The 56,657-nt window shown below is 58.7% G+C and carries 51 protein-coding genes, 2 tRNA genes and 4 rRNA genes (1 of these 57 running past the window's edge); 33 read left to right on the top strand and 24 right to left on the bottom strand.

The features are described from left to right. A protein-coding gene (lapG, locus tag K5Y35_RS06690; RefSeq protein ID WP_064117407.1) for a cysteine protease LapG crosses the window boundary here: on the bottom strand, positions 1-23 show its start. It extends 670 nt beyond the left edge of the window; the window shows 23 of its 693 coding nt (coding positions 1-23); the start codon lies at positions 21-23; the stop codon falls past the left edge of the window. 197 nt (positions 24-220) lie between these two features. Between lapG and K5Y35_RS06695 the strand changes: the two genes are divergently transcribed. From K5Y35_RS06695 to K5Y35_RS06715, 5 genes are all read left to right on the top strand, one after another. After that, positions 221-931 carry a GntR family transcriptional regulator gene (locus K5Y35_RS06695; protein ID WP_222833944.1) on the top strand — a complete coding sequence of 237 codons (711 nt, stop codon included), beginning with the start codon at positions 221-223 and terminating at the stop codon, positions 929-931. 744 nt (positions 932-1,675) lie between these two features. After that, entirely contained in the window at positions 1,676-2,452 is a 777-nt protein-coding gene (locus tag K5Y35_RS06700) for a DUF3050 domain-containing protein (RefSeq protein ID WP_123470329.1), read from the top strand. After that, positions 2,449-3,378 (top strand): diiron oxygenase, encoded by a 930-nt coding sequence (locus K5Y35_RS06705; protein ID WP_128616474.1) that lies wholly within the window; start codon positions 2,449-2,451, stop codon positions 3,376-3,378. The genes K5Y35_RS06700 and K5Y35_RS06705 overlap by 4 nt, the downstream gene beginning before the upstream one ends. 13 nt (positions 3,379-3,391) lie before the next feature. Next, positions 3,392-6,784: an amino acid adenylation domain-containing protein gene (locus K5Y35_RS06710; protein ID WP_222833945.1), complete on the top strand. Its 3,393-nt coding sequence runs from the start codon at positions 3,392-3,394 to the stop codon at positions 6,782-6,784. A 22-nt stretch (positions 6,785-6,806) separates the two neighbouring features. Continuing rightward, a complete protein-coding gene (locus K5Y35_RS06715) occupies positions 6,807-7,274 on the top strand; it encodes an SRPBCC family protein (RefSeq protein WP_222833946.1) in 468 nt (155 codons plus the stop codon). A gap of 148 nt (positions 7,275-7,422) precedes the next feature. Here the strand turns inward: K5Y35_RS06715 and K5Y35_RS06720 are convergent, their stop codons facing one another. The 9 genes from K5Y35_RS06720 to K5Y35_RS06760 all read right to left on the bottom strand — a co-directional run bounded on the left by K5Y35_RS06720 (position 7,423) and on the right by K5Y35_RS06760 (position 18,115). Next, positions 7,423-9,303, bottom strand: a complete 1,881-nt coding sequence (locus K5Y35_RS06720) for a methyl-accepting chemotaxis protein (RefSeq protein WP_222833947.1) — start codon at positions 9,301-9,303, stop codon at positions 7,423-7,425. Between the two features lie 330 nt (positions 9,304-9,633). Next, positions 9,634-9,749 (bottom strand): 5S ribosomal RNA (gene rrf / locus K5Y35_RS06725). Between the two features lie 106 nt (positions 9,750-9,855). Continuing rightward, positions 9,856-9,971 (bottom strand): 5S ribosomal RNA (gene rrf, locus K5Y35_RS06730). A 150-nt stretch (positions 9,972-10,121) separates the two neighbouring features. After that, positions 10,122-13,011, bottom strand: a 23S ribosomal RNA gene (locus tag K5Y35_RS06735). Positions 13,012-13,257: 246 nt separating this feature from the next. Then, positions 13,258-13,333 (bottom strand) — tRNA-Ala (locus tag K5Y35_RS06740). Between the two features lie 30 nt (positions 13,334-13,363). Further along, positions 13,364-13,440, bottom strand: a tRNA-Ile gene (locus K5Y35_RS06745). A gap of 81 nt (positions 13,441-13,521) precedes the next feature. After that, positions 13,522-15,057: ribosomal RNA gene (locus tag K5Y35_RS06750) — 16S ribosomal RNA — on the bottom strand. The 16S, 23S and 5S rRNA genes sit together here with 2 tRNA genes alongside, the layout of an rRNA operon. 642 nt (positions 15,058-15,699) lie before the next feature. Continuing rightward, positions 15,700-16,920, bottom strand: coding sequence for a CaiB/BaiF CoA transferase family protein (locus K5Y35_RS06755; protein WP_123470297.1), 1,221 nt, complete (start codon positions 16,918-16,920; stop codon positions 15,700-15,702). Between the two features lie 13 nt (positions 16,921-16,933). Continuing rightward, on the bottom strand, positions 16,934-18,115 hold the full coding sequence (locus K5Y35_RS06760) for an acyl-CoA dehydrogenase (protein WP_222833948.1): 1,182 nt from the start codon (positions 18,113-18,115) through the stop codon (positions 16,934-16,936). 157 nt (positions 18,116-18,272) lie between these two features. Between K5Y35_RS06760 and K5Y35_RS06765 the strand changes: the two genes are divergently transcribed. From K5Y35_RS06765 to K5Y35_RS06815, 11 genes are all read left to right on the top strand, one after another. Continuing rightward, a complete protein-coding gene (locus K5Y35_RS06765) occupies positions 18,273-19,172 on the top strand; it encodes a LysR family transcriptional regulator (protein WP_123470293.1) in 900 nt (299 codons plus the stop codon). A gap of 434 nt (positions 19,173-19,606) precedes the next feature. Continuing rightward, on the top strand, positions 19,607-20,728 hold the full coding sequence (locus K5Y35_RS06770) for a Re/Si-specific NAD(P)(+) transhydrogenase subunit alpha (RefSeq protein ID WP_123470291.1): 1,122 nt from the start codon (positions 19,607-19,609) through the stop codon (positions 20,726-20,728). Positions 20,729-20,743: 15 nt separating this feature from the next. After that, positions 20,744-21,064: an NAD(P) transhydrogenase subunit alpha gene (locus K5Y35_RS06775; protein WP_003187417.1), complete on the top strand. Its 321-nt coding sequence runs from the start codon at positions 20,744-20,746 to the stop codon at positions 21,062-21,064. Continuing rightward, entirely contained in the window at positions 21,064-22,497 is a 1,434-nt protein-coding gene (locus K5Y35_RS06780) for an NAD(P)(+) transhydrogenase (Re/Si-specific) subunit beta (RefSeq protein ID WP_007911651.1), read from the top strand. The genes K5Y35_RS06775 and K5Y35_RS06780 overlap by 1 nt, the downstream gene beginning before the upstream one ends. Positions 22,498-22,711: 214 nt before the next feature. Then, entirely contained in the window at positions 22,712-24,205 is a 1,494-nt protein-coding gene (locus K5Y35_RS06785; protein ID WP_222833949.1) for an acetyl-CoA hydrolase/transferase family protein, read from the top strand. A 320-nt stretch (positions 24,206-24,525) separates the two neighbouring features. After that, complete coding sequence (locus K5Y35_RS06790; RefSeq protein ID WP_041074721.1) at positions 24,526-24,741, top strand: DUF1127 domain-containing protein; 216 nt, start codon at positions 24,526-24,528, stop codon at positions 24,739-24,741. 255 nt (positions 24,742-24,996) lie between these two features. Continuing rightward, the gene (locus tag K5Y35_RS06795) at positions 24,997-25,206 is read left to right on the top strand and encodes a DUF1127 domain-containing protein (RefSeq protein ID WP_222833950.1); all 210 of its coding nucleotides are present in this window, start codon (positions 24,997-24,999) and stop codon (positions 25,204-25,206) included. Between the two features lie 134 nt (positions 25,207-25,340). Then, positions 25,341-25,658, top strand: a complete 318-nt coding sequence (locus K5Y35_RS06800; RefSeq protein ID WP_123470284.1) for a DUF2388 domain-containing protein — start codon at positions 25,341-25,343, stop codon at positions 25,656-25,658. A 106-nt stretch (positions 25,659-25,764) separates the two neighbouring features. After that, the gene (locus K5Y35_RS06805) at positions 25,765-26,073 is read left to right on the top strand and encodes a DUF2388 domain-containing protein (protein ID WP_123470282.1); all 309 of its coding nucleotides are present in this window, start codon (positions 25,765-25,767) and stop codon (positions 26,071-26,073) included. A gap of 43 nt (positions 26,074-26,116) precedes the next feature. Beyond that, positions 26,117-26,437: a DUF2388 domain-containing protein gene (locus K5Y35_RS06810; RefSeq protein WP_123470280.1), complete on the top strand. Its 321-nt coding sequence runs from the start codon at positions 26,117-26,119 to the stop codon at positions 26,435-26,437. After that, positions 26,434-28,395, top strand: a complete 1,962-nt coding sequence (locus K5Y35_RS06815) for a DUF4105 domain-containing protein (protein WP_222833951.1) — start codon at positions 26,434-26,436, stop codon at positions 28,393-28,395. The genes K5Y35_RS06810 and K5Y35_RS06815 overlap by 4 nt, the downstream gene beginning before the upstream one ends. 65 nt (positions 28,396-28,460) lie before the next feature. Here K5Y35_RS06815 and K5Y35_RS06820 read toward each other — a convergent pair whose 3' ends face one another. The 3 genes from K5Y35_RS06820 to trpB form a co-directional block, all read right to left on the bottom strand. Beyond that, the gene (locus K5Y35_RS06820; protein ID WP_123470276.1) at positions 28,461-28,901 is read right to left on the bottom strand and encodes an anti-virulence regulator CigR family protein; all 441 of its coding nucleotides are present in this window, start codon (positions 28,899-28,901) and stop codon (positions 28,461-28,463) included. 122 nt (positions 28,902-29,023) lie between these two features. Then, positions 29,024-29,836, bottom strand: a complete 813-nt coding sequence (gene trpA / locus K5Y35_RS06825; RefSeq protein ID WP_123470274.1) for a tryptophan synthase subunit alpha — start codon at positions 29,834-29,836, stop codon at positions 29,024-29,026. After that, complete coding sequence (gene trpB, locus K5Y35_RS06830) at positions 29,836-31,068, bottom strand: tryptophan synthase subunit beta (protein ID WP_123470272.1); 1,233 nt, start codon at positions 31,066-31,068, stop codon at positions 29,836-29,838. The genes trpA and trpB overlap by 1 nt, the downstream gene beginning before the upstream one ends. 114 nt (positions 31,069-31,182) lie before the next feature. Here trpB and K5Y35_RS06835 point away from each other — a divergent pair, with 114 nt between their 5' ends. After that, on the top strand, positions 31,183-32,100 hold the full coding sequence (locus tag K5Y35_RS06835) for a LysR family transcriptional regulator (RefSeq protein ID WP_222833952.1): 918 nt from the start codon (positions 31,183-31,185) through the stop codon (positions 32,098-32,100). Here K5Y35_RS06835 and K5Y35_RS06840 read toward each other — a convergent pair. Continuing rightward, complete coding sequence (locus tag K5Y35_RS06840; protein ID WP_007911686.1) at positions 32,073-32,399, bottom strand: YqjD family protein; 327 nt, start codon at positions 32,397-32,399, stop codon at positions 32,073-32,075. The genes K5Y35_RS06835 and K5Y35_RS06840 overlap by 28 nt on opposite strands. Positions 32,400-32,555: 156 nt before the next feature. On the opposite strand from K5Y35_RS06840, the gene K5Y35_RS06845 reads away from it, so the two are divergent. Continuing rightward, on the top strand, positions 32,556-32,771 hold the full coding sequence (locus tag K5Y35_RS06845) for a dodecin (protein ID WP_027610201.1): 216 nt from the start codon (positions 32,556-32,558) through the stop codon (positions 32,769-32,771). Between the two features lie 127 nt (positions 32,772-32,898). Further along, positions 32,899-33,120, top strand: coding sequence for a DUF1161 domain-containing protein (locus K5Y35_RS06850; protein WP_222833953.1), 222 nt, complete (start codon positions 32,899-32,901; stop codon positions 33,118-33,120). A gap of 246 nt (positions 33,121-33,366) precedes the next feature. On the opposite strand, the gene K5Y35_RS06855 is transcribed toward K5Y35_RS06850, so the two are convergent. Continuing rightward, a complete protein-coding gene (locus tag K5Y35_RS06855) occupies positions 33,367-34,368 on the bottom strand; it encodes an LLM class flavin-dependent oxidoreductase (protein ID WP_222833954.1) in 1,002 nt (333 codons plus the stop codon). A 242-nt stretch (positions 34,369-34,610) separates the two neighbouring features. On the opposite strand from K5Y35_RS06855, the gene K5Y35_RS06860 reads away from it, so the two are divergent. Both K5Y35_RS06860 and K5Y35_RS06865 read left to right on the top strand, forming a co-directional pair. Beyond that, a complete protein-coding gene (locus K5Y35_RS06860; protein ID WP_064389763.1) occupies positions 34,611-35,042 on the top strand; it encodes an OsmC family protein in 432 nt (143 codons plus the stop codon). Positions 35,043-35,284: 242 nt separating this feature from the next. Next, positions 35,285-35,524, top strand: coding sequence for a DUF1161 domain-containing protein (locus K5Y35_RS06865; protein WP_123470266.1), 240 nt, complete (start codon positions 35,285-35,287; stop codon positions 35,522-35,524). 6 nt (positions 35,525-35,530) lie between these two features. Here K5Y35_RS06865 and K5Y35_RS06870 read toward each other — a convergent pair whose 3' ends face one another. Continuing rightward, on the bottom strand, positions 35,531-35,950 hold the full coding sequence (locus tag K5Y35_RS06870) for a hypothetical protein (RefSeq protein WP_222833955.1): 420 nt from the start codon (positions 35,948-35,950) through the stop codon (positions 35,531-35,533). A 40-nt stretch (positions 35,951-35,990) separates the two neighbouring features. Beyond that, positions 35,991-36,413 carry a hypothetical protein gene (locus tag K5Y35_RS06875; RefSeq protein WP_123470262.1) on the bottom strand — a complete coding sequence of 141 codons (423 nt, stop codon included), beginning with the start codon at positions 36,411-36,413 and terminating at the stop codon, positions 35,991-35,993. A 58-nt stretch (positions 36,414-36,471) separates the two neighbouring features. On the opposite strand from K5Y35_RS06875, the gene K5Y35_RS06880 reads away from it, so the two are divergent. Continuing rightward, entirely contained in the window at positions 36,472-37,563 is a 1,092-nt protein-coding gene (locus K5Y35_RS06880) for an aminopeptidase (protein WP_123470260.1), read from the top strand. 100 nt (positions 37,564-37,663) lie between these two features. Here the strand turns inward: K5Y35_RS06880 and K5Y35_RS06885 are convergent, their stop codons facing one another. Continuing rightward, positions 37,664-38,314, bottom strand: coding sequence for an HAD family hydrolase (locus tag K5Y35_RS06885; protein ID WP_128615229.1), 651 nt, complete (start codon positions 38,312-38,314; stop codon positions 37,664-37,666). Between the two features lie 28 nt (positions 38,315-38,342). Further along, positions 38,343-38,888: a gamma carbonic anhydrase family protein gene (locus tag K5Y35_RS06890; protein ID WP_222833956.1), complete on the bottom strand. Its 546-nt coding sequence runs from the start codon at positions 38,886-38,888 to the stop codon at positions 38,343-38,345. 62 nt (positions 38,889-38,950) lie between these two features. Here K5Y35_RS06890 and prlC point away from each other — a divergent pair, with 62 nt between their 5' ends. The 3 genes from prlC (at position 38,951) to K5Y35_RS06905 (ending at position 43,474) form a co-directional block, all read left to right on the top strand. Continuing rightward, entirely contained in the window at positions 38,951-41,029 is a 2,079-nt protein-coding gene (gene prlC / locus K5Y35_RS06895; RefSeq protein WP_186747038.1) for an oligopeptidase A, read from the top strand. Beyond that, complete coding sequence (locus K5Y35_RS06900; protein ID WP_123470256.1) at positions 41,026-41,316, top strand: YheV family putative zinc ribbon protein; 291 nt, start codon at positions 41,026-41,028, stop codon at positions 41,314-41,316. The genes prlC and K5Y35_RS06900 overlap by 4 nt, the downstream gene beginning before the upstream one ends. A gap of 112 nt (positions 41,317-41,428) precedes the next feature. Beyond that, complete coding sequence (locus K5Y35_RS06905; protein ID WP_222833957.1) at positions 41,429-43,474, top strand: M3 family metallopeptidase; 2,046 nt, start codon at positions 41,429-41,431, stop codon at positions 43,472-43,474. On the opposite strand, the gene K5Y35_RS06910 is transcribed toward K5Y35_RS06905, so the two are convergent. After that, a complete protein-coding gene (locus K5Y35_RS06910; RefSeq protein WP_123470253.1) occupies positions 43,461-44,105 on the bottom strand; it encodes a dual specificity protein phosphatase family protein in 645 nt (214 codons plus the stop codon). The two genes, K5Y35_RS06905 and K5Y35_RS06910, sit on opposite strands and share 14 nt — an antisense overlap. A 304-nt stretch (positions 44,106-44,409) precedes the next feature. On the opposite strand from K5Y35_RS06910, the gene K5Y35_RS06915 reads away from it, so the two are divergent. The 3 genes from K5Y35_RS06915 to K5Y35_RS06925 are packed head-to-tail and all read left to right on the top strand — an operon-like array spanning position 44,410 to position 48,257. Further along, the gene (locus K5Y35_RS06915; protein WP_222833958.1) at positions 44,410-45,156 is read left to right on the top strand and encodes a gluconate 2-dehydrogenase subunit 3 family protein; all 747 of its coding nucleotides are present in this window, start codon (positions 44,410-44,412) and stop codon (positions 45,154-45,156) included. Positions 45,157-45,158: 2 nt separating this feature from the next. Next, positions 45,159-46,943, top strand: coding sequence for a GMC family oxidoreductase (locus K5Y35_RS06920; RefSeq protein WP_222833959.1), 1,785 nt, complete (start codon positions 45,159-45,161; stop codon positions 46,941-46,943). Between the two features lie 12 nt (positions 46,944-46,955). Next, positions 46,956-48,257 carry a c-type cytochrome gene (locus K5Y35_RS06925; RefSeq protein WP_222833960.1) on the top strand — a complete coding sequence of 434 codons (1,302 nt, stop codon included), beginning with the start codon at positions 46,956-46,958 and terminating at the stop codon, positions 48,255-48,257. Positions 48,258-48,316: 59 nt separating this feature from the next. Here the strand turns inward: K5Y35_RS06925 and K5Y35_RS06930 are convergent, their stop codons facing one another. Next, positions 48,317-48,592, bottom strand: a complete 276-nt coding sequence (locus K5Y35_RS06930) for a hypothetical protein (protein ID WP_222833961.1) — start codon at positions 48,590-48,592, stop codon at positions 48,317-48,319. A gap of 234 nt (positions 48,593-48,826) precedes the next feature. Between K5Y35_RS06930 and K5Y35_RS06935 the strand changes: the two genes are divergently transcribed. After that, on the top strand, positions 48,827-49,372 hold the full coding sequence (locus K5Y35_RS06935) for a hypothetical protein (RefSeq protein WP_123470243.1): 546 nt from the start codon (positions 48,827-48,829) through the stop codon (positions 49,370-49,372). A 102-nt stretch (positions 49,373-49,474) separates the two neighbouring features. On the opposite strand, the gene K5Y35_RS06940 is transcribed toward K5Y35_RS06935, so the two are convergent. Continuing rightward, complete coding sequence (locus tag K5Y35_RS06940; protein WP_123470241.1) at positions 49,475-49,777, bottom strand: hypothetical protein; 303 nt, start codon at positions 49,775-49,777, stop codon at positions 49,475-49,477. A 244-nt stretch (positions 49,778-50,021) separates the two neighbouring features. Between K5Y35_RS06940 and K5Y35_RS06945 the strand changes: the two genes are divergently transcribed. Next, positions 50,022-51,080 carry a PA0069 family radical SAM protein gene (locus tag K5Y35_RS06945; RefSeq protein ID WP_222833962.1) on the top strand — a complete coding sequence of 353 codons (1,059 nt, stop codon included), beginning with the start codon at positions 50,022-50,024 and terminating at the stop codon, positions 51,078-51,080. A gap of 117 nt (positions 51,081-51,197) precedes the next feature. Here K5Y35_RS06945 and K5Y35_RS06950 read toward each other — a convergent pair whose 3' ends face one another. Next, positions 51,198-51,509, bottom strand: a complete 312-nt coding sequence (locus K5Y35_RS06950; RefSeq protein ID WP_261991245.1) for a hypothetical protein — start codon at positions 51,507-51,509, stop codon at positions 51,198-51,200. A gap of 498 nt (positions 51,510-52,007) precedes the next feature. Here K5Y35_RS06950 and K5Y35_RS06955 point away from each other — a divergent pair, with 498 nt between their 5' ends. Both K5Y35_RS06955 and K5Y35_RS06960 read left to right on the top strand, forming a co-directional pair. Further along, positions 52,008-52,739 carry a carbonic anhydrase gene (locus tag K5Y35_RS06955; protein WP_123470235.1) on the top strand — a complete coding sequence of 244 codons (732 nt, stop codon included), beginning with the start codon at positions 52,008-52,010 and terminating at the stop codon, positions 52,737-52,739. A 90-nt stretch (positions 52,740-52,829) separates the two neighbouring features. Continuing rightward, positions 52,830-54,356, top strand: a complete 1,527-nt coding sequence (locus K5Y35_RS06960; protein ID WP_222833963.1) for a SulP family inorganic anion transporter — start codon at positions 52,830-52,832, stop codon at positions 54,354-54,356. A gap of 130 nt (positions 54,357-54,486) precedes the next feature. Here the strand turns inward: K5Y35_RS06960 and K5Y35_RS06965 are convergent, their stop codons facing one another. Further along, a complete protein-coding gene (locus K5Y35_RS06965) occupies positions 54,487-55,119 on the bottom strand; it encodes a hypothetical protein (RefSeq protein WP_123470231.1) in 633 nt (210 codons plus the stop codon). A 370-nt stretch (positions 55,120-55,489) separates the two neighbouring features. On the opposite strand from K5Y35_RS06965, the gene coxB reads away from it, so the two are divergent. Continuing rightward, complete coding sequence (gene coxB, locus K5Y35_RS06970; protein WP_123470229.1) at positions 55,490-56,617, top strand: cytochrome c oxidase subunit II; 1,128 nt, start codon at positions 55,490-55,492, stop codon at positions 56,615-56,617. Positions 56,618-56,657 lie beyond the last annotated feature (40 nt).

Consider the following 56,657-nt stretch of genomic DNA (forward strand, 5'->3'; position numbering starts at 1 on the left):
GGGATTGCGAAACGTACCGCCACAGCAGGTTTCCAGAGAGCAGGGAGGAAAGCGTTTGATGGTGAAGCTTAGCCCGGCAAAAAACAATGGCACCATGAGATCATCGCCGGCACGCTAAACTTCACCAATGACAGGGTTCCTCTATGCGGTTTGACATCCGGTAGAGCAATCACTAGTGTCATTTGGATCCAAATTAAGTCGACAGACAGGGTGCGTAGTCGTGACACAGAAGCCCAAACCACTGCAGAGCATCAAAGTCGATGGGCCGATCCCCGCGCACCTGGCCCGCTCGATCATCGAAGAAACCCTGCGCGCCGCCATCCTCGATGGGCGCCTGCCCTGCGGCACCGCCCTGCGCCAGCAGGATCTGGCCGATCTGTTCGGCGTCAGCCGCATGCCCGTGCGCGAAGCCTTGCGCCAGCTCGAAGCGCAGGAATTGCTGAGTGTCACCGCCCACAAAGGCGCAGTGGTAGCCCCACTGATCCAGGGCGATGCGACCGAAACCTACGAGTTGCGAATCCTCCTCGAAACCGCCGCATTGCGGCAGTCGATTCCGCGACTGAGCGCCGCCGACTGCCAACGCGCGGCCGGTTATATCGAAGAACTCGAAGTCCAGCACGATTACACCGAAATCGGTCGGCTCAACCGGTTGTTCCACATGGCGCTGTATAGCAAGGCCCCAAACCGCCGTCTGTTGCGTCTGGTGGAAGACGGCCTCAACGAAGAAGAGCGTTTCCTGCGTTTCAATCTGGAAGCGATGGGTCTGGGCAAACTGTCCCAGGAAGACCATCGCCAGTTGCTCGAAGCAGCGCAGGATCGCAATGTCGAGCTCTCGGTAAAACTGCTCGAGCAGCATCTCAACCGCGGTGTCGAGGTCATTACACGCTACCTCGCCAGCCCCGCCGCACAAAACCGCAAAGCCGTGCGCTGAATCCGCAACGCCGGGATCAGGCCCCGTGCCTGCCCGGCGAATAACCCGCTTACAAATCCCCGCCCCGATCTGCTGCGCAGCCGCTGGCAAACCCCTGCCTTCCCTCTACCCTCCGTGCGCCGGTCAGCCTGACTCGGTGGTGAAACGGTAATAGCCGTCGCGCTGATTTACCCTCACTCTTGAACGGCCAACCCCATAAAGAACGGGCGACGCACCGCATCGTCGGCGCCGTCCCCGCACCAGGAACCTACGGAAGGAGCCTTGTCACGGGAAAAAAGGAAGTCCAGGCGCCGGTCCCGGCCAATTTCCGCCCCTTTAAATCAATCAATTCATTTCATTAAGAAAGTTGCTTCGAGTGAGGCATTCACTCTTGTTAATCAATTTTGGCCAATATTGACCGAAAGGAGCAACTACGCCCAAATAAAACTTCAGCCAAAAGTTTTATCGGTACTTCTCATACTTGAAAAAGAGCAAACTTAAAATAATTAAAAATACACTTGTTAAATACTTTCCCGGTGTATTAGTTTTTCTTCGCCGAGTTTGAACTTCGGCACTCACCCCGGAGTCTCGCCCCAATTCATAAGGGCGGTTCACCGGGACCAGCGCTAAAACCGTAGATAACGCCTGACGCTTATTCACCGGCAATTGTGGCTTCGCTCGACATCCAGGAAACAACTAACTGCGGCGCTATTGATTGCACAGTTGAAAGAGACGTTGCATTTCATATCAATGATAAAGGACATCATGATGCCCACTAAGAACCAACTCGCCCTGAAGAAAGCCGAACTCAGTATTCACCCGATCTTTTCCGAGATCACTTCGCTGTCGGTCTTGCGTCGTTTCATGGAAACCCACGTCTTTGCCGTGTGGGACTTCATGTCACTGACCAAGCGCCTGCAGCAGGAGCTGACTTGCACGCGCTTGCCCTGGCTACCGCCGCGTGACCCTCACGCGGCGCGGCTGATCAACGAAATCGTCCTCGGTGAAGAATCGGACGATCGCCTGGCCGAAGGTCACTACAGCCACTTCGAGTTGTACCTGGATGCGATGCGCGAAATCGGCGCGAGCACGACGGCGGTGGAGCGCTTCGTCGCGCTGCAGCAGGAAGGCGTGAGCTACGACATCGCGCTGCAAAGCGTCGCGGTCGACCCGGCCGCCGCGCAGTTTGTTCGCGACACCCTGCGCACCGCCTTGCATGCACCGGGGCACAGTGTCGCGGCGGCGTTTCTGCATGGTCGCGAAAGCGTTATCCCGACCATGTTCCAGCGCATCCTCGACGACTGGGGCATCGGTATCGAGCAGGCGCCGACCTTTCGCTATTACCTGGAACGGCACATCGAAGTCGACTCCGAGGATCACGGCCCGGCGGCCGAGCAGTTGCTGGAGCGTCTGGTCGATGGCGATCCTCAACGTGAGGCCGAGGTCTACGCCAGTGCCATCGCTGCCGTGGAAAGCCGCATCGCCCTGTGGGACGGCCTGCGCCTGAGCATGCGCGAGCCGTTGGCGGAGGTGGCCCAATGAACGCCGCTGATTACCAATCCTTCGCCGACGCCTGGGAGAGTCGCGCGACCATTCGCACCCGTCCGCGCCGTGTGCTGGAAAACGACGAGCGTCTGATCTATCCGCTCAGCCGCCAGCCGCTGGTGCTCAGCGAAACCTTTCTGCGTGAATGCCCGCAGCAGCGCGATTTCGCCCTGGTGCAGACGCTGTACAAATTCATCAACGACGTGGTGATTTTCGAGACCGAAATCGTCGACAAGACCGCGCGCAGTATCGCCAAGAATCGCTTTGCCGTGGGCTTTCCTTTCGCCTGTCGCTACGACGCGATGACCGTGGTGGTCGACGAGGATTACCACGCTCTGGTGGCGATGGATTTCATGCAGCAAACGGTGGCCATGACCGGCATCGAACCGATTCAGCTGCCCGATGAAATCGAGCTGAGCCGGGCGATTCCTGCCGCCGTCGCACTGGCGCCGGAGCACTTGCGCAGCGCCGTGGAGCTGATCTGCGTGGCCATCGCCGAAAACACCGTGACCGGCGATGTCGCCGCGTTCGCCCGCGATGACACGGTCAAGCCGTCGATCAAGGGACTGATGGCCGATCACCTGCTCGACGAGGGCCGTCATTCGAGTTTCTGGGCGCGGATGGTGCGCATCTATTGGCACACCGCCAGCGCGGCGGATCGCGACGTCATCGCGCAGATCCTGCCGGTGTTTATCGGCCATTACCTGACCAATGACATCCAGAAATCCTTCGACCTGCGCCTGATCAATGCGCTGCCAGTCAGCGAGGCCACACGACGCTCGCTCAGGGACGAAATGGCCGGACTGGCATTCCCGATCAATCGCCACCATCCGTTGGTGGGCAACATCGTCAAGTTCTTCCACAACAGCTCGCTGCTCGACACGCCTTGCGTGCAGCACGCCCTGCGCGACTACCTGGTTTGATGAGGAGGCCGACATGAAACGTCTCGACATTTTGCTGATGGGCGCCAGTCAGGCCATGACCGACCTGGCGCTGGAACTCGAACAACACGGTCATACCTTGCAGCGCAGCGGGGCCACGCACTCGAAGGTGGATTTGATCATCGACGATGGCTTTATTGCCGCCGGCGACTTTTGTCGCATCCCGCACCTGCATCTGCGTTTGGGTGTCGGTGCACAGAGCCGGTCAGGTCTGCCGACACTCGACCTGCTGTGCTTTCTCGGCTCGACGCTGATAAGTCGTGTGCCGATTGGCGACGAGCCGTCCGGCAATGGTCAGGCACTGCGCCAGCGCGTGCTGGCGCAGGTGGTGGACGAAGTCGCGCTGCTGGTCAGCCGTTTCTCCCGTGACGCCGACTATCTGAAGGACGTTGCCTCTGTGAGCGCACCGGATTTCGAACGTCTGGAGAACCTGCTGTTTCTCGACAGCCTGGCGTACGTCCATCGACTCAACGACACGGCCAATCCGGCGTTGCTGGCGCAAGCGCGGATGCCGGTGATCGAGCGTCTGCAACACAGCCTGATCAAGCATGCCGATCGGCCGGCGCTGCACCTCGCCGAACAGTCGATCAGCTACCGCCAGTTGCACGCCCACGCCCAAGCGATCCAACAGCGATTGCAGCCACTGCTCGCCGCGCATCCGCAACCATGGATCGTCGGCATCTGCCTGTGGAAAAGTCCGGCGTTGTTCGCCTCGATTCTGGCGACGCTGGGCAGCGGCGCGGTGTACTTGCCGCTGGAGCCGAGACATCCGTTGCAGCGTCAGCAATACATTCTGCAGAACGCCGGCGCCGTGTTGTTGCTGCATGACGGCGAGCATCCGCTCAGCGAAACCATGGCCGGGCTGGATGTCAGCCAGATCGACACGGCGCACGTTGATCAGCACCTGCCGTTGATGCGCCAGCGCCCGGCACTCGACGCACCGTGCATGGCCTTGTACACCTCAGGCACCACCGGGCATCCGAAGGGTGTACTGCTGAGCCAGGCCAACCTCGCCCACTTCACCGCGTGGTACGCCGATTACGTGCAACTGCGGGCCGAAAGCCGGGTGCTGCAGTTCTCCTCGCTGAGTTTCGATTCGTCGCTGATCGACATCTTCCCGACCCTGCTCGAAGGTGCCGAACTGGTGGTACCCGACGACACGCAACGGCGTGATCCGCTGCAACTGGTGGCACTGATACGGCGCCGCCAACTGACCCACGCCTTCCTGCCGCCGGCCCTGCTGAGCATCCTGCCGCTCGAGCAACTGGAGAGCGTGCAAGTGATGACCGGCGGCGATGTCTGCGAGCCGTTCGTCATCGAGCAACTGACCCGCCAGGGCACCTTGCACAACCTCTACGGCCCCACCGAAGCCACGGTGTTGATCACCGCGCGGCAGCTCAGAACCGGCGACAGCAACCGCACCCTCGGCGCGCCGATCGCCAACAGTCAGGTGCTGATTCTCGATGACGAACTGCAGCCGGTGCCGGAGAACACCGTCGGCGAGTTGTTCATCGTCGGCCCCGGCGTCTGCCTCGGGTATCTGAACAATCCACAGCAGACCGCCGAGCGTTATCTGCAGCTGGATCTACCGGATGGCACTCAACTGCGCGCCTATCGCAGCGGCGATATGGCCAAGTGGGGCGCGCACGGCATCGAACTGTGCGGGCGCCGCGACAATCAGGTGAAGATCCGTGGTTTTCGGGTCGAGCCGGAAGAGATCGAACGCTGCCTGCGCGAGAGCCAGTTGTACCGACAGATCGCGGTGGTGATCGACAGCCAGCGGCGGATTCTGGCGTTCCTCGCCCAGCCGCAATCGGAGGTTGCTCGTGAAGCGCTGAAGGCTCACGCGCAACAATTCCTCCCGGACTACATGCAACCGGTGGCGTGGACGGAACTGCCAGGCATGCCCTTCGCCAGTAACGGCAAGGTTGATCGCAAAGCCTTGCTGGAGCTGCCGGTGAGCGTGCAGGACGGCGGCCCGAAATGCCTGCCGGCAAACGCCGACGAAGCCTTGCTGCTGGAGATCTGGGCAGAGTTGCTGGAGCTGCCCACCGGTGACATTTCCACCGACGAGAGTTTCTTCAACCTTGGTGGCCACTCGATTCTGCTGTCGCGGATGTTGCTGCGTTTGCGGGAAGAGTTTGGCCGCAGCATTTCGATCAATCGCTTCATTGAACTGCCAACGATCAGCAAACTCGCCACACTGGTGCGCGGTACCGATGACAGCGCCGTGCTCAGCGCCCAGGCCATGGCCGACGCCGAGCGACCGCTGGATATCGAGCCGTTGCCGATCAGCCGCATGGGCGATGTGCATAAGGTCATCGTTACCGGCGCCAACAGTTTTGTCGGCGTACATATCGTCGAAGCGCTGCTGGGTTGGGGTGCCAGCGAAGTCGCATGCCTGGTGCGCGACGGCGGCGGGCAAACAGCGGCGCAACGCTTTGCCCATGCCTTGCGCGAGAACCGTCTCGATCATCTGGACCTGAGTCGGGTACGGATTTACGCGGCCGACATCACCCGACCGCAACTGGGCCTGGCTGAAGCGGATTATCAGCGCCTGGATCGCGAATTCGGCGCGCTCGTGCACAACGCCGCCAACGTCAATCACGTGCTTGATTACGAGTCGCTGGCAGCAGACAACGTCGAGCCGGTTTTCCAGTTGCTGCGCCTGTGCGAAGGGCAGAGCAAAAAAGTCTTCAACTTTGTCTCGACGCTCTCGGCGTCCAGCACCGTCGATGACGCGGGTCAGGTCCTGGAGCTGCCCGCCGCGCCGACGCCACCGATCTACATTCGCAACGGCTACAACCTGTCGAAGTGGGTGGGCGAGCGCATCCTTGAACGGGCGCGCGAACGCGGTGTGCGGATCAATCTGTATCGCCCCGGCAACATCAGCTTCAACAGCTTGAGCGGCGTCTGTCAGCCGCATAAAAACCGTTTGATGCTGATGCTCAAGGGGTCGATCCAGCTCGGTCAGGTACCCGCCTTTGCGCTGAATTTCGACCTGATGCCGGTGGACTTTCTCGCCCGCTTCATCGCCTTTCACGCCAGCCGTTATTGCGCCGAACGCGCGGTGTTCAACCTGCACAACCCCGAGCCACTGAGTTGGGACGCCTACGTCGCTTCGTTCCGCGAAACCGGCAGCGAGTTCTCGTTGGTCAGCGTCGCCGACTGGCAACAGCAACTGAGCCGGGTCGATGCCGACAACGCGCTGTTCGGCGTGCTCGGTTTTTACCTCAACGGTTTCGAGGAAGACATTGGCGACATCTCCCTGATCGGCCACGCCAATGCTGAGGCCGGCGTGCAGCAGATGGGCGCGCACTACCCGGAAAAATCCCCGGCGCTGCTGCGCCGCGGCTGCGATTACCTGAAAGAAATCAACTTCATCTGATCCATCAACAAGGAGCTACACCATGAGCACTCTGCAACCCGACACCCTGATCAAAAATCCCCACGGCTGCCACGTTGTATCGTCGGTGGAAGTGCCGGCAGACGCCAAGCAGGTCTGGGCCGTGGTCGGCGACTTTGGCGGTTTCGAGCGGTTTATTCCGGCGCTGTCGCACATCGAAATGACTGGCGAAGGCGTGGCTTCGCTGCGCAAGAAATTCTTCAAGGATGGCAACGTGGTGGTCGAGCAACTCAACTCCCGCGATGAGCAGGCGCGGAGCATGACCTGGACGACGATCTACAACACCCTGGGCGTGGCCAATCTATGGGCGGCGATGAATGTGGAATCGCTGGGGGCGGGAAAAGCGCGGGCGACCTGGACGATCATTGCCGAGCCGGCCAGCGGCGGTGAGGAGGCGCTACCGGGGTTCAAGGACTTTGTGCAGGGGTTTGCCGATGATGCAATGGGGAATGTGCTGAAGCTGTTTGTTTAAGGCTTTGCACAGGCGGTGAGTGAACCACCGCTTTCGCTGGCAAGCCAGCCCCCACAGGATTCGAGTCGTTCACACATATTGTGTTCGCCAAAAATCCTGTGGGAGCGGGGTTGCCCGCGATTGAACGATAACGCGGTCTGACGGGTGGTCAGATCTTGAAACTGTCGACCAACTGCTTCAACCGGTTGGCCTGCTGCGACAACGCATCACAATCCTTCAACGTCTCGTTGAGGTTGGCCACGCTCTGCTGGTTCAACAGGTTGATCTGATTGACGTCAACGTTGAGGGTCTCCACCACAGCCGTCTGCTCCTCGGTCGCGGCGGCCACCGACTGGTTCATGCCGTCGATTTCACCGATACGCTGGGTCACGCTGACCAGACGCAAGCCGGCCTGGTTGGCCACTTCAACACTCTGCTCGCTGGATGCCTGACTGGCATTCATGGTGGTCACCGCTTCACGGGAGCCGACCTGCAGCGACGTGATCATCTTGTGGATTTCTTCTGCCGACTCCTGGGTGCGATGGGCAAGGTTGCGCACCTCGTCCGCCACCACCGCAAAACCACGGCCAGCCTCACCGGCCCGCGCGGCTTCGATAGCCGCGTTGAGTGCCAGCAGGTTGGTCTGCTGCGAAATGCCTTTGATCACATCGAGAATGTGGCCGATGTTGTCGGTGCTGGCGTTCAGGGTTTCGATCTGCGTGCACGACAGGCTGATTTTCTGCGACAGCTCGGTCATCGCCTGAATGGTCTGCTCCACCACCTGACGACCGTCATCGGCCTGTTCGCTGGCGCCGCTGGCGTGCTGCGAAGCATCGGCCGCGTTGCGGGCGATTTCCTGGGTGGCGGCGCCCAACTGGTTGATCGCGGCAGCGACGCTGTTGGTGCGCGCACTTTGTTCGTCGGAACCGACAATGGACGCATTGGACGACGCCATTACCCGCTGCGACAGGTCGTGTACGTGACGGGTTGCCGACGACACTTCGGAAATCGACGCGTGAATCCGTTCAACGAACTGGTTGAACGCACTGCCCAGTTCGCCAAATTCGTCTTTGCTCTCAACCACCAGACGACGGGTCAGATCGCCTTCGCCCTGAGCGATGTCCTGCATTGCGCGACCCATGGTGGTCAACGGACGCATCAACACATTGATCAACAGGCTCAACAGCAGTGCAATCGCGGCCACTGCCACAAACATTGCGATCAGTGCCGAGGTACGGAACTGACTGAGGGCTGCGTAGGCTTTATCGTGATCAATCGACAGACCTATGTACCACTGCGCATTCGGCAGGTCGCTGACCGGGGTGAACGACAGGATGCGTTCCTGACCGTTGAGCACCACGTTCTGATTGCCCTTCTCGATGCGCACACCGGCATTCGGGTAGATGTCTTTCAGGTTTTTCATCACCTGATCTTTATCCGGGCTGACGATTACCTGACCGTCGGCGCTGACCAGGAACGCGTGACCGAGGCCACCGAAGTCCACCGAGTTGATGATCTTTACCAGGGTTTCCAGGCTCAAGTCACCACCGACCACACCGAGCAATTCGCCGTTCTTTTTTAACGGCATGGCGATGGTCACCACCAGACCACCGACAGCGGCCATGTACGGCGGCGTCAGCATGGTTTTATCGGCGGCGACGGCTTGCTTGTACCAAGGGCGCTGGCGCGGGTCGTAACCGTCCGGCATCTTCGCGTCAGGGCGTTGGGTGAATACACCATTGGCCTGGCCGACGTAAGTGAACTGGAAGTTGGAGGTGAAGGCCGGCTGATCGACCAGACCGGGGAAGTCAGCGTCCTTGCCCTGGTGGGCGACGTTTTGCGCAAGGTTTTCCAATACCAGAATCCGCCCGCTCATCCAGTTCTGCACGCTGCTGGCAGTCAGGTCACCCGCCTGCTGTACGGAGGACTGGAGGTTCTGGCGAATGGTGTTTCGCTGCAGATAGTCGTTGTAGAGGGTGAACAGAGCGAACGCCAGGACCACGACGCCCGAAGCGGCCAACAGGATTTTATGGCTGAACTTGAGATTCATTTCATGGGACTTCTTATGCCAAAAGTGGGGATGCGTTCCGGATGCAACATTCCATGTACAGAGCAGGCAGCGTTCTTCTTGGCCGCTCTACTTTGGTGCACGCATGTCTCACCAGTCTTTCGGCACGGTTCAGAGAAATCTTAGGGTTGTATGGGAAATGGACGGCATTTAGGTCAGATTCCCGCCGAACGGCGCACTAGAGCGTTTGCCGCACCTTGCGATGAGCGTTGACCGAGCGACAATTGAACATTCTTTGATCGCCTGATCTTGGCAGGCTCTTAAACGACAAAACCCCTGTCTGCGTTAGCAGACAGGGGTTCTGAAATTTAATCTTGACGATGACCTACTCTCACATGGGGAAACCCCACACTACCATCGGCGATGCATCGTTTCACTTCTGAGTTCGGGATGGGATCAGGTGGTTCCAACGCTCTATGGTCGTCAAGAAATTCTGCATCTGACCCGTCAACACGGTAAACGAGCCAGCAAAATTAGGTACTTCTACTAAAACAAAACCCCAACTGCTTTCGCAATTGGGGTTTCGGAATTTAATCTTGACGATGACCTACTCTCACATGGGGAAACCCCACACTACCATCGGCGATGCATCGTTTCACTTCTGAGTTCGGGATGGGATCAGGTGGTTCCAACGCTCTATGGTCGTCAAGAAATTCGGGTACTGACTCGTGACCATCTGGTCTCGCTTCAGCAAATCGGGTATGTGATACAGGTGTCTTGTGAGCAGCGCGAACTTTCGGTTCGTTTCGTCTTCACACACCGCAATCTGGTCTCTTCGACGCAAATTGCTTGGGTGTTATATGGTCAAGCCTCACGGGCAATTAGTATTGGTTAGCTCAACGCCTCACAGCGCTTACACACCCAACCTATCAACGTCGTAGTCTTCGACGGCCCTTCAGGGAACTCAAGGTTCCAGTGAGATCTCATCTTGAGGCAAGTTTCCCGCTTAGATGCTTTCAGCGGTTATCTTTCCCGAACATAGCTACCCGGCAATGCCACTGGCGTGACAACCGGAACACCAGAGGTTCGTCCACTCCGGTCCTCTCGTACTAGGAGCAGCCCCTCTCAAATCTCAAACGTCCACGGCAGATAGGGACCGAACTGTCTCACGACGTTCTAAACCCAGCTCGCGTACCACTTTAAATGGCGAACAGCCATACCCTTGGGACCGGCTTCAGCCCCAGGATGTGATGAGCCGACATCGAGGTGCCAAACACCGCCGTCGATATGAACTCTTGGGCGGTATCAGCCTGTTATCCCCGGAGTACCTTTTATCCGTTGAGCGATGGCCCTTCCATACAGAACCACCGGATCACTAAGACCTACTTTCGTACCTGCTCGACGTGTCTGTCTCGCAGTCAAGCGCGCTTTTGCCTTTATACTCTACGACCGATTTCCGACCGGTCTGAGCGCACCTTCGTACTCCTCCGTTACTCTTTAGGAGGAGACCGCCCCAGTCAAACTACCCACCATACACTGTCCTCGATCCGGATAACGGACCTGAGTTAGAACCTCAAAGTTGCCAGGGTGGTATTTCAAGGATGGCTCCACGCGAACTGGCGTCCACGCTTCAAAGCCTCCCACCTATCCTACACAAGCAAATTCAAAGTCCAGTGCAAAGCTATAGTAAAGGTTCACGGGGTCTTTCCGTCTAGCCGCGGATACACTGCATCTTCACAGCGATTTCAATTTCACTGAGTCTCGGGTGGAGACAGCGCCGCCATCGTTACGCCATTCGTGCAGGTCGGAACTTACCCGACAAGGAATTTCGCTACCTTAGGACCGTTATAGTTACGGCCGCCGTTTACCGGGGCTTCGATCAAGAGCTTCGCGTTAGCTAACCCCATCAATTAACCTTCCGGCACCGGGCAGGCGTCACACCCTATACGTCCACTTTCGTGTTTGCAGAGTGCTGTGTTTTAATAAACAGTCGCAGCGGCCTGGTATCTTCGACCGGCATGAGCTTACGGAGCAAGTCCTTCACCCTCACCGGCGCACCTTCTCCCGAAGTTACGGTGCCATTTTGCCTAGTTCCTTCACCCGAGTTCTCTCAAGCGCCTTGGTATTCTCTACCCAACCACCTGTGTCGGTTTGGGGTACGGTTCCTGGTTATCTGAAGCTTAGAAGCTTTTCTTGGAAGCATGGCATCAACCACTTCGTCACCTGAAAGGTAACTCGTCATCAGCTCTCGGCCTTAAGATCCCGGATTTACCTAAGATCTCAGCCTACCACCTTAAACTTGGACAACCAACGCCAAGCTGGCCTAGCCTTCTCCGTCCCTCCATCGCAATAACCAGAAGTACAGGAATATTAACCTGTTTTCCATCGACTACGCTTTTCAGCCTCGCCTTAGGGACCGACTAACCCTGCGTCGATTAACGTTGCGCAGGAAACCTTGGTCTTTCGGCGTGGGTGTTTTCACACCCATTGTCGTTACTCATGTCAGCATTCGCACTTCTGATACCTCCAGCAAGCTTCTCAACTCACCTTCACAGGCTTACAGAACGCTCCTCTACCGCATCACCCGAAGGTGATACCCGTAGCTTCGGTGTATGGTTTGAGCCCCGTTACATCTTCCGCGCAGGCCGACTCGACTAGTGAGCTATTACGCTTTCTTTAAAGGGTGGCTGCTTCTAAGCCAACCTCCTAGCTGTCTAAGCCTTCCCACATCGTTTCCCACTTAACCATAACTTTGGGACCTTAGCTGACGGTCTGGGTTGTTTCCCTTTTCACGACGGACGTTAGCACCCGCCGTGTGTCTCCCATGCTCGGCACTTGTAGGTATTCGGAGTTTGCATCGGTTTGGTAAGTCGGGATGACCCCCTAGCCGAAACAGTGCTCTACCCCCTACAGTGATACATGAGGCGCTACCTAAATAGCTTTCGAGGAGAACCAGCTATCTCCGAGCTTGATTAGCCTTTCACTCCGATCCACAGGTCATCCGCTAACTTTTCAACGGTAGTCGGTTCGGTCCTCCAGTCAGTGTTACCTAACCTTCAACCTGCCCATGGATAGATCGCCCGGTTTCGGGTCTATTCCCAGCGACTAGACGCCCTATTAAGACTCGCTTTCGCTACGCCTCCCCTATTCGGTTAAGCTCGCCACTGAAAATAAGTCGCTGACCCATTATACAAAAGGTACGCAGTCACAGAACAAAGTCTGCTCCCACTGCTTGTACGCATACGGTTTCAGGATCTATTTCACTCCCCTCCCGGGGTTCTTTTCGCCTTTCCCTCACGGTACTAGTTCACTATCGGTCAGTCAGTAGTATTTAGCCTTGGAGGATGGTCCCCCCATATTCAGACAAAGTTTCTCGTGCTCCGTCCTACTCGATTTCATGACTAAGAGATTTTCGCGTACAGGGCTATCACCCACTATGGCCGCACTTTCCAGAGCGTTCCGCTAATCTCAAAGCCACTTAAGGGCTAGTCCCCGTTCGCTCGCCACTACTAAGGGAATCTCGGTTGATTTCTTTTCCTCAGGGTACTTAGATGTTTCAGTTCCCTGGTTCGCCTCTTGCACCTATGTATTCAGTACAAGATAACCATCTTATGATGGCTGGGTTCCCCCATTCAGACATCTCCGGATCAAAGTCTGTTTGCCGACTCCCCGAAGCTTTTCGCAGGCTACCACGTCTTTCATCGCCTCTGACTGCCAAGGCATCCACCGTATGCGCTTCTTCACTTGACCATATAACCCCAAGCAATCTGGTTATACTATGAAGACGACATTCGCCGAAAATTCGCAAAACTCTTAAGAGTCACTCACAAATTTTACCTTAGCCTGATCCGTTACCAGTGAAAGTAACGTTCAGTCTATCTTTCTATCACATACCCAAATTTTTAAAGAACGAACTAGTCAAAGACTAGAAATCAACATTCATCATCACACTGATGGAATGCTCATTTCTAAGCTTTCAAACTTCAGAAGCAGTAGTGGTGGAGCCAAGCGGGATCGAACCGCTGACCTCCTGCGTGCAAGGCAGGCGCTCTCCCAGCTGAGCTATGGCCCCGTATTTCTACAGGCGTTTCCCACACAAAATTGGTGGGTCTGGGCAGATTCGAACTGCCGACCTCACCCTTATCAGGGGTGCGCTCTAACCAACTGAGCTACAGACCCAATTTCGGGCTGCTTCTATCGTCTTCTTCAATGAATCAAGCAATTCGTGTGGGAACTTATGGAGCAGCTGATGTCGTCGATTAAGGAGGTGATCCAGCCGCAGGTTCCCCTACGGCTACCTTGTTACGACTTCACCCCAGTCATGAATCACACCGTGGTAACCGTCCTCCCGAAGGTTAGACTAGCTACTTCTGGTGCAACCCACTCCCATGGTGTGACGGGCGGTGTGTACAAGGCCCGGGAACGTATTCACCGCGACATTCTGATTCGCGATTACTAGCGATTCCGACTTCACGCAGTCGAGTTGCAGACTGCGATCCGGACTACGATCGGTTTTATGGGATTAGCTCCACCTCGCGGCTTGGCAACCCTTTGTACCGACCATTGTAGCACGTGTGTAGCCCAGGCCGTAAGGGCCATGATGACTTGACGTCATCCCCACCTTCCTCCGGTTTGTCACCGGCAGTCTCCTTAGAGTGCCCACCATTACGTGCTGGTAACTAAGGACAAGGGTTGCGCTCGTTACGGGACTTAACCCAACATCTCACGACACGAGCTGACGACAGCCATGCAGCACCTGTCTCAATGTTCCCGAAGGCACCAATCCATCTCTGGAAAGTTCATTGGATGTCAAGGCCTGGTAAGGTTCTTCGCGTTGCTTCGAATTAAACCACATGCTCCACCGCTTGTGCGGGCCCCCGTCAATTCATTTGAGTTTTAACCTTGCGGCCGTACTCCCCAGGCGGTCAACTTAATGCGTTAGCTGCGCCACTAAGAGCTCAAGGCTCCCAACGGCTAGTTGACATCGTTTACGGCGTGGACTACCAGGGTATCTAATCCTGTTTGCTCCCCACGCTTTCGCACCTCAGTGTCAGTATCAGTCCAGGTGGTCGCCTTCGCCACTGGTGTTCCTTCCTATATCTACGCATTTCACCGCTACACAGGAAATTCCACCACCCTCTACCATACTCTAGCTCGCCAGTTTTGGATGCAGTTCCCAGGTTGAGCCCGGGATTTCACATCCAACTTAACGAACCACCTACGCGCGCTTTACGCCCAGTAATTCCGATTAACGCTTGCACCCTCTGTATTACCGCGGCTGCTGGCACAGAGTTAGCCGGTGCTTATTCTGTCGGTAACGTCAAAATTGCAGAGTATTAATCTACAACCCTTCCTCCCAACTTAAAGTGCTTTACAATCCGAAGACCTTCTTCACACACGCGGCATGGCTGGATCAGGCTTTCGCCCATTGTCCAATATTCCCCACTGCTGCCTCCCGTAGGAGTCTGGACCGTGTCTCAGTTCCAGTGTGACTGATCATCCTCTCAGACCAGTTACGGATCGTAGCCTTGGTGAGCCATTACCTCACCAACTAGCTAATCCGACCTAGGCTCATCTGATAGCGCAAGGCCCGAAGGTCCCCTGCTTTCTCCCGTAGGACGTATGCGGTATTAGCGTTCCTTTCGAAACGTTGTCCCCCACTACCAGGCAGATTCCTAGGCATTACTCACCCGTCCGCCGCTGAATCCATGAGCAAGCTCACTTCATCCGCTCGACTTGCATGTGTTAGGCCTGCCGCCAGCGTTCAATCTGAGCCATGATCAAACTCTTCAGTTCAAACATCTTTGGGTTTTAAGAAACCCTAAACTTGGCTCAGCAATCGTTGGTTACATCTTTGATTTCTCGCGGAGTAACTTGTGATGCTGATAATCTTGTTGACTATCAGTCTGACTCCACAAGCACCCACACGAATTGCTTGATTCAGTTGTTAAAGAGCGGTTGGTTAAGATCTTTCGTCTCAACCGAGGCGCGCATTCTACAGCAGCCTCATTTGCTGTCAAGTGATTATTTTCAGAAGTTTTCGAAGATTTCCTCAACAACTTCAACCACTTGCGCTTCCGATCTCTCGTTAGCGGGAGGCGAATTCTACAGCGTTACTCGCTGTTGTCAACACCTCTTTTTCTCCGCTTTCGACCGAGAAGATCGAACCGTTGAAAGCGCCAGATCAACCGGCATTTCCAACTCCTTCCAGGCTTCGATGAACTGAAGCAAGTCGCTGTCGAAAACTGCGTAACTCATTGAATCTCAAGGAGTTTTCCGTTTCGACTGCGCCGGAAGTGGGGCGAATTATAGACTTCCAGAATCTGCCGTCAACACTTAATTTCAGTTTTCTTTCAATAACTTACGATCAGGCTAAAAACAGCCAAATCACCCCTCTATATAGAAGAAGTCACCCAGCCTTCTATATAGAAGGCCACCTCAGAGCACTCCATCCTCTTTCAACGCCGCCACCGCACCCGCGCCCAACCCCAGCACCCGCTGCAAAACCTCCAGCGTGTGCTCGCCCAATAAAGGAGGGGCACGTCGGTATTCAACCGGCGTCTGCGATAACCGGATAGGGCTGGCCACCTGAGGAACCATCCCGGCCAACGCATGTGGCAGCTCTATCGCCAGACCCCGGGCTTTCACCTGCGGATCTTCAAACACCTGCGACAGATCATTGATCGGCCCACACGGCACACCCGCCTGTTCAAGCTCGGCAACCCACTCAGCCGTCGTCTTGAAGACTGTGGCCTGCCGAATCAGCGGAATCAGCACCGCGCGGTTCGCCACCCGCAGCTTATTAGTAGCAAAGCGCGGATCATCGGCCCACTGCGGCTGCCCCGCCACTTCGGCGAACTTGCGGAACTGCCCGTCATTACCCACGGTGAGGATGAAGTCACCATCAGCGGTAGGAAAATCCTGATAAGGCACGATGTTCGGATGCGCATTCCCCAGACGCTTTGGCGCATTGCCTGTGGTCAGGTAATTCATCGCCTGGTTCGCCAGACACGCCACCTGCACGTCCAGCAATGCCATGTCGATATGCTGACCACCGCCATCGTGATCGCGATGGGCCAGCGCAGCCAGAATCGCCACCGTCGAATACAGGCCGGTGAGAATATCCGTCAACGCCACACCAACCTTCACCGGTCCTGCGCCTTCATCACCTTCAGGCCGGCCCGTCAGACTCATCAAGCCGCCCAGCCCCTGAATCATGAAGTCATAACCCGCACGCTTGGCATACGGCCCGGTCTGGCCGAAGCCGGTGATCGAGCAATAGATCAGATCGGGATTGATCGCCTTCAGCGACGGGTAATCCAGACCGTAAGCGGCCAGACCACCGACCTTGAAGTTCTCGATAAGAATGTCCGACTTGGCCGCCAGCTCTCTCACAAGCTGCTGCCCCTCGGGCCGCGTAAAGTCGATTGTCACCGATTGCTTATTGCGGTTGGCCGACAAGTAATAAGCCGCTTCTGTCGTGTTCTCGCCATAAGCGTCCTTAAGGAAGGGCGGCCCCCAGGCGCGCGTGTCATCACCGTTGCCGGGGCGCTCGACCTTGATCACCTCGGCGCCAAGGTCGGCGAGGATCTGCCCGGCCCACGGCCCGGCCAATACTCGCGATAAATCCAGTACCCGCAGATGCGACAACGCGCCCATGGTCGCTCTCCTGTTAATAGAACGCCTGCAGACCGGTTTGCGCGCGCCCCAGGATCAGCGCGTGGACGTCATGAGTACCTTCATAGGTATTCACCACCTCCAGGTTGACCAGGTGACGAGCCACGCCGAACTCATCGGAGATACCGTTGCCACCCAACATGTCGCGAGCCATCCGGGCGATGTCCAGGGACTTGCCGCACGAGTTGCGCTTCATGATCGAAGTGATTTCCACCGCAGCCGTGCCTTCGTCCTTCATGCGTCCCAGCCGCAGGCAGCCTTGCAGGGCCAAGGTGATTTCGGTCTGCATGTCGGCCAGTTTCTTCTGAATCAATTGAGTAGCTGCCAGCGGCCGGCCGAACTGGTGGCGATCAAGGGTGTACTGGCGAGCGGTGTGCCAGCAGAACTCGGCAGCGCCCAATGCACCCCAGGAGATGCCGTAACGCGCCGAGTTGAGGCAGGTGAACGGACCTTTCAGACCACGCACGTCAGGGAAGATGTTCTCGTCCGGCACGAACACGTTGTCCATGACGATTTCACCGGTGATCGACGCACGCAGGCCGACCTTGCCATGAATCGCCGGAGCGCTCAGGCCTTTCCAGCCCTTCTCCAGCACGAAGCCACGGATGTCGCCGGCATCGTCCTTGGCCCAGACCACGAACACATCGGCGATCGGGCTGTTGGTGATCCACATCTTCGCGCCGGTCAGGCTGTAGCCGCCGTCGACCTTGCGCGCACGGGTGATCATCGCGCCCGGATCGGAACCGTGGTTCGGTTCGGTCAGGCCGAAGCAGCCGATCCACTCGCCGGACGCCAGTTTTGGCAGGTATTTCTGTTTCTGGGCTTCAGTGCCAAATTCGTTGATTGGCACCATCACCAGCGAGGACTGCACACTCATCATCGAGCGGTAGCCGGAATCGACACGCTCCACTTCGCGAGCGATCAGACCGTAGCTGACATAGTTGAGACCGCTGCCGCCGTATTGCTCCGGGATGGTTGCGCCGAGCAGACCGACTTCGCCCATCTCGCGGAAGATCGCAGGATCGGTTTTCTCATGACGGAACGCTTCAAGGACACGTGGCGCCAGGCTCTGTTGAGCAAACTGCGCGGCGGTGTCGCGGATCATGCGCTCTTCTTCGGTGAGCTGTTGATCCAGCAGCAGGGGATCGATCCAGTTGAAGCTAGCTTTACCGCCCATGAGTGTGTCCTCGCAAATCGGTGAATTAACGTGGCATTGATCCTAGGCCCGGTTCGTCATCCCGGCAAACGAGGATTTCGCATCCTGTTGTGCTAATTTCTCACTCCGAGACGGCGCCGAATGCCTTTTACGCGCTGCATTAGTGAGGTTAACGTACATGCGCAGGAAGATCCCCAGCACTACCGCTCTGATCAGCTTTGAGGCCGCCGCTCGTCACGAGAGCTTCACCAAGGCAGCCGAAGAACTTTCCCTCACCCAAGGTGCTATTTGCCGACAGATCGCCAGCCTTGAGGACTTCCTTAGCGTGGAACTGTTCCGACGTTCGCGGCGTGGCGTAAAGCTGACAGAAGCAGGACTGTCCTATAGCCGCCGTGTTGCCACGCAACTGGATGCCGTCGAGCGCGATACGCTGTCGGTGATGGGCCAGCAAGGCACCAACGTAATCGAGCTGGCGGTGGTGCCGACGTTCGGCACGCAATGGTTGCTACCCCGGCTGAAAGACTTCCAGCTCAAGCATCCGGAGGTGACCGTCAACCTGACCAACCGTACCCGACCGTTCCTGTTCGCCGACACTGACTTTGACGCGGCGATCTACTTTGGCGACGCCGATTGGTCCGGTACCGAATCCCACAGACTGATGGGCGAAAATCCGATGCCGGTATGCAGTCCCGCCCTGCTGGGCAAAAACACGCATCTGACAGCTGACGAGATTGCCGATCTTCCACTCCTGCAACAAACCACCCGACCCTACGCCTGGCGCCAGTGGTTCAACTCGCAACACTTGAATATTCCTCGCGACATGACAGGTCCGCGCTACGAGCTATTCTCCATGCTGGCTCAGGCCGCCATGCACGATATGGGGATCGCGCTGATTCCACCGTTCCTGATTCAGCGTGAATTAGCCGAGAAACGCCTGGTGATTGCCAACCCCAATGCGCTCTCAAGTATCAAGGCCTATTACCTGATGATTCCTGAGCGAAAGGTCGAATCGGCGTCACTCAAGGCATTTCGCGATTGGCTGGTCAACCAGGCAAATAGCTACAGCCTAGAAGGATAAAGGCCTACAGCGATTGCTAACCCGGTAGTCAGGAAAATCAAAGCCCTACAGATATAAGTATTTGTCGCAAAATCGCAGACTGTATCCGAAAGTCGTACAGACGTCCCACAAGCGCCTGAAGACGTGGCTTTGAGCCTCCATCCGCGACTCATTACGGCCTATTCACGCCGCCGATGAGAAATTTTTTCAAATTCAGCCAGAATCCTTACAAGGCACGGCCTGCAAGGGATTGAACTAGCTATCTGCGACATTCGGTCACGGCATGACTTGTAGTTAATTTTCCGTCACCCGTCATAATCCCTTGAAGGGCATAAAGTTCGCCTGCAAAATGCCGCGCCCCGCCCTGATTTGGCGGGATCGTGCTGATCGGCCGCCCCAGTCGCACCATCCGCAGTGCCTGGGTTTACTCAATAAGATCACGCAGGAGATTTGACGTGCACATTGGTGTTCCTCTCGAAACCCAGACCGGTGAAACACGGGTTGCTGCAACCCCGGAAACCATTAAAAAGCTGATCAGCCAAGGTCATAAGGTCACTGTGCAAACCGGCGCCGGCGTTAAAGCCAGTGTTGTCGACAGTGCCTATGAAGCGGCGGGCGCGATCATTGGCAGTGCCAACGATGCGTTCGGTGCCGAGCTGATTCTCAAAGTGGTCGCCCCCAGCGACGCCGAACTGGCGCTGATCAAGCGCGGCGCGGTGCTGGTCGGAATGCTCAATCCGTTCAATAACGAAACCATCGCCAAAATGGCCGAATGCGGGATCACCGCGTTCGCCCTCGAAGCGGCGCCGCGCACCTCCCGCGCACAGAGCCTCGACGTGCTGTCGTCGCAGGCGAACATTGCCGGCTACAAGGCCGTGTTGCTGGCCGCGCACTACTATCCGCGCTTCATGCCGATGCTGATGACGGCTGCGGGCACCGTGAAAGCGGCGCGCGTGCTGATTCTCGGCGCAGGCGTGGCTGGATTGCAGGCGATTGCCACGGCGAAACGCCTGGGTGCGGTGATCGAAGCGTCTGACGTGCGTCCGGCGGTGAAGGAGCAGATCGAGTCCCTCGGCGCCAAGTTCGTCGACGTGCCTTACGAGACCGATGAAGAGCGCGAATGCGCGGTCGGTGTCGGCGGTTACGCGCGGCCAATGCCGGCGAGCTGGATGCAGCGTCAGGCCCAGGCCGTGCACGAGCGCGCCAAGCAGGCTGACATCGTCATCACTACCGCGCTGATTCCTGGCCGCAAGGCACCGACGCTGCTAAGCGCGGACACCGTGGCGCAGATGAAACCGGGCTCGGTGGTCATCGACCTCGCCGCTGCTCAGGGCGGCAACTGCCCGCTGACTGTGGCTGATCAAGTCGTGATCGAGAATGGCGTGACCATTTGCGGCCCGACCAATCTGGCTGGTGAAGTCGCTGCAGACGCCTCGGCACTGTACGCGCGCAACCTGCTGGACTTCCTCAAGCTGGTGTTCACCAAAGAAGGCCAGTTCGACGTCAACCTCGAAGACGACATCGTCGCCGCGTGCCTGATGTGCCGCGACGGCCAAGTCATCCGCAAAAACGCCTAAGCAGGGATTCAGACGATGGAAGAGCTTATCTCCCCCGGTATCTACAACCTGATCATCTTCGTGCTGGCGATTTATGTCGGTTACCACGTGGTCTGGAACGTTACACCTGCGCTGCACACGCCATTGATGGCAGTGACCAACGCCATCTCGGCGATCGTGATCGTCGGCGCCATGCTCGCTGCTGCGCTGACCGTCACGCCGCTGGGCAAAACCATGGGCACCCTCGCCGTGGCACTGGCGGCGGTCAACGTCTTCGGTGGCTTCCTGGTCACCCGCCGCATGCTTGAGATGTTCAAGAAGAAAGCCCCGAAAGTAAAAGAAGAGGCGCCGAAGTAATGAGCATGAATCTCGTCACGACGCTCTACCTGATCGCGTCGATCTGCTTTATCCAGGCCCTCAAAGGCCTGTCGCACCCGACCACCTCGCGACGCGGCAACCTGTTCGGCATGCTCGGCATGGCGTTGGCAATCCTGACCACCGTCGGCCTCATCTATAAGCTCGGGGCTGAGCTCGCCACGGCCGGTATCGGTTACGTCATCGTTGGCCTGCTGGTCGGCGGCACGGCCGGTTCGATCATGGCCAAGCGCGTTGAAATGACCAAGATGCCGGAACTGGTCGCGTTCATGCACAGCATGATCGGTCTGGCAGCAGTGTTCATCGCGATTGCTGCGGTGGTCGAGCCGCAATCGCTGGGTATCGTTAAACAGCTGGGCGACTCGATTCCGGCAGGTAACCGTCTGGAGCTGTTCCTCGGCGCGGCGATCGGTGCGATCACCTTCTCCGGTTCGGTAATCGCGTTCGGCAAGCTGTCGGGCAAGTACAAGTTCCGTCTGTTCCAGGGCGCACCGGTACAGTTCGCCGGTCAGCACAAGCTGAACGCCGTACTGGGTCTGGCGACACTGGCACTCGGCCTGACTTTCATGTTCACCGGCAATCTCACCGCGTTCGCGCTGATGCTGGCGCTGGCGTTCGTGATGGGCGTGCTGATCATCATCCCGATCGGTGGTGCCGACATGCCGGTGGTGGTGTCGATGCTCAACAGCTATTCGGGCTGGGCAGCGGCAGGTATCGGCTTCTCGCTGAACAACTCGATGCTGATCATTGCCGGTTCCTTGGTGGGTTCGAGCGGTGCGATTCTCTCGTACATCATGTGCAAGGCGATGAACCGTTCCTTCTTTAATGTGCTGCTCGGCGGTTTCGGCAACACGGCTGATGCTGGCCCGGCCGGTGCGAAAGAAGCACGTCCGGTGAAGTCCGGTTCGGCCGACGACGCGACCTTCCTGCTGACCAACGCCGACACCGTGATCATCGTCCCGGGTTATGGCCTGGCGGTGGCCCGTGCGCAGCATGCATTGAAAGAGCTGACCGAGAAGCTGACCCACCGTGGCGTGACCGTCAAATATGCGATCCACCCGGTGGCCGGTCGTATGCCGGGACACATGAACGTCCTGCTCGCCGAGGCCGAAGTGCCTTACGACCAGGTGTTCGAGATGGAAGACATCAACTCCGAGTTCGGCCAGGCCGACGTGGTGTTGGTACTCGGCGCCAACGACGTGGTCAACCCGGCCGCCAAGAACGATCCGAAATCGCCGATTGCCGGCATGCCGATTCTCGAAGCGTTCAAGGCCAAGACCATCATCGTCAACAAGCGCTCGATGGCCAGCGGCTATGCCGGTCTGGACAACGAACTGTTCTACCTCGACAAAACCATGATGGTGTTCGGCGACGCGAAAAAAGTCATCGAAGACATGGTCAAAGCGGTCGAGTAATCCATCGCTGCTGTACAGGACGCCCCGACTTGTCGGGGCGTTTTTGTTTGCGCAAAGCGTTGGACAATTTGCCGCGTTGTTGCAGATCCGGTAACGGTGTTTTACTTGAAACCCGCTAAATAGACGCCTCGTTTGCGACCTTGGTAGCGGGACAGGCGCCCGCGAAATTCACTAGACTGCGCATCCTGCTACTCGCTTCCCGAGAAAATAATCCATGTACCGTGACCGTATTCGCCTGCCTTCGTTGTTGGATAAAGTGATGAGCGCCGCCGACGCCGCCGCTCTGATTGAAGACGGCATGACCGTCGGCATGAGCGGTTTCACCCGCGCCGGCGAAGCCAAGGCCGTCCCTCACGCACTGGCCGAGCGAGCCAAGGTCACGCCGCTGAAGATCAGCCTGATGACCGGCGCCAGCCTGGGCAACGACCTCGACAAGCAACTGACCGAGGCCGGCGTTTTGTCGCGCCGCATGCCGTTCCAGGTCGACAGCACCCTGCGCAAGGCAATCAACGCCGGCGAAGTCATGTTCATCGACCAACACTTGTCGGAAACCGTCGAACAATTGCGCAACCAGCAATTGAAGCTGCCGGACATCGCAGTGATCGAAGCCGTGGCCCTCACCGAACAGGGCCACATCGTGCCGACCACCTCGGTGGGCAACTCGGCAAGCTTCGCGATCTTCGCCAAGCAGGTGATCGTCGAGATCAACCTGGCGCACAACGCCAACCTCGAAGGCCTGCATGACATCTATATCCCGACCTACCGCCCGACGCGCACACCGATCCCGCTGGTAAAAGTCGACGACCGCATCGGCAGTACCGCGATCCCGATTCCGCCGGAGAAGATTGTCGCTATCGTGATCACCCAGCAAGCGGATTCGCCGTCCACGGTATCGACCCCGGACGCCGACACCAATGCCATCGCCGAGCACCTGATCACATTCTTCAAGCAAGAAGTCGATGCCGGACGCATGACCAACAAGCTCGGTCCGTTACAGGCCGGAATCGGCAACATTGCCAACGCGGTGATGTGCGGCCTGATCGATTCGCCGTTCGAAGACCTGACCATGTACTCCGAAGTGCTGCAGGATTCGACCTTCGACCTGATCGATGCCGGCAAGCTGAGCTTTGCTTCAGGCAGCTCGATCACCCTGTCGGAGCGGCGCAACAGCGACGTGTTCGGCAATCTGGAGAAGTACAAGGACAAACTGGTCCTGCGTCCGCAGGAGATCTCCAATCATCCGGAAGTGGTGCGCCGCCTGGGCATCATCGGCATCAACACGGCGCTTGAGTTCGACATCTACGGTAACGTCAACTCCACCCATGTCTGCGGTACGCGGATGATGAACGGCATTGGTGGTTCCGGCGACTTCGCGCGCAACGCGCACCTGGCGGTGTTCGTAACCAAGTCGATCGCCAAGGGCGGCGCGATTTCCAGCGTGGTGCCGATGGTCAGCCATGTCGACCACACCGAGCATGACGTCGACATCCTCGTGACCGAAGTCGGACTGGCCGACCTGCGTGGCCTGGCGCCGCGTGAAAGGGCACGGGTGATCATCGACAACTGCGTACACCCGGATTATCGCCAGGCGCTGAATGACTACTTCACCGCCGCCTGCGCCATCGGTGGCCATACCCCGCATATCCTGCGCGAAGCGTTGAGCTGGCACATGAACCTGGAAGAAACCGGGCGCATGCTGGCAGTGTAATTCGCACAGTCAACCGCTGATGCAAACACAGTTTGCGTCAGCGGTTTTTTCTACCCGCCTCATCTGGCAAAAACTGTACTGCTGTACCGGTGTTTTCCTACAGCTTTTACCTACGCCAACCTTCGAATTGAGCAAAAATGCACTATTTAAGTGCGGACAGGTACAGTTTGCTCAATTTTGACCCGTACACCCCCTATAAACAGTTAACTGGTCACTCACAATACAGTTGAACTGTATCTAGAGAGACTTGGCAAACGAGAGGATCATGGGCACCAGTTAAACCACTACCTGATCCCGCCACAAGCGGAAGGATGTCAACCATGGAACGTACACTCAGTTCCGAACTGTTCTTCGAAGACAAAGCTGCAAAATCCCAGGCTTCCCTGCCTCTGCGCGTTATCGCCAACCTGATGTTGTGGCAGCGCCGCATCTCCAGCCGCCACCAACTGGCTCGTCTGGATTCGCGTCTGCTGGCTGACGCCGGTATCAGCGAAGCACAACGCTACGAAGAGCTGAGCAAGCCGTTCTGGCGCTAAGTAGCGTCGCTGGCTCTGGTCGCAACACCCACCGCCAGCACCCGAATTGAACAAACAAAACCCGTTGCGGGAAACCGCAACGGGTTTTGTCGTTTCAGGGCTTGAAAAACATCCGTACAGCGGCGCAGTGGATTAACAGGTACAGTTTTCTAAAAGCCAATTTTGAACCAGTACAATTTCGCATCAGTGTATCTGCTACTCGCGCTGTATTCGACGGAGTATGTCCTTAACCCTCCCCGGCTTAAGGAATGCGCCATGAAAGACTTACAGGATGTTTCAGCAATTCCGGTCCAAGCACTTGTTCGCCCACACCCGCTGTGGCGCCTGCTACGTGGCGTGTGGCAAGCACTGGAGCGCGCCAGGACAAGGCGTCTGCTGGCTCAGATTGAGCAACGTGATCTCGCGGACCTGGGCCTCAGTCACGCCGATCGGCTCAACGAACTGGAGAAACCTTTTTGGCGCTAGCATTCTGCCCACTGTTTTAACCCCACGCGCAGGCCTAATATCCATGGCAGAACGTGGCGAATCTTCTGGTACCCACGTCTGACTCATCAGACACAAGCCACTTCTCAATACGGTTTACCTTCAGGAGATACACCATGTCCCGTCTTCGACTGCTCAGCGCTGCCGCCTTGCTGGCCGTGGCTGCCAACGCCAGCGCAACCAGCTTCATCGTGACCACCGACGCCGTGGTTGGCGCGCTGAAATCCTCTTCGGACGCCACCTCCGACGTCAGCTCTTCGCTGCGCGACAACAAAGTCGTGATCGCTGCCCGTGACGATGCGGCCAGCTTCGTTGCCAGCCAAGGCCAGATCCGCGGCGTGAAACTGGAAAGTGCCCTGGACCTCATCCGTCATCAGGCACCGCAACTGAACGCCACCGACGATCAACTGGCGCGAGCCATTCTGGCGATCTGATCCGCATGGCCAGCAGGGACACGCCAGCCGTGTCCCGATGTTTCGCCGCTGGCTCTGGCCCGGGCATTGCGCTAGCCTTGAGACTCGCTAACCGTTATCGAGTCCCATGCGTTTTCTGACCAACCTGCTTATACCTTCTGCCTTGATCAGCGCCTGCTGGGCGACGTCGGTCGATGCCTTCGATGTTTCCACCCAGAACACCGTAGTGACGGTATGGGCTACCGGAATGGTGTCTTCTGCGCCATTCGACCGTAAACTGTTGCTCGCCGCTCACGATGACGCGGCGGCGTTTGTTGCCAGTGACGGTGAATTGCGAGGCGCGCAGCTCGAATCCGCCCTGCATTACCTGCGCAAATCCCGACCAAAACTTCATGTCAGCGACCTTGAACTGGCACAGGCAATTCTCGTCCAATAGTTATCCCAGTCCCTAGTTATCATTACCCCTTCGGAGTCGTTCCATGCGTAGCCCGCTGATTGCTGCCGCCCTTGGCCTGTTTTTGTTGGCCGACGTGGCCCAGGCGCACACCCTGGTAGCCACCAGTAACATCATCGTTCGTGCCTCCCAGCGCACCATTGATTTCACGTCCGATACCACCACGTCGATTCGCGATTCGAAAATCATCCGCGAAGCCCACGATGACGCGGCCAGTTTCGTTGCCACCAACGGCGAGATCCGTGGCGCGCACCTCGAAGCTGCGCTCAACACTCTGCGCACTCGTGTGCCGGAAGCACGCGACGCCAGTGATCAGGTACTCGCCGAAGCCATCCTCGCACTGTGAAGTCACTCGGCGCCTGGCTACTGGCCGGGACGATGTTGCTGCTTGGCAACAGCGCCCACGCGGGCCTGCAACTGCGGCTCAAGACCGACGGTCTGAGCCCTGCCCAGCAACAGGCCAGTCAGGCGCTGATCGATGAAGCCCTGCAGAAGCTGCCGCCCAGCTTCATCGAGCGGCTGGACCGGCGCATTGATGTCGGCTGGACCGACGACATGCCCGGCAATGCCTATGGCCAGGCCACGCTGGTGGCGGAACTCGATCTGAACCGCAAACTGCTCGCCGGCCTCACCGACGGCAGTGCGGCCAAAGAGAAAACCAATCGCCCCCACGGCACTGTGCGTCAGGAACTGCTCGCCACGGTGCTGCACGAAATCACCCACATCTATGACCGCGCCCGCCTGTGGCCCAGCGCCGAACGTACGCTGATCCAGCGCTGCACCCGGCGTTTCAACAGCGCCGGGCTGATCGGCATTCCCGATGAGTGTCGTGGCCAGAACGGCCGCCGCTTCACCCTCAGCGATGATCCGCGCCTGCTCGACCTCGCCGGATGGCAGCAGTACGTCGGTCGCCGTGGGGAACGTGAACAACACAATCGGCAGATTGCCCGCAGCCCGGACCTGTACGAGATCTCCAGCCCGAAGGAATTCGTCGCGGTCAACATGGAGTATTTCCTCCTCGACCCGAGTTACGCCTGTCGGCGTCCGGCGCTGTACCGCTATTACCAGCAACACTTCGGCTGGGCGCCGCCGACCAAGGACACCTGCAGCAAGACCTTCGCCTTCCTGAACGCCGGTAACGACTTCGCCAAGCAACCCTTGGGACAGGTCGATCCGGAGCGGGTCTACGCCGTCGACTATCTGTTGGCCGAAGCCAATCAGAACTGGGTCAGTCGCTGGGGCCACAGTATGTTGCGCCTGGTGATCTGCGCACCGGGTCGGCCGCGCGGACCGGACTGCCGACTCGATCTGGACCAGCATCTGGTGCTGTCCTATCGCGCCTTCGTCGGCGACGTGCAACTGTCGAGTTGGGACGGACTGGTCGGCAAGTATCCGTCACGCCTGTTCGTGTTGCCGCTGGCCCAGGTCATTGACGAATACACCAAGACCGAACTGCGCAGCCTTGCCTCCGTGCCGCTGAACCTGTCGCGCGCTGAAATCGAAGGGGTGGTCGAGCACGCCGCCGAGATGCACTGGAGCTACGACGGCAACTACTTCTTCCTCTCCAACAACTGCGCGGTGGAAGGCCTGAAACTGTTGCGCAGCGGCAGCGACAACGCGCAACTCGTCGGTCTGGACAGCATCATGCCCAACGGTTTGCTGGAAGTGCTCAAGGGCCGTGGCCTGGCCGATACCAGCGTGCTGGATGATCCGAAAGAGGCGCTGCGCCTGGGCTATCGCTTCGACTCGTTCCGCGACCGCTACCAGGCGATGTTCGATGTGTTGAAGAAGCAGTTGCCGATCAAACAGAACACCGTTGAAGAGTGGCTGTCGTTATCGGCCGAAGAGCGCCGGCAATGGTTCGAGCGCGCTGACCTGCGCACCAGTGCTGCCCTGCTGCTGTTGGAGCAGGCCAGTTACCGCCGTCAGTTGTTGCTGGCGCAGGATGAGGTCAAGCAGCGTTACCTGGGTGCTCGCGAGCTGGAAAACGGCGGCATGGACAAGGCCAATGCGACCTTGCAGGAGATTCTCGCCAACAGTGGCTTCCTCAGCCGCCCGGCGGAATTGCTCGACAGCCGCGGTTACGGCTTGCCACAGCCGACCGAGTTCAGCCGCCTGGAAGCGGAAAGCAGTCAGCGGCAGAAAAAACTGCTGGCGCTGTCCGGAGATCTGGACGCGGAAGTGCGCAAGTTGCTGGAACCCAAGCGCGCGGCCGAAATTGCAGCCAGTGAAACCAATGTGAAACAGATCGGTGAACATCTGCGCAAATTGCACAAGGCTTCCGGCGGACTGGAACTGCCCTGATACACGAAAAGGAACAATGCCTGTGGCGAGGGGCTTGTTCCCTCGCCACACGTGTTCTCCTTACATCAATACAAAACCCCATCCAGAATTTCGTAAATGATCCCGGTGCCCACAGCAATCAGCACGATGTCGCCCCCGGCCCGGCGCCATTCATAGCCTGGGTACACCGGCAAGCGGCTCAGCGCCCGACCGTCCAGCCGTTCGCCGTAATAGCCGCGCGGCAACGGCCGGCCGCGTTCCAGATGGATGCCCGGCGGTGGCGGTGCACCGCGCACGAAGTAACCGTGGTTGTCGCGGATGGTCTGCCGTACCGGTCCGAAATCGCGCGGCGGGCCGCCACGGTGGTCGTTCTGCGGACCACGGTGATCGTCACCGTGGTTCTCGTAATGGCCCGGTTGCGGGCCGCCGTGGTCATGATCATCACGTGGATCGGCGCTGGCCAGCAGCGGTGTCGCGCTGATCATCAGAGCGCCCAGTCCGGCAATCAGACGTTTCGGCATTTTCATCGGGTTTTTCCTCACTGCACCAACAGCAAAAAGGGATTCAGAACGTGGTTCTGAATCCCTCGGTCTTGCTCATTTAGGCTGTGTAGCGAGGCGCTAATTCCTCTGTATCAGGAACTTTACCTTCAGCTGACGCGGGCCTTACGCACCCCTTCGGACAATGCCGAGCACAGGCTCAGCACACCGTCGATGGCTTGATCCGGCGTGGTTGCATTGGCGATGTGGTCGATCAATGCCGAGCCCACCACCACACCGTCCGCCAAGCGTGCGATGGACGCCGCTTGCTCCGGCGTGCGGATGCCGAAGCCGATGCTGATCGGCAGGTCGGTGTGCCGACGCAGACGCGTCACCGCCTCTTCGACGTGTTCCAGCGTCGCCGCACCGGCACCGGTCACACCGGCCACCGACACGTAGTAAACGAAACCGGAACTGCCGTTGAGCACCTTCGGCAGACGCGCATCGTCAGTGGTCGGTGTAGTCAGGCGGATGAAGTCCAGACCGGCAGCCTGCGCCGGGTCGCACAGTTCGGCGTTGTGCTCTGGCGGCATGTCGACCACGATCAGACCGTCGACGCCCGCCTCTTTGGCATCCGCGATGAAGCGCTCAACACCGTACATGTGGATCGGGTTGAAGTAGCCCATCAATACCAGCGGAGTGTCACTGTTGCCTTCGCGGAACTCGCGGACCATTTGCAGGGTTTTCGCCAGATTCTGCTTGGCGCCCAGCGCACGAATGTTCGCCAGTTGAATCGCCGGGCCGTCGGCCATCGGGTCGGTGAACGGCATGCCCAGTTCGATCACGTCGGCGCCAGCGCCCGGCAGGCCTTTGAGGATCGCCAGCGACGTGGCGTAGTCCGGGTCACCGGCGGTGACGAAGGTCACCAGCGCAGCGCGGTTCTGTTCTTTGAGGTCGGCAAAGCGGGTTTGCAGGCGGCTCATCAGTGTTTCTCCTGCTTCGACTGTTCCATATGGTGCATGACGGTCTGCATGTCTTTGTCGCCACGGCCGGACAGGTTGACCACCATCAGGTGATCCTTCGGCAGTTTCGGTGCGCGTTTGAACACTTCAGCCAACGCATGAGCGCTTTCCAGTGCAGGAATGATCCCTTCCAGACGGCAACATTTGTGAAACGCTTCAAGGGCTTCGTCGTCGGTCACCGAGGTGTACTGGACGCGGCCGATGTCATGCAACCAGGCGTGCTCGGGGCCGATGCCCGGATAGTCCAGACCGGCGGAAATCGAGTGGGCGTCGATGATCTGGCCATCGTCGTCCTGCAGCAGGAAGGTGCGGTTGCCGTGCAACACACCCGGCACGCCGCCGTTGAGGCTGGCCGCGTGCTTGCCGGTTTCGATGCCGTAACCGGCCGCTTCAACGCCGATGATCTCGACGCTCTTGTCATCGAGGAACGGGTGGAACAGGCCCATGGCGTTGGAGCCACCGCCGATGCACGCCACCAGGCTGTCCGGCAGGCGACCTTCCTGAGCTTGCAACTGGTCGCGGGTTTCCTTGCCGATCACGGCCTGGAAGTCGCGCACCATCGCCGGGTACGGGTGTGGGCCGGCCACGGTGCCGATCAGGTAGAAAGTGCTGTCGACGTTGGTCACCCAGTCACGCAGCGCTTCGTTCATCGCGTCTTTCAGGGTGCCGGTGCCGGCCACCACCGGGATCACTTCGGCGCCCAGCAGCTTCATGCGGAACACGTTGGCCTGCTGACGTTCGATGTCAGTGGTGCCCATGTAGATCACGCAGTCCAGACCGAAGCGCGCAGCCACGGTGGCCGTCGCCACGCCGTGCATGCCGGCGCCGGTTTCGGCGATGATGCGTTTCTTGCCCATGCGCCGCGCCAGCAGGATCTGGCCGATGCAGTTGTTGATCTTGTGCGCGCCGGTGTGGTTCAGCTCTTCGCGCTTGAGGTAGATCTTGGCGCCGCCGCAGAATTCGGTCAGGCGTTCGGCGAAATACAGTGGGCTCGGACGCCCGACGTAGTCACGCTGGAAGTAGGCCAATTCTTCTTTGAACGCCGGATCTTCCTTGGCCGTTTCGTATTCGCGGGCCAGATCGAGGATCAACGGCATCAGGGTTTCGGCCACGTAGCGGCCACCGAACGCACCGAACAGGCCGTTATCGTCGGGGCCGCTGCGCAGATTGGAAGTGTTCGAAGTCTGGGTCATGAGTTGCTCCAGGTGAATTCGGGTCAGAAGACAATGACGACCACTCTACCCCTGACCTTGCAGACTGAAAACCGATAAGATTGCCGCAACCTGTCAGGAAATCTCACAGATATCATGAGCCACGACCTCCCCCCGCTGAACGCCTTGCGTGCCTTTGAAGCCACCGCTCGGCTCAACAGCGTCAGTCAGGCAGCCGAACAGCTGCACGTCACTCACGGCGCGGTCAGCCGCCAGCTCAAAGTGCTCGAAGAGCATCTTGGCGTGAGCCTGTTCGTCAAGGATGGTCGCGGCCTGAAACTCACAGATGCCGGGGTTCGGCTACGGGATGCCAGCGGCGAAGCATTCGATCGGTTGCGCAGTGTGTGTGCCGAGCTGACGCAAAGCACCGCTGACGCGCCGTTCGTGCTCGGCTGCTCGGGCAGCCTGTTGGCGCGCTGGTTCATTCCACGTCTGGGCCGGCTGAATACCGACCTGCCGGACTTGCGTCTGCACCTGTCGGCCGGCGAAGGCGATCTTGATCCACGGCGTCCCGGACTCGACGCCTTGCTGCTGTTCGCCGAACCACCCTGGCCGGCAGACATGCAGGTGTATGAGCTGGCGGCAGAACGCATCGGGCCGGTGATGAGCCCGTTGTTCAGCGGTTATCAACGCCTGCAGAGCGCGCCGGCATCAGCCTTGCTCGGCGAACCATTGCTGCACACCACCTCTCGCCCACAAGCCTGGCCGAGCTGGGCACAGCAAAACCACCTCGACGCCAAGGCGTTGAAGCTCGGGCAAGGTTTTGAGCATTTGTATTATTTGCTGGAGGCCGCGGTGGCCGGACTCGGCGTGGCGATCGCGCCAGAGCCATTGGTAGAGGAAGATTTGAAAGCCGGTCGCCTGGTTGCGCCGTGGGGCTTCTGTGAAACCCCGGCGCAACTGGCGTTGTGGCTACCCAAGCGCGCCGCAGACGGGCGCGCCCGGCAACTGGCGCAATGGCTCAAGAACGAGCTGCGCCAGACGGATCACTCGCCGCGCTTGAACAACAGGTAAGCGGCCAGCAGACCGATTGCACCGACCGCCACACCAGCGGTGGTCCAAGGGTGTTCCTGAGCGTAATCGCGAGTGGCAATCCCGGTCTCACGGGTTTTCACTTTGACTTCTTCGTAGGCATCGCTGAGCAGGTGGCGCGAATGTTTCAGCGCACTTTCAGCGTTGCTTTTGAGCGCCTTGAGGGTCTTGCGCGACTCGTCCGAAGCGTCGTCCTTCAGGCTTTCCAACGATTTGAGCAGACTCTCGATCTCGGCTTCCATGCTTTGCAACGAGGCTTTACGTAAAGAGGTGTTGGCCATGGTGGCTCTCCTGCATTGGTGATGAGTGGCGTGTGTTGATTGGGACTTCAGCGGTTTGAGAAAGTGCAGAAAATCTGAACTTCGCTTGCGCCGTGGCACCGAAATCAACAGTGCAAATCACTGCTAGTCTCAATTTCACACGCCAAGGAGATCGCCATGAGTGACCATCACACGTACAAGAAAGTCGAGCTGGTCGGCTCGTCCACCAGCAGCATCGAAGACGCCATCAACAACGCGCTGGCGGAAGCGAACAAGAGCATCAAGCACCTGGAATGGTTTGAAGTGGTCGAGACCCGTGGCCACATCAAGGACGGCAAGGCTGCGCATTTCCAGGTAACGCTGAAAGTCGGCTTCCGCATTGCCAGCAGCTGAGTTTGGGCTACGCTTCTGAACTTGCGCGCTGGCCGAGTGCCATAGGAATGGCAAAGCGCTACAAGGTGAGCGCATCGGGTGAATGTCCGATGCCCGCCTCTTTTAATCCGACCAGGGAGTGCGACCGATGAAGAAGTTCATGTTGGCAGTAGGTTTGTTGAGCCTTGCGGGTGGTGCGTTTGCTGCCGGCAAGCCTTGTGAAGAGCTGAAAAGCGAGATTGCGGCGAAGCTGGATGCCAAGGGCGTTTCCGGGTATTCGCTGGAGATTGTCGACAAGGGTGCAGCCGCTGGTGGCGACGTCGTTGGCACCTGCGAAGGTGGCACCAAGGAAATCGTCTACAAGAAGTAGGCTGATACCGCCTGAAATACAAAAGCCGACGCGAATGCGTCGGCTTTTTTGTGTCCGGGTTTTTGGTGGATTTGAAATCGAACCCGCTCACCCCAGCCCGCTCCCCCAAGGGGTAGAGGGGAAAGGGAGCAGATCGGGGGCCGTTCAGAACCTGAGTACGACTGGATATTTCAGGTCGGCGTACCTCGAACAGTCAACCCGGTCAGTCCCCTCTCCCTCCGGGAGAGGGCTAGGGTGAGGGGCTTTTCAGCCCTTCATGACTTTTGCGAGCAGTTCGTAGGAATGCAGGCGATCGGCATGTTCATACAGATCACAGGTGAAGATCAGTTCATCCGCCTGCGTCTGCTCGACCAACACCTCCAGCTTGGCGCGGATCTTCTGCGGACTGCCGACCATCGCCAGACCGAGGAAATCCCCCACTGCCTCACGCTCATGCGGTAACCACAGGCCGTCCATGGTTTTCACCGGCGGACGCTGTACCAGGCTTTGCCCACGCATCAGCGCGAGAATGCGCTGGTACACCGAAGTCGCCAGGTAATCGGCCTGCTCGTCGGTATCCGCCGCCACCAGCGGCACACCGAGCATCACGTAAGGCTTGTCGAGCACGGCGGATGGCTTGAAGTGGTTGCGGTAGACCCGAATTGCCTCGTGCATGAAACGCGGGGCGAAATGCGAGGCAAAGGCGTAGGGCAAACCGCGCTCACCGGCCAGTTGCGCACTGAACAGGCTGGAACCAAGCAGCCAGATCGGCACATTGGTGCCCGTGCCCGGCATGGCGATCACCCGTTGATCCGGGGTGCGCGGGCCGAGGAAACGCGCCAGCTCGGCGACATCTTCCGGGAAATCGTCGGCGCTGCCGGAGCGTTCACGGCGCAACGCGCGGGCGGTCATCTGATCGGACCCCGGAGCGCGGCCCAACCCCAGGTCGATGCGGCCCGGATACAGACTTTCGAGGGTGCCGAACTGCTCGGCGATCACCAGTGGCGCATGGTTGGGCAGCATCACGCCGCCGGAGCCGACGCGAATGGTCGACGTCCCGCCCGCCAGATACCCCAGCAACACCGAGGTTGCCGAACTGGCAATGCCGTCCATGTTGTGGTGTTCAGCCACCCAGAACCGCGTGTAGCCGAGCGTTTCGACATGCTGCGCCAGGTCCAGCGAGTTGCGCAGCGATTGCGCCGGGCTGCCGTTTTCGCGCACAGGCACCAGATCGAGGGTGGAAAATTTTACGTCGGACAGTTGCTTCATAAACCTGCGTCTCCGAATGAGGAGGCAGGTTTTTCCAGCGAACGAAAACCTGCCGAATCCATAAGCGTGTTCTGTGCAATGAGGGCATATACCCGAGTTTCAATAGCGGCGGCGAAATTTCCTACTAAAAAAGTCAACGATTCACCCGGGCTGAACTTTGCTGCGGCGTCTATCCTCAGAAGCCTTGCAAGCAAAAACCACGACGGCGCGGCGATTCCGCGTCAGATCTTGAGGAGGCAGACATGGCTATCGTGAAGAAAGCATCCGCACACTGGGCAGGCGACCTGAAAACCGGCATCGGTTCGATTTCCACCGAAACCGGCGTCCTCAGAGAAGCACCCTACGGTTTCAAGGCCCGCTTCGAAGGCGGCAAGGGCACCAACCCGGAAGAACTGATCGGGGCAGCGCACGCCGGCTGCTTTTCCATGGCGTTTTCGATGATTCTCGGCGATGCCGGCCTCAAAGCAGATAGCATTGATACCAACGCTGAAGTCACCCTCGATCAAGTGGATGGCGGCTTTGCCATCACGGCGGTGAAGCTGATTCTCAAGGCGAAGATTCCGGGAGCGACCCAGGCGCAGTTTGAAGAATTGAGTAACAAGGCCAAGGAAGGGTGCCCGGTGTCGAAAGTACTGAACGCGAAAATTACCCTCGAGGCATCGCTGGTCAGCTGATCTGCGCTGGTTTCGATCCAGGCATAAACAGCTCTGACGCCTTCGCGGCAAGCCCGCCCTCCACAGGGATTTGTGTCAAACACAGAACCTGTGGGAGCAGGCCTGCCCGCGAAAGCGATCTATAACTCCGCGCAGTGCCCGAGATGTGCGCGAAGTCAGAACTCGCTTCGTCAAAGTGTGGTCGAATAAGTGACAGCAGGTTCAGCGCACGCCCGTGCGCGCTGCTCCAGGGAGCTTCATTGATGAAACGTATCGGCTTGGCGATTCTCTGCAGTGCACTGGCCACAACCGCTCTTGCCGCACCGAAAGACTGTGAAGAATTGAAGAAAGAGATCGAGGTCAAGATCCAGGCGAAAGCTGTGCCCTCTTATACGCTGGAAATCGTCAGCAAAAAGGAGGCAAAAGAACACGACATTGCCATGATTGTCGGCCGATGCGACTACGGTAGAAAAGCGATCATCTATCAGAAGAACGACCGCTGAGTCGCCTCAATTAATGCAGTTGTAATCGTGGTCTTCGGCGACAATCTCGCGCTTGGCGTTATACAGCCTTGCACTCGGGGTGAATGCCAGCGAACGGCCCTCCAGCGTATAACGCTGCCCGGCTTCGAAATGATCGTAGCGGATATACAGGTAACACAAGCGCTCCACCGGGCCAGTCATCAAGGCACCGCCGCCGCCGAAGACTTCGAAATCAAAGCGCACGCGTAGCTCATGACTGCCGGGAGTCACCTGGAAAAAGCGCCCGTCATTCAGGCGCTGGTTATCCAGACGCTCGGCCATCAGCAGTTTGCCGCCGGGGGTTGGCGTCGAGAAGTCGATCCAGGCCATTTGCGGGTCGACCGGGGGCAACGGTGTCTGACAACCAGCTGCGAAACCGACTACGAGCAACAGCAACAACTTACGCATGATGAATATCCACCGTTCTGAATACTCAGCATAGCGTCGATCATGTGCGCTGGCAGCCTGCCGGTGTTCCCTGCCCTACGACTTTTCGCTGCTCGTCATAGAGCCTGGCCCAAGGCCTGAAGCCGATACTGCCGGCCTGCAGCTGGTAACGCTGGCCAGCGTTGAAGTCCTTGAATTTCACGTTCAACTGGCAATCACGCCACAACGGTTCGGCATCGGGGCCGATATTGGTCGCCTCCACCGGAAACTGATAACGCACCTTCAGCTCATGGCTGCCGGGCTGGACTTCGAAATAACGCTTGTCGACCGTGGCCCGGCTATCGACCTGCAGCGCTTGCAGCGCCGTGTCTTGTTGCCGGGCATCGAGATCGATCCAGGCTTGTGAGGGGTCAGGGTCAGGCATTCCGAATCCGGCACAACCGGCCAGTGTCAGCAGGCCTCCTGTCAGCAACAACATGCGCATAGCGAAGCTCCAAATGGCGGGATAGTCTTGCGGGCAGACTTTCCAAAGGATTTTTATTTTGAGCAGGCCGCTTCCAAGCCATGGGTTACTTGATCGCGTTTTTCGGATTTTGTTTCCGGGGGTGATGTTTTTGTTGCTCAACGGTTGTGCCAGCGTCAGCTATTACAGTCAGCTGGCCAGCGGTCAGTTGCAGCTGCTGCGGGCACGCGAGCCCGTGGCCAGGGTGATTGCCGACCCAAGCCGTGACGAGAAATTGCGCGCGCACCTGGCCCAGTCACAAAAGGCCCGCACCTTCGCCAGCGAACAGCTGCACCTGCCCGACAATCAGAGCTATCGCCTGTACGCCGACATCGGCCGGCCATTTGTGGTGTGGAACGTGTTTGTCACCCCGGAGTTTTCTCTGACCCCGCAGAATCATTGCTTCCCGATCGCCGGTTGCGTGGCCTATCGCGGCTACTACAGCCAGAGCGCGGCACGGGGCGAAGCGGCGATCCAGCGTCTGCAAGGCATGGACGTGGCGATTGGCGGCGTCGAAGCCTATTCGACACTCGGCTGGTTCAATGACCCGATTCTCAATTCGATGATGGGCTGGGGCGATGAGCGTCTGGCCACCCTGATCTTCCATGAGCTGGCCCATCAGCGCTTCTATGTGAAGGATGACACCGAGTTCAACGAGTCCTTCGCCACGTTCGTCGAGCAGGAAGGGACCCGCCAGTGGCGCGCGTTTCGCGGGTTGCCGGCGCAGAACGACTCGCAGCTCAAGCAGCGTGAGCAGTTCATCGAGCGGGTGCTGGAAACGCGCTCCCGGCTGGAAAAACTCTATGCCCAACCGCTGCCGGCCGAGCAGATGCGCGAACGTAAGGCCGCAGCGTTCGAGCAGTTCCGTCGCGAATATCGAATGATGCGTGACAGCCTGTGGGCCGGGGACAAGCGTTATGACGCGTGGGTGAATTTGCCGCTGAACAATGCGCGGCTGTTGCCGTTCGGGCTGTATGACCAGTGGGTGCCGGCGTTTTCGGCGTTGTTCAGGCAGGTTGGGGGGGATTGGCCGAGGTTTTATGCTGAAGTGGAGAAGTTGGGGGCGCTGCCGGTGGCTAAGCGCAAAGCGGCGCTGAAAGCATTGGCAGACGCTCAGACCTTCCGTGGCTGAATTGGCCTCATCGCTGACAAGCCAGCCCCCACAGGGACAGCGGTGAACCTGAGCACATCGCTCATCTGTGGGAGCTGGCTTGCCAGCGATGGCGTATTAATCAACGCCGCAGGAATGCCTGATGCAACTCGTCCAGCGTTTCAAAATGATAAGCCGGCGCCTCCGCACTCAACTCTTCGAAACTGCCAAACCCGTAACCGACTGCCGCCGCATCCAGCCCATTGCTGCGCGCCCCGATCAGATCGTGCTTACGATCGCCGATCATCAACGTATTGGCCGGGTCCAGCCCTTCTTCCTTGATCAGATGCGCAATCAGCTCGACCTTATTGGTCCGCGTGCCGTCCAGCTCACTGCCGTAGATCACCTTGAAGTGCCGGGCAAAATCAAAATGCCGGGCAATCTCGCGGGCAAATTCCCACGGTTTCGACGTGGCGATATACAGCTGCCGTCCCTGCCCGCTCAGGGTTTCCAATAAAGGCGTGACACCATCAAACACGCGGTTTTCATACAGGCCGGTAACCTTGAAGCGTTCGCGATAGAAATTCACCGCCTGCCACGCCTTGGCTTCATCAAAATCGTAAAACTGCATGAACGCCTGCAACAGCGGCGGGCCGATGAAGTGTTCAAGTCTGGTCAGGTCCGGCTCGTCGATGCCGAGCTTGCCGAGGGCGAACTGGATGGAACGGGTGATGCCCTCACGCGGGTCGGTCAGGGTGCCATCGAGGTCGAACAGTACGGTCTGGTAGTGCATGAGAAATCCTGTGCGGGTGTCAGTCGTTTCAGAGCTGGTCGTAGCCTTCGGCCAGATGCAGGTCCTTGAGCTTCACGTAGTTCGCCGCGCTGTAGGTGAAGAAGGCGCGCTCCTTGTCAGTCAGTGCACGCACCTGTTTCACCGGACTGCCAACATACAGAAAGCCGCTTTCCAGGCGCTTGCCCGGCGGCACCAGGCTGCCGGCGCCGATGATCACGTCATCCTCGACCACCGCGCCATCCATGACGATGCTACCCATGCCGATCAACACGCGACTGCCGACGGTGCAGCCATGCAGCATGACCTTGTGGGCGATGGTCACGTCATCGCCGATCAGCAGCGGGAAACCGTCCGGGTTGAACGGGCCGGCGTGGGTGATGTGCAACACGCAGCCGTCCTGCACGCTGGTGCGCGCGCCGATGCGGATGCGGTGCATGTCGCCACGGATCACGGTCAGCGGCCACACGGAGCTGTTTTCGCCGATTTCAACGTCGCCGATCACCACCGCCGAGGCGTCGACAAACGCGCCTTCGCGAAGCTGCGGGGTGTGATTCTGGTACTTGCGAACGGACACGATAAGTTCTCTCTCTGTCGCCGATAGCTGCGGTGAATGCCGATTGTAATTAAGATGGGCGCATGTTTCTTCCAGCCAAGGTGCCAACCGTGAGCGTGAACAACCCTCTGCTGCAGTCCTACGACCTGCCACCGTTCTCCACGATCCGTGCCGAACACGTCCTGCCGGCCATCGAAACCATTCTGGCCGACAACCGCGCCGCCATTGCCGAAATCCTCAAGACCCAAGGCCAGAACCCGACCTGGGCCGGCCTGGTGCTGGCAATGGACGAACTCAATGATCGCCTCGGCGCCGCCTGGAGCCCGGTCAGCCACCTCAACGCCGTGTGCAACAGCGCCGAACTGCGCGAAGCCTACGAGTCGTGCCTGCCGGCCCTGAGCGCCTACTCCACCGAGATGGGCCAGAACCGCGAACTGTTCCAGGCCTATGAGGCGCTGGCTAACAGCCAGGAAGCCGCCGGTTTCGACGTGGCACAAAAAACCATTCTGGAACATGCCCTGCGCGATTTCCGCCTGTCGGGTATCGACCTGCCGGAAGCTGAACAGAAGCGTTACGCCGAAGTGCAAAGCAAACTGTCCGAGCTGGGCAGCCGCTTCTCCAACCAGTTGCTCGATGCCACACAAGCCTGGACCAAGCACATCACCGACGAAGCCGCCCTCGCCGGCCTGACCGATTCGGCCAAGGCGCAGATGGCGGCCGCCGCCCAGGCTAAAGGTCTCGATGGCTGGCTGATCACCCTGGAATTCCCGAGCTACTACGCGGTAATGACCTACGCCCAGGACCGTGCGCTGCGTGAAGAAGTCTACGCCGCCTACTGCACCCGTGCGTCGGATCAAGGCCCGAATGCCGGGCAGAACGACAACGGTCCGGTCATGGAAGAGATCCTCGACCTGCGTCAGGAACTGGCCAGGCTGCTGGGTTTCGCCAGCTTCTCCGAGCTGAGCCTGGCGACCAAAATGGCCGAGTCCAGCGATCAGGTGCTGAGCTTCCTGCGCGACCTGGCCAAGCGCAGCAAGCCGTTCGCCGCGCAGGACCTGCAACAGCTGCGCGCCTACGCCGCCGAACAGGGCTGCGCCGATCTGCAAAGCTGGGACAGCGGTTTCTACGGGGAAAAACTCCGCGAGCAACGCTACAGCGTCGCTCAGGAAACCCTGCGCGCCTACTTCCCGATCGACAAAGTCCTCGGCGGGCTGTTCGCGATCGTCCAGCGTCTGTACGGCATTGAAATTGCCGAACTGAAAGGCTTCGACACCTGGCACCCGGACGTGCGCCTGTTCGAGATCAAGGAAAACGGCCAACATGTCGGCCGCTTCTTCTTTGACCTCTACGCCCGCGCCAACAAGCGAGGCGGCGCGTGGATGGACGGCGCTCGCGACCGCCGCCGCACTGTCGACGGCGTGCTGCAAAGCCCGGTCGCCAACCTGGTGTGCAACTTCACCCCGGCCGACAGCGGCAAGCCTGCGTTGCTGACCCACGATGAAGTGACCACCCTGTTCCACGAATTCGGCCATGGCCTGCATCACCTGCTGACCCGCGTGGATCACGCGGGTGTCTCCGGGATCAACGGCGTGGCGTGGGATGCGGTCGAGCTGCCGAGCCAGTTCATGGAAAACTGGTGTTGGGAGCCGGAAGGTCTGGCACTGATCTCCGGTCACTATGAAACCGGCGAGCCACTGCCACAGGACCTGCTGGAAAAAATGCTCGCGGCGAAAAACTTCCAGTCCGGGCTGATGATGGTGCGTCAGCTGGAGTTCTCGCTGTTCGACTTCGAACTGCACGCCACCCACGGTGACGGCCGCAGCGTGCTGCAAGTGCTCGAAGGCGTACGCGATGAAGTTTCAGTGATGCGTCCACCGGCCTACAACCGCTTCCCCAACAGCTTCGCGCACATCTTCGCCGGCGGTTACGCCGCGGGTTACTACAGCTACAAGTGGGCGGAAGTGCTGTCGGCGGATGCCTTCTCCAAATTCGAAGAAGACGGCGTGCTCAACGCTGAAACCGGTCGCGCTTTCCGCGAAGCGATCCTGGCACGTGGCGGTTCGCAGGCCCCGATGGTGCTGTTCGTCGACTTCCGTGGCCGTGCGCCTTCGATTGACGCACTCTTGCGCCATAGCGGCCTGAGTGAGGACGCGGCAGCATGAGCGAGGCACCTGTGATTACCAAGAAACGCTTTATCGCCGGGGCCGTCTGCCCGGCGTGCAGCGAGCCGGACAAGCTGATGATGTGGAACGAGGACAGCGTGCCGCACCGCGAATGCGTGGCCTGTGGTTACTCGGATACGTTGAACGAGCAGGGGCTTTCTGTACCGAAAGAGCTGGGCACGCGGGTCAACACCAGCGCGCTCAAGCCGACAGCGGACAAGAATGTCCAGGCCGTGCAGTTCTTCCCCAATCCGAAGCTTGCGAAAAAACCTGACGCACAACATTGAGTCGCTGCCACCTTCCACCGATCAGCGGTGGAAGGTGGTAACTATGTACCGCCCTTCCCCTGCGCTTCCTGCCTAAGCTGGCCCTTTTCAGCCACGCCTCAAGGAAGAAGCCATGTCTGACACCAATCCGCTGTTACAACCTTGGACTTTGCCACCGTGGTCGGCGATACGCGCCGAGCATCTGGTTCCGGCGATCAACGCGATCATCAGCGCAAACCACCAGGTCATTACGCAAGTGATCGCCAGCCAGACCGAACATCCGGGTTGGGACGATCTGGTAGTGGCCGTCGATGAGGCCGAAGCGCGCCTGGATGAAACCATGGCCATTATCGAAACCCTCTCGAGCGTCAAACCCGACGACACCGACTGGCTCAGGGAAAGCGCCTTGTGCAGCCTCGCAGCGGACCAATACCGCGCCGACAAGGCCGCCAATCTGGCGCTGTACCGTACCTATCAACGGCTGGCGAACAGCTCGATTACCGCCAGTTTCGATGATCAGCGCAAAGCCTCGCTGGCGAAGATTCTGCGCAAATTTCGCCTGTCCGGGAGCGAACTGCAGCGTGCTCAACAGCAAACGCTTGCGCGCCTGAATCACGACATCCGGCAGCTGGAGCAACTGTTCCTGAGCAACCTGGAACTGGCCGACGCCGCATGGAGCAAACGCATTGCCGACGTCACGCAGCTTGAAGGTCTGTCTGCTGCGGTGCAGGCGCGTCTGGCCCGCAATGCAAAACAGGCAGGATTCGACGGCTGGCTGCTGACGCTGGATCGAAACACCTACCAGCACGTCATGACTCACTCGCAAAACAGGGCACTGCGCGAAGAATATTACTTGGCGTGGTTCAGCCGCGCCTCCGACCAGGGCCCCCAAGCGAACAAAACCGACAACCATCCGGTCCTGACGGTGTTGGTCGGCCTGCGACACGAAAAAGCCCGGTTACTCGGATTCGAAAACTTCGTCCAGTTTCGCCTCGAAAACCGCATGGCCGCCTCACCCGAACAAGTCGACGCCTTTGTCCGCCAGCAAGTGGCATCAAATACGCCGGCCTTGCAGCGCGATGCCCAGGCCCTGAAGGCGTTCGCGCTCACCCAGGGGATTGCACCAATCCAGCCATGGGATGAAGACTTCCTCGCCGAGCAGTTACGCCTGCGGCAATTGAATGGCGCACTCAAAAGCTTGCGTGAGTACTTCCCGCTCGATGGCACGCTACGTCGGCTCTGTCTATTCAGCGAGCACATGTTCGGCGTCAAGATCGTCGAACAGACAGCGGTCAGCCACTGGCATGAAAGCGTGCGGTTACTGGAGGTACGCGAGTACGAGCAAGTGATCGGGTATATCTACATTGACCCCTATCACCACGAAGAATCGACCGACTATGCCTTCACCTCGGCCTTGCGCGTTCGCCGCATCAATGCCGAAGGGCGCCCATCGCTGCCGATTGCCAGCCTTCACAGTAACTTCCCGCCTGCCACCAAGGACCATCCGTGCCTGCTGTCCCACGAAAACCTGCGGGTGCTGTTCCACGAGTTCGGGCATTGCCTGCAACATGTTTTCACGCGATCCCCGCATCGCAACCTTTCGGGGATTTCGCAAATGGCCCGCGATACTGCCGAGTTCGCCGGGCAGTTGTTCGAACACTGGTGCCTGTCATCGGAGTTTCTGGTGTGGCTAGGCGCCCATTACCAGAGCGGCGAGCGACTGACGAAGACACGGGTCGAGACTGCGCTGGCCGCCATCAACGCCCACACCAGCCGGACCACCGCCATGTTGCTGATGACGGCGTTATTTGATTTGGAGCTGCATCGAAGTCATGGCGATGGCCGCAGCATCCAGCAGGTTTTCGAAGATGTGCAACGTGACATCCCCCACCTGCAACTGTCGGGTTATCACCGCCTCGCCTATAGCTTTGATTACCTGGTGACCGGCTACGCGGCATCGGTCTACGCCTACAAATGGTCGGGCGTGCTGGCGAGCGAGGTGTTCAAACGGTTTCAGCGCGACGGTGTGTTCGCCCCGCAGACAGGGCGGGATTTTCGCGAGGCGTTCTTTGCGCCCGGCGACTCCCGCTCATTGCTCAAGGCAGCGCATGGGTTTCTTGGCGAGCCTGTTACCGCACAGCTCTTTGCCGCCGATACGCCCGCGGTTACTTCAGGTTGACCGACTGGAACCAGCTCTTCATCGAGCAGGTGGCAAAGGCACTGGTGCTGCAATCGCCATTGGCCAGAGCGGTACGCAGTTTGTCGACATCGGCTTGCATCACATAGCGCACGCCATCCTTGAAATGGCCGCTTTCACCAAACCCGCCCTGAGTCATCTCGTCCAGCGCGTCTTCCTTGCTCCAGCCCTGCACCACGATCCGGTACATCGCCGCCATCAGGCCGGTACGGTCGGAACCGTGCTTGCAATGCATCAACACCGGACCATTGGCTTCGGCAGCCTGAATCGCGCGCAGGGTCTTGAGCACATCGGCGTCATCGACATGGTTGGTGCGATAAGGCAGTTGCACCTGATTGATGCCTGGCTCGGACAACCAGCGGCTGTCGGCTTCCGGCAGGAAGTTGATCACCGTCGCCACTTTGAGGTTCTTCAACAACGGCACCGCACCGCCATCCGGCAAGGCGCTGCGGTAGAGGGTTGGCGACATCTGGAACAGGTTGTACTGCACTTCAACCGGTTGCGCCCATTCAGGGGGACGCGATGTTGCAGCGGCGTCAGCCTGGGCCGGCATCAAGTGCAGCAGGGCAACAAGCGACAAACACAAAGCAGGGAAAAGGCGCACTCGGGACATGCTGGGCTGACCGTATCGGGATTCATCAATGAAAGGCCTTGCAGCGTCTACGTACGACGGTCAAAGCCCTGTGAGGCTCTTGTCAAAGAATCGTGAATCCGTGCGATTTCATTGAGCGTCGCGGAAAAAACCGCGGTTTTTTCCGCTGAATCGGTTAATCCCGATGATTAGCCTGCTACCATTTGTCACACGATGTTGCAGGCGTCCCCCTTTTACCGGTCACACGGGCTTCACGCCGCGACGAAAAATGCTCAAGCCGTTCGCAGAAACGGACAACCATCAATGCCTGATGAGGTGCACCCCCATGTCTGATGCAAATCGAGACAACCCGCGGCGTGAGTTCTTGCGCAAATCCCTGACCCTGATTCCCGTGGTCACCCTCGCCGGTAGCGGCCTGGGCAGCAGCGTTTTGCAAGCGGCGCCTGAAGTTACCCCGGCGGCGCCCGCGGCAGCTCCGGCGAATGCCGAGGCCGGCGCTTACCAGCCGAGCTATTTCACCGCCGAGGAATGGGCGTTCATCAACGCCGCCGTGGCGCAATTGATCCCCAACGACGATCAAGGCCCGGGTGCCCTCGAAGCCGGCGTGCCGGAATACATCGACCGCCAGATGAACACCCCGTACGCCGCCGGTGCCCTGTGGTACATGCAGGGTCCGTTCAACGCCGACGCCGCGCCGGAGATGGGCTGGCAGAGCAAACTGGTGCCCAAAGACATCTATCGCCTCGGCATCGCCGCCACGGATCAGTGGGCAAAATCCCTAAACGGTAAAACATTTGCCGAGCAAGACAGCGCTACCCGAGACGACTTGCTCAAGCAACTCGAAGCCGGCAAGCCGCAGTTCGATGCGGTTCCGGCGAAGATTTTCTTCAGTCTGCTGCTGCAAAACACCAAGGAAGGGTTCTTCTGCGACCCGATCCACGGCGGCAATAAAGGCATGGTCGGCTGGACCATGATCGGCTTCCCCGGCGCCCGCGCCGATTTCATGGATTGGGTGGAACGCAACGAGCAATACCCCTTCCCGGCAGTTTCGATTCGCGGCGAGAGGGCCTAAGCATGGCAACGGTAATGAAGAAGGTCGACGCGGTGATCGTCGGTTTTGGCTGGACTGGCGCGATCATGGCCAAGGAGCTGACCGAAGCGGGGCTCAACGTGCTGGCGCTGGAGCGCGGGCCGATGCAGGACACCTACCCCGACGGCAACTATCCGCAGGTGATCGACGAACTCACCTACAGCGTGCGCAAAAAACTCTTTCAGGACATCTCCAAAGAGACGGTCACCATCCGCCACAGCGTCAACGACATCGCCCTGCCCAACCGCCAGCTCGGCGCGTTCCTGCCGGGTAATGGCGTCGGGGGCGCCGGTCTGCACTGGTCGGGCGTGCATTTTCGCGTCGATCCGATCGAGCTGCGCATGCGCAGCCATTACGAAGAGCGCTACGGCAAGAGCTTTATCCCCAAGGACATGACCATCCAGGACTTCGGCGTCAGCTATGAAGAGCTGGAGCCGTTCTTCGATTTCGCCGAGAAAGTCTTCGGCACCTCCGGCCAGGCCTGGACCGTGAAGGGCCAACTGGTCGGTCAGGGCAAGGGCGGCAACCCTTATGCGCCGGATCGCTCCAATCCGTTCCCGCTGCAAGCGCAGAAAAACACGGTGTCCGCACAGCTGTTCGGCAAAGCGGCGACAGAGGTCGGTTACAAACCCTACAACCTGCCGTCGGCGAATACTTCAGGGCCGTACACCAATCCCTACGGCGCACAGATGGGGCCGTGCAACTTCTGCGGTTTCTGCAGCGGTTATGTTTGCTACATGTATTCCAAGGCCTCGCCGAACGTGAACATTCTGCCGGCGCTAAAGCCGTTGCCGAATTTCGAACTGCGGCCTAACTCACATGTGCTGCGGGTCAACCTCGACAGCACCAAGTCCAAGGCCACCGGCGTGACTTACATCGACGGCCAGGGCCGCGAGATCGAGCAACCGGCGGATCTGGTGATCCTCGGCGCCTTCCAGCTGCACAACGTGCGCCTGATGCTGCTGTCGGGCATCGGCAAGCCTTACGACCCGATCAGCGGCGAAGGCGTGGTCGGGCGCAACTTCGCCTACCAGAACATGGCGACCATCAAGGCGTTCTTCGACAAGGACACCCACACCAACAACTTCATCGGTGCCGGCGGCAACGGCGTGGCGCTGGATGACTTCAACGCCGACAACTTCGACCACGGGCCGCACGGCTTCGTCGGCGGCTCGCCGATGTGGGTCAACCAGGCCGGCAGCCGGCCGATTGCCGGTACTTCGAACCCGCCGGGCACACCGGCCTGGGGCAGCGCGTGGAAACGTGCGACCGCCGATTACTACACCCACCAGGTGTCGATGGACGCCCACGGCGCGCATCAGTCCTACCGCGGCAACTACCTCGATCTGGATCCGGTGTACCGCGATGCCTACGGCTTGCCGCTGCTGCGCATGACCTTCGACTGGCAGGAAAACGACATCAAGATGAACCGCTTCATGGTCGAGAAAATGGGCAAGGTCGCCCAAGCCATGGGCCCGAAAGCCATCGCGGTGATCAGCAAACAGGTCGGTGATCACTTCAACACCGCGGCTTACCAGACCACCCACCTCAACGGTGGCGCGATCATGGGCACCGATCCGAAGAAAAGCGCCCTGAACCGCTACTTGCAGAGCTGGGACGTGCACAACGTGTTTGTGCCGGGCGCGTCGGCATTCCCGCAAGGGCTGGGCTACAACCCGACCGGACTGGTGGCGGCGTTGACCTACTGGTCAGCGAAGGCGATCCGCGAGCAGTACCTGAAAAACCCCGGCCCGCTGGTTCAGGCATAAGGAGCGATGACCATGAAAAACCTCGTTATCGCCACCCTGGCGCTGCTCGGCAGCGCAGCTGTAACCGCTGCCGACGTCGATCCTGCGTTGATCAAACAAGGCGAATACCTCGCCCGTGCGGGCGACTGCGTGGCCTGCCATACCGCCAAGGGCGGCAAGCCGTTCGCTGGCGGCCTGCCGATGGAAACCCCGATCGGCACGATTTACTCGACCAACATCACCCCCGACCAAACCGGCGTCGGTGATTACAGCTTCGAGGACTTCGACAAGGCCGTGCGCCATGGTGTCGCGAAAAACGGCAGTACGTTGTACCCGGCCATGCCGTTTCCGTCCTACGCCCGCGTCAGTGAAGGCGACATGCAGGCGTTGTACGCCTACTTCATGCACGGCGTCGAACCGGTCGCGCAGGAGAACAAGGCCAGCGACATTCCATGGCCGCTGAGCATGCGCTGGCCGTTGATGGGCTGGCGCTGGATGTTTGCGCCGAAAGTCGAGGACTACAAAGCAACCTCGGACGATCCAGTCATCGACCGTGGCGCCTATCTGGTCGAAGGCCTCGGCCATTGCGGCGCCTGCCATACGCCACGGGCCCTGACCATGCAGGAAAAATCCCTGAGCGCCACCGACGGCAAAAACTTCCTCGCCGGCAGTGCGCCGCTGGAAGGCTGGATCGCCAAGAGCCTGCGCGGTGATCACAAGGACGGTCTCGGCAGCTGGAGCGAAGCGCAACTGGTGCAGTTCCTCAAGACCGGGCGCAGCGACCGCAGCGCGGTGTTCGGCGGCATGAGCGACGTGGTGACCCACAGCATGCAATACATGACCGACGCCGACCTGACCGCGATTGCTCGCTACCTCAAGTCGTTGCCGGCCAATGATCCTGCCGATCAGCCGCACCAGTACGACGAAAAAGCGGCCAAGGCTCTATGGAACGGTGACGACAGCCAACGCGGCGCAGCGGTGTACATCGACAACTGCGCGGCCTGCCACCGTACCGACGGCCATGGCTATACCCGGGTGTTCCCGGCGCTGGCCGGCAATCCGGTGCTGCAATCGGAAGACCCGACGTCGCTGATCCACATCGTGCTCAAGGGCGGCACCCTGCCGGCCACCCACACGGCGCCGTCGACCTTCACCATGCCGGGTTTCGCCTGGCGCTTGTCGGATCAGGAAGTAGCCGATGTGGTGAGTTTTATTCGCGGCAGTTGGGGTAACAAGGGCGCGCCGGTCAAGGCTGACGACGTCGCGAGCCTGCGCAAGAACGATATGCAGACGACTTCCAAGGATGATTTGGGGCAAGTCACCACGCATAACTGACGGCTGCGATTGATACGCCGCTGGCACGGTGCGACTTTTCGTGCGGTGTCAGCGGCCGATCAACGCTTGGACTGAAAGCCTTTGAACTGCGCAAATGCATCGGCCAGCTGCAGGTAAAGCTTCTCGTCGTATGTGTCGATGTCGCCATCGCCGTGAGCCTCGACGGCGTCTTCGGAGATCACGTCATAACGACCATTGGCCTGCGACGACGAAGCATAGAGCGAATAGTCGTAATCCATCATTTCGGTCGCGTCTTCATCGTAGTGATAAAACGCGATTTCCGGACTTTCATCTCCGTCCATATCCGAGATTTCCAGCAGTATTCTGATAGCCATGAATAAAATCCCTCAGACTTGAATCCGTGCTTGAGATTAGAGTTGGGGATAATTCCAGTCTACTGTCAGAGTTGACAGGGTGTATAACCACTCAGTCAGTCACGTTGTTCCATCCGTGCTGTAAATGCATACACCTGTCAAGTCTGACAGTAGACGCTCGCATTTACGTTACCTAATGTGCAAAGGGACATGGATTCAGGTCCTTAATGTTGCGCTGGCAGGGAGCACACAGACATGAGCTACTCACTGTTATATGAGTTCAGAGACACGGATGGGAACGGCACAGCTGAAGCGGTCATTTCCCGCTACAACAATGCTGATGCTGTTAATTCATTGCCCGACATCGTCGTCACAGCGTACGCCAATATCGCCAACGGGAAATATGACACGGTAAGTGGAGTCGACGACGTTGAGGGCGACGGCGACACTGATGAGGATGACGACTCCTATTACACCCTGGCAGGCGACCTCGCCTCTGCGATTGTCGGCTTGAGTACCGTCGGTGCGGGACGTCTTTACAGTTGCATGCTTATCTCATTTGCAGACAACGCCTCAGGGGGCAAACTTGCCGACGTCAATATTGGCTTGTTTAATGTCGCAAACTCCGATTTGACTCGCCCGGATTCAGTCGTGACCGTCACGGGTTATGACAAGGGGTTGTATAAAAAAGTGATGGGGTCGACGGACGCTGACGGTGATAACGATATTGATCTGGACGATGAGTTTATTTTCAGAAAAATCGCGGGTTCCTTTGCATCAATGAGGGACTTTAAAATTTGAAATAATCACTCACATGGTTGCTACCGTTTTGACCAATCACTGTCCGACAAAAACCTGCAGGCGTAAATCATGCAGGTTTTTTTGCATTTGTCGCCGTGTGCGTTACGGATTAACGATACTCGCATAAGCCTTGGCCAATGCCACTAACTTGGCCTTGTCATCACTATCTATATCACCGTCGCCGTCTACATCTTTTTTGTCCGTGCGAATGGTGAAGGACTTGCCTTGATCGCTGGACACCGCGACCACGTAGATCGAATCGACAAGAGCTTCGGTCGACAACTCCTCCTCGGCATTCCAGCCCAGTTCCTTGCGGGCAAGTTGCATCGAAACAATGGTATTGGGTTCCGATTGGCTCGGCAGCAACATTTGTAGGAATACACCACGCTGATTAAGAAACGACATAAATCAAATCCTTTTAGAGTTTATATACAGGCATCAGTGCCGGTAAGTTTCGGAGGCTATAGTTGATAACTTTCCTTCACAACCCAACATATGTTTCGTGGGTTTTCTCTTGTTCCAGTTATTTATATGAACAACCCAGCACATGGCAGACCTGAACCGTGCCCGTATTCCTTGGCCGAACGGTACTGGATCGTTAAGGGCGTAACCTTGTACTGTATGTATGTACAGATTTGAGGTTCGCGCAATGATCAACCCTCTCCCCCCGCGCGGTCGCGGCACCGCGACCAATCCGCACAACCGCTTTGCGCCGAACCGTTCGGTGGCCGAGGATGACGGCTGGTATCAGGAAGTGCCCGAAACGCAGAACACCGAGGTGATGATCGAAACCGCGAAAACCATCATCACCCGCAACACCTCGCCGGACCTGCCCTTCGACCGCTCGATCAACCCCTACCGAGGCTGCGAGCATGGCTGCATCTATTGCTACGCGCGGCCCAGCCACGCCTATTGGGACATGTCGCCCGGGCTGGATTTCGAAACCAGGCTGATTGCCAAGACCAACGCCGCCCAAGTGCTGGAAGAACAGCTCGGGAAAAAAGGCTATCAATGCGCGCCGATCAACCTGGGCTCCAATACCGATCCGTATCAGCCGATCGAGCGCGAACACAAAATCACCCGCCAGACCCTCGAAGTGCTGCTGCGCTATCGGCATCCGGTGACCATCATCACCAAGGGTTCGCTGATCTTGCGCGACCTCGACCTGCTCACTGAACTGGCGCAGCAAAGGCTGGTGGCGGTGATGATCAGCCTGACCACACTGGACGACGAACTCAAACGCATCCTCGAACCCCGCGCCGCAGCGCCCAAGGCCCGGCTGCGGGCGATCCGGGTGATGCGCGACGCGGGGATTCCAGTGGGTGTGCTGTGTTCCCCAATGATTCCGATGATCAATGACAGTGAGATCGAAAGCCTGCTGACTGAGGCGCATGCGGCCGGCGCGCAGAGCGCTGCGTACATGATGCTGCGGCTGCCGCTGGAAGTGGCGCCGCTGTTCGAGGAATGGCTGCAGGCGCACTACCCGCAGCGGGCGGCCCATGTGCTGAGCCTGATCCGCCAGAGCCGTGGCGGTGAGCTCTACGACAGCCGTTTTGGCGCACGTATGCGCGGCGAAGGGGTGTTCGCCGACCTGCTGGCGCAGCGCTTTGCCAAAGCCATCAAGCGTTTAGGCATGAATCATCGCGAGGGCTACAACCTCGATTGCACAGCGTTCTGTCCGCCGGGACGCCAGATGTCGTTGATTTAGCAAATCCGTCGAGGTCGCAAACTCGCGTCTATCGAAGTCAGTAAAAAACGGGAACCCTTCGCAGAGCCTTTACGCGGGAACAAAGCCTGTATGAAGTCATACAGGCTTTGTTTTTATTCAAGGATTGATAATGGCGCTATAAGCCTTGGCCAAGGCGATCAACTTTGCCCGATCATGACGGTCGATATCACCATCGCCGTCTACATCTTTAAGCCCGCCAATTTTAAACGTTTTGCCTTTATCGGACGATATTGCAACCACGACCTTTGAATCAACAAGCATCTCGGATACCAGTCCGGTCGCTGGATCAGTCACTGCTTTCTTAGTTGAAAAGCGCATTTCCACTAGAATTTCGCTTCGAGGGACATTTATTTCGACCCTCTCTAAAAAAACCCCTCGAACACTGTCTGGACGTACAATTGATGTCATAAAAAATCCCTTTCAAGTTTGTTTGCCTAATGACTTCCATGGCTCTTCGGATAATACGCACCGCTGTCAAAGTGGCAATCCACTATATGTTGCATCAAGTATCGTAGTTTTAATCGGCAACTGTTCGCGCGCCCCAATCCCTGAGTACCCCTGGCGCAGCAGCCAAGGTGAGGTGCCGGCGGCGAGCTCGCTGGCTCGAGGGCTTCGGGGTAAATCACACCGCCTTCTGTCCGCCGGGTCGCCAGATGTCGTTGATTTAGCGACAATTAGTCGATGGTTGATGGGTTGGAATCCTTCCGCCGGAACAGGCCAGTCACGTTTTTCGTGACCTGGAACACACGTTCTAGAGCGCTTGATTCAGTTTGAGTTAAGTTTCGGCGGCTACCTTGTTCATCGAGTGACTGACGGGTCGGGATGACCCGGATGTTTTAAACAGCCACTGGCTTCATACCGGAATACACGGGAACGACTCCCCGAATCCGCCAAAGAGGATGAATCATGAGTGACAAGGATAAACAGCCTTTGGCTGCGTCGGCGCAAGCCGTCCCTGGGGCGGAATCCGCCGATGCAGCGCTGCGAACGATCGTTGACGGCTTTTTGCATTTTCATCATGAGGTCTTCCCGCAGCAGGAAGAACTCTTCAAGAAACTCGCCACGGCGCAATCGCCCCGGGCAATGTTCATCACCTGCGCCGACTCGCGCATCGTCCCTGAGCTGATCACCCAGAGCTCCCCGGGTGATCTGTTCGTGACCCGTAACGTCGGCAACGTCGTGCCGCCTTACGGCCAGATGAACGGCGGCGTTTCCACCGCAATCGAGTACGCGGTGCTGGCGCTGGGCGTGCAGCACATCATCATCTGCGGCCATTCCGATTGCGGCGCCATGCGTGCGGTGCTCAACCCGGACAGCCTGGAAAAAATGCCGACGGTCAAAGCCTGGCTGCGCCACGCCGAAGTCGCGAAAACCATGGTGCACGACAACTGTCACTGCGCCGACGAAAAAGAAAGCATGCCGATCCTCACCGAGGAAAACGTCATCGCCCAACTGCAGCACTTGCGTACCCATCCTTCGGTAGCCTCGCGCATGGCGAACGGTCATCTGTTCATCCATGGCTGGGTCTACAACATCGAAACCAGCGAAATCAAAGCTTACGACGCGGATCAGGGACGTTTCCTGCCGCTCGATGGCAGCCACCCGATTCCGGTGGCGACGCCCAAAGCGCGCTTCTAAATCTTCCTAAAAATCTGTGTGGTTTGACGCCGGCCGCTGTTTCAGCGGCCTGGCCTCGCCACGCCTGAAGAAAGCTTCGGGAGAATCACCATGCGTGCTGCTCAATTGAAAGCGGTTCTGCCACGGGAGCTGTTGGCTTCGGTGGTTGTGTTCCTGGTCGCCCTGCCGTTGTGCATGGGTATCGCAATTGCTTCCGGGTTGCCGCCGGCCAAAGGTCTGATCACCGGGATCATCGGCGGTCTGGTGGTGGGTTGGCTGGCGGGTTCGCCGTTGCAGGTCAGCGGGCCGGCGGCGGGTCTGGCGGTGCTGGTGTTCGAACTGGTGCGTCAGCACGGTATCGAGATGCTCGGGCCGATTCTGCTGCTCGCAGGTTTCCTGCAACTGGTGGCCGGTCGCCTGAAGCTCGGTTGCTGGTTCCGGGTCACGGCGCCAGCGGTGGTGTACGGCATGCTCGCCGGGATCGGGGTGCTGATTGTGCTCTCACAGGTGCATGTGATGCTCGACGCCAAGCCGCAACCTTCCGGTCTGGATAACCTGACGGCCTTCCCCGGCGCGGTGGCGCAAGCCTTGCCGTCGTTTGGCTGGCAGGCCGGGTTACTCGGGCTGGCGACCATTGCGGTGATGTGGCTGTGGGAGAAATTCCGTCCGCACTCGCTGCGGTTTATTCCCGGCGCGTTGCTCGGCGTAGGTCTGGCCACGGGCGCCAGCCTGCTGCTGGCGTTGCCGGTGAAACGGGTCGAGGTGCCAGAGAATCTGGCCGAAGCCATCGACTGGCTGAAACCGGCGGACCTGCTCAGCCTGGCCGACCCGACGCTACTGATCGCGGCATTTGCCGTGGCATTTATCGCCAGTGCCGAAACCCTGCTGTCTGCGGCGGCAGTAGACCGCATGCACAGTGGCGTACGCTCTGACTTTGACCGTGAGCTGTCAGCGCAAGGTGTCGGCAACATGCTCTGCGGGCTGGTCGGTGCGCTGCCGATGACCGGGGTGATTGTGCGCAGTTCGGCCAACGTCCAGGCCGGCGCGACCACCCGTTATTCGACGATCTTTCATGGTCTGTGGCTGCTGGGGTTCGTGTTGTTGCTGTCGAGCGTGCTGCAAAGCATTCCGGTGGCGAGTCTGGCCGGGGTGCTGGTCTACACCGGTTTCAAACTGGTCGACCTCAAGGCCTTTCGCGGTCTGGGCCGTTACGGGCGGATGCCGATGTTGACCTACGCCGCCACGGCGCTGGCGATCATCTTCACCGACCTGTTGACCGGGGTACTGATCGGTTTCGGTCTGACCCTGCTGAAACTGGCGTTCAAGGCTTCGCGCCTGAAGATCAGCCTGATCGACCTGCCGCAGGATGGCGAGATGGAGTTGCGCCTGGTGGGCGCGGCGACCTTCCTCAAGGTGCCAGCCTTGACCCAGGTGCTGGGCAGCATTCCCGAAGGTACGACGGTGCATGTACCGCTCAATAACCTGAGCTACATCGACCATTCGTGTCTGGAGTTGCTGGAAGAGTGGGGCCGGGCGAATGCGGCTAAGGGATCGAAGCTGTTGATCGAGTCGCGCGGGTTGAAGCGACGGCTTGAGGGGCGGGTTCGGACCAATACGGGTGTCGGCGCGACCGGCTGAATCTCCAGGTTGAACTCAAACCCTGCAGGAGTGAGCCTGCTCGCGATGGCGATCGTTTCAATCAACATCTCTGTTGACTGACCCATCGCCATCGCGAGCAGGCTCACTCCGACATTGGATTGTGCGTGGCTTACGCGGCCGGCTGATCCAGTTCCAGGCCCACGCCCAGGCGGCGGCCCATGCATGGCCAGCGCTTCCACGCAGCACCGGTATCCGGGCTGCTCAGCTTGTCGCGGTAAGCTTCGACCGATTCCAGCGCAAAGCTCTCGTCGTCGAGCATTTCGTCGATGGTGTGATGCACCACTTCGTCCAGTTGATTGGCAAATTCCTCACCGAGCAATTGGTGAGCAATCAGATTGGCGACCGTCATGTCCAGGGGGATCAGTGGCTGGCCGAGGTGCTTGATGTACAGGTCGTTGACCTCTTCGACAAAGCGGTGTGCCAGATAGGCTTCGCCCAGCAGGCTGTCCAGCCCCCCCGGCGGCTGGATAAAGTACTGCTCGGCGATTCTCAGCACCGGTTTGATCTGTGACTCGATTCCCGCTTCCCTGGCGACTTCATTGGCTGCATCCAGCATGTCTGGTACTTCGTCGATATAGGCGGTGACGAAGCTCGTCAACGCTTCTTCACGGTTAGCGTCCGGCAACTGGATGGCCGAATGCAGATGAGGCAACTTGGCTTCCAGCTGACGCTTGAGCCGTCCAGTTTGGTTTTCGGTTTGTCGGGCTTTTTGGATCTGCTCGCGCAATGCGGCGGTGTTCATGAAAACTCCAGGGTACAAGGCAATGAAATAGGGAAGACATAAGTTAGCTGGCTTACGAAAAATGCTAAGACGCATTTGTCATAATTATTTCATCCTTGATGCACCGGCGTTATATCGGTTCGCCACCACTCGTCTGCATCCTTCTCCATTCGTGCCCTCGAACGCAAGTACCCGCTGTTTCAGTTCATTTACGTCGGCACATTGCAAATTCCGCTCGCTGTCTATACTCGCCAGTGAATGGAGTTAGCTGATGACGCCCGACTGCACCCGCAGCAAGGCCCGGCGATTCAAGTTCGTAGTCTGATGCAGCCGCTCCCTTGCCGCAGGCGTTACGCCTCCGGGATAACAAGAACGATAAGGGGAACCCGCAATGATGCGACATCCACACGTCTGGATGGGCCTCCTGTTGTGGTCGATTTTCAGCCCGGCCAACGCGGCCTGGACTGTGAATATGGCGCCTGGAGCGACTGAGATCAGTCACGCAGTATTCGACCTGCACATGACCATTTTCTGGATCTGTGTGGTGATCGGAGTCATCGTCTTCGGCGCCATGTTCTGGTCGATGATGGTGCACCGCCGTTCAACCGGGCAGGTCGCCGCAAAATTCCACGAAAGTACCACCGTCGAAATTCTCTGGACCGTCGTGCCGCTGCTGATCCTGGTGGCGATGGCCGTTCCGGCAACCGCCACCCTGATCAAGATGTACGACACCAGTGAGCCGGACATTGATATCCAGATCACCGGTTATCAGTGGAAGTGGCACTACAAATACCTGGGCCAGGACGTCGAGTTCTTCAGCAACCTGGCCACGCCCGCCGAGCAGATCCACAACAAGGAAGCCAAGGGCGAGCACTACTTGCTTGAGGTCGACAAGCCATTGGTGCTGCCGACCGGGGCCAAGGTGCGCTTCCTCGTGACCTCCGCCGACGTGATCCACTCATGGTGGGTGCCGGCGTTCGCGGTCAAGCGCGATGCGATCCCGGGGTTTGTCAACGAAGCCTGGACCCGGATCGACAAGCCCGGCCTCTACCGTGGCCAGTGCGCCGAACTGTGCGGCAAGGATCACGGCTTCATGCCGATCGTGGTCGAGGTCAAAGAGAAGGCCGACTACGAGAAGTGGCTCGCCGAGCGCAAAGCCGAGGCCGCGCAGCTCAAGGAGCTGACCAGCAAGGAATGGACCCTCGACGAGCTTAAAGAGCGCGGCGACAAGGTCTATCACACCACCTGCGTGGCCTGTCACCAGGCCGAGGGCCAGGGCCTGCCGCCGATGTTCCCGGCGCTCAAGGGCTCGAAAATCGCCACCGGCCCGATCAAGGATCACCTGAGCATTGTCTTCCACGGCAAGCCCGGCACCGCAATGGCGGCGTTCGGCAAGCAGCTGTCGGAAGTCGATATCGCAGCGGTCGTGACCTACGAACGTAACGCCTGGGGCAACAACAAGGGCGACATGGTCACGCCAAAAGAAGTGCTGGAGCTGAAACAGGCGGAAAGCAAATGAACCGGTCTATCGCGTACGTCGTGAACCGGCCGGGGCAGCG

It is taken from the genome of Pseudomonas sp. SC3(2021), from assembly GCF_019856535.1.
In the GTDB taxonomy this organism is placed as follows: domain Bacteria; phylum Pseudomonadota; class Gammaproteobacteria; order Pseudomonadales; family Pseudomonadaceae; genus Aquipseudomonas; species Aquipseudomonas monsensis.

Coding starts and splice junctions, on each gene's coding strand:
- K5Y35_RS06700 (WP_123470329.1), top strand. CDS start 1,676: ATGATGCCCACTAAGAACCAACTCGCCCTGAAGAAAGCCGAACTCAGT.
- K5Y35_RS06705 (WP_128616474.1), top strand. CDS start 2,449: ATGAACGCCGCTGATTACCAATCCTTCGCCGACGCCTGGGAGAGTCGC.
- K5Y35_RS06710 (WP_222833945.1), top strand. CDS start 3,392: ATGAAACGTCTCGACATTTTGCTGATGGGCGCCAGTCAGGCCATGACC.
- K5Y35_RS06715 (WP_222833946.1), top strand. CDS start 6,807: ATGAGCACTCTGCAACCCGACACCCTGATCAAAAATCCCCACGGCTGC.
- K5Y35_RS06720 (WP_222833947.1), bottom strand. CDS start 9,303: ATGAATCTCAAGTTCAGCCATAAAATCCTGTTGGCCGCTTCGGGCGTC.
- K5Y35_RS06755 (WP_123470297.1), bottom strand. CDS start 16,920: ATGGGCGCGTTGTCGCATCTGCGGGTACTGGATTTATCGCGAGTATTG.
- K5Y35_RS06760 (WP_222833948.1), bottom strand. CDS start 18,115: ATGGGCGGTAAAGCTAGCTTCAACTGGATCGATCCCCTGCTGCTGGAT.
- K5Y35_RS06765 (WP_123470293.1), top strand. CDS start 18,273: ATGCGCAGGAAGATCCCCAGCACTACCGCTCTGATCAGCTTTGAGGCC.
- K5Y35_RS06775 (WP_003187417.1), top strand. CDS start 20,744: ATGGAAGAGCTTATCTCCCCCGGTATCTACAACCTGATCATCTTCGTG.
- K5Y35_RS06780 (WP_007911651.1), top strand. CDS start 21,064: ATGAGCATGAATCTCGTCACGACGCTCTACCTGATCGCGTCGATCTGC.
- K5Y35_RS06785 (WP_222833949.1), top strand. CDS start 22,712: ATGTACCGTGACCGTATTCGCCTGCCTTCGTTGTTGGATAAAGTGATG.
- K5Y35_RS06790 (WP_041074721.1), top strand. CDS start 24,526: ATGGAACGTACACTCAGTTCCGAACTGTTCTTCGAAGACAAAGCTGCA.
- K5Y35_RS06795 (WP_222833950.1), top strand. CDS start 24,997: ATGAAAGACTTACAGGATGTTTCAGCAATTCCGGTCCAAGCACTTGTT.
- K5Y35_RS06800 (WP_123470284.1), top strand. CDS start 25,341: ATGTCCCGTCTTCGACTGCTCAGCGCTGCCGCCTTGCTGGCCGTGGCT.
- K5Y35_RS06805 (WP_123470282.1), top strand. CDS start 25,765: ATGCGTTTTCTGACCAACCTGCTTATACCTTCTGCCTTGATCAGCGCC.
- K5Y35_RS06810 (WP_123470280.1), top strand. CDS start 26,117: ATGCGTAGCCCGCTGATTGCTGCCGCCCTTGGCCTGTTTTTGTTGGCC.
- K5Y35_RS06820 (WP_123470276.1), bottom strand. CDS start 28,901: ATGAAAATGCCGAAACGTCTGATTGCCGGACTGGGCGCTCTGATGATC.
- trpA (WP_123470274.1), bottom strand. CDS start 29,836: ATGAGCCGCCTGCAAACCCGCTTTGCCGACCTCAAAGAACAGAACCGC.
- trpB (WP_123470272.1), bottom strand. CDS start 31,068: ATGACCCAGACTTCGAACACTTCCAATCTGCGCAGCGGCCCCGACGAT.
- K5Y35_RS06835 (WP_222833952.1), top strand. CDS start 31,183: ATGAGCCACGACCTCCCCCCGCTGAACGCCTTGCGTGCCTTTGAAGCC.
- K5Y35_RS06840 (WP_007911686.1), bottom strand. CDS start 32,399: ATGGCCAACACCTCTTTACGTAAAGCCTCGTTGCAAAGCATGGAAGCC.
- K5Y35_RS06845 (WP_027610201.1), top strand. CDS start 32,556: ATGAGTGACCATCACACGTACAAGAAAGTCGAGCTGGTCGGCTCGTCC.
- K5Y35_RS06850 (WP_222833953.1), top strand. CDS start 32,899: ATGAAGAAGTTCATGTTGGCAGTAGGTTTGTTGAGCCTTGCGGGTGGT.
- K5Y35_RS06855 (WP_222833954.1), bottom strand. CDS start 34,368: ATGAAGCAACTGTCCGACGTAAAATTTTCCACCCTCGATCTGGTGCCT.
- K5Y35_RS06860 (WP_064389763.1), top strand. CDS start 34,611: ATGGCTATCGTGAAGAAAGCATCCGCACACTGGGCAGGCGACCTGAAA.
- K5Y35_RS06865 (WP_123470266.1), top strand. CDS start 35,285: ATGAAACGTATCGGCTTGGCGATTCTCTGCAGTGCACTGGCCACAACC.
- K5Y35_RS06870 (WP_222833955.1), bottom strand. CDS start 35,950: ATGCGTAAGTTGTTGCTGTTGCTCGTAGTCGGTTTCGCAGCTGGTTGT.
- K5Y35_RS06875 (WP_123470262.1), bottom strand. CDS start 36,413: ATGCGCATGTTGTTGCTGACAGGAGGCCTGCTGACACTGGCCGGTTGT.
- K5Y35_RS06885 (WP_128615229.1), bottom strand. CDS start 38,314: ATGCACTACCAGACCGTACTGTTCGACCTCGATGGCACCCTGACCGAC.
- prlC (WP_186747038.1), top strand. CDS start 38,951: ATGTTTCTTCCAGCCAAGGTGCCAACCGTGAGCGTGAACAACCCTCTG.
- K5Y35_RS06900 (WP_123470256.1), top strand. CDS start 41,026: ATGAGCGAGGCACCTGTGATTACCAAGAAACGCTTTATCGCCGGGGCC.
- K5Y35_RS06905 (WP_222833957.1), top strand. CDS start 41,429: ATGTCTGACACCAATCCGCTGTTACAACCTTGGACTTTGCCACCGTGG.
- K5Y35_RS06910 (WP_123470253.1), bottom strand. CDS start 44,105: ATGTCCCGAGTGCGCCTTTTCCCTGCTTTGTGTTTGTCGCTTGTTGCC.
- K5Y35_RS06915 (WP_222833958.1), top strand. CDS start 44,410: ATGTCTGATGCAAATCGAGACAACCCGCGGCGTGAGTTCTTGCGCAAA.
- K5Y35_RS06920 (WP_222833959.1), top strand. CDS start 45,159: ATGGCAACGGTAATGAAGAAGGTCGACGCGGTGATCGTCGGTTTTGGC.
- K5Y35_RS06925 (WP_222833960.1), top strand. CDS start 46,956: ATGAAAAACCTCGTTATCGCCACCCTGGCGCTGCTCGGCAGCGCAGCT.
- K5Y35_RS06930 (WP_222833961.1), bottom strand. CDS start 48,592: ATGGCTATCAGAATACTGCTGGAAATCTCGGATATGGACGGAGATGAA.
- K5Y35_RS06935 (WP_123470243.1), top strand. CDS start 48,827: ATGAGCTACTCACTGTTATATGAGTTCAGAGACACGGATGGGAACGGC.
- K5Y35_RS06940 (WP_123470241.1), bottom strand. CDS start 49,777: ATGTCGTTTCTTAATCAGCGTGGTGTATTCCTACAAATGTTGCTGCCG.
- K5Y35_RS06945 (WP_222833962.1), top strand. CDS start 50,022: ATGATCAACCCTCTCCCCCCGCGCGGTCGCGGCACCGCGACCAATCCG.
- K5Y35_RS06950 (WP_261991245.1), bottom strand. CDS start 51,509: ATGACATCAATTGTACGTCCAGACAGTGTTCGAGGGGTTTTTTTAGAG.
- K5Y35_RS06955 (WP_123470235.1), top strand. CDS start 52,008: ATGAGTGACAAGGATAAACAGCCTTTGGCTGCGTCGGCGCAAGCCGTC.
- K5Y35_RS06960 (WP_222833963.1), top strand. CDS start 52,830: ATGCGTGCTGCTCAATTGAAAGCGGTTCTGCCACGGGAGCTGTTGGCT.
- K5Y35_RS06965 (WP_123470231.1), bottom strand. CDS start 55,119: ATGAACACCGCCGCATTGCGCGAGCAGATCCAAAAAGCCCGACAAACC.
- coxB (WP_123470229.1), top strand. CDS start 55,490: ATGATGCGACATCCACACGTCTGGATGGGCCTCCTGTTGTGGTCGATT.